Origin of the sequence: Polynucleobacter sp. MWH-Jannik1A5 (assembly GCF_018881795.1) — a bacterium.
GTDB lineage: Bacteria > Pseudomonadota > Gammaproteobacteria > Burkholderiales > Burkholderiaceae > Polynucleobacter.
On the sequence record NZ_JACVPQ010000001.1, the window covers coordinates 1519243 to 1576913 of the forward strand.

The 57671-nt window shown below is 46.5% G+C and carries 48 protein-coding genes and 1 tRNA gene (2 of these 49 only partly in view); 38 read left to right on the plus strand and 11 right to left on the minus strand.

Annotated features, from left to right (window positions below; translation table 11 throughout):
• A protein-coding gene (locus ICN23_RS07780; RefSeq protein WP_216231605.1) for a Bax inhibitor-1 family protein crosses the window boundary here: on the minus strand, window positions 1-651 show its 5' portion. It extends 51 nt beyond the left edge of the window; 651 of the gene's 702 nt are visible here — the first part of the coding sequence; the start codon lies at window positions 649-651; the stop codon falls past the left edge of the window.
• Window positions 652-913: 262 nt separating this feature from the next.
• Between ICN23_RS07780 and ndk the strand changes: the two genes are divergently transcribed.
• The 15 genes from ndk (at window position 914) to ICN23_RS07855 (ending at window position 17839) form a co-directional block, all read left to right on the plus strand.
• Complete coding sequence (gene ndk, locus ICN23_RS07785; RefSeq protein ID WP_068321117.1) at window positions 914-1339, plus strand: nucleoside-diphosphate kinase; 426 nt, start codon at window positions 914-916, stop codon at window positions 1337-1339.
• A 31-nt stretch (window positions 1340-1370) separates the two neighbouring features.
• The gene (gene rlmN, locus ICN23_RS07790; protein ID WP_216231606.1) at window positions 1371-2567 is read left to right on the plus strand and encodes a 23S rRNA (adenine(2503)-C(2))-methyltransferase RlmN; all 1197 of its coding nucleotides are present in this window, start codon (window positions 1371-1373) and stop codon (window positions 2565-2567) included.
• Between the two features lie 27 nt (window positions 2568-2594).
• On the plus strand, window positions 2595-3860 hold the full coding sequence (ispG, locus tag ICN23_RS07795; RefSeq protein ID WP_216231607.1) for a flavodoxin-dependent (E)-4-hydroxy-3-methylbut-2-enyl-diphosphate synthase: 1266 nt from the start codon (window positions 2595-2597) through the stop codon (window positions 3858-3860).
• Window positions 3861-3898: 38 nt separating this feature from the next.
• A complete protein-coding gene (hisS, locus tag ICN23_RS07800; RefSeq protein WP_216231608.1) occupies window positions 3899-5227 on the plus strand; it encodes a histidine--tRNA ligase in 1329 nt (442 codons plus the stop codon).
• Window positions 5228-5274: 47 nt separating this feature from the next.
• A complete protein-coding gene (locus ICN23_RS07805) occupies window positions 5275-5934 on the plus strand; it encodes a tetratricopeptide repeat protein (RefSeq protein WP_216231609.1) in 660 nt (219 codons plus the stop codon).
• A complete protein-coding gene (gene bamB, locus ICN23_RS07810; protein ID WP_216231970.1) occupies window positions 5934-7091 on the plus strand; it encodes an outer membrane protein assembly factor BamB in 1158 nt (385 codons plus the stop codon). The genes ICN23_RS07805 and bamB overlap by 1 nt, the downstream gene beginning before the upstream one ends.
• On the plus strand, window positions 7088-8452 hold the full coding sequence (der, locus tag ICN23_RS07815; protein ID WP_216231610.1) for a ribosome biogenesis GTPase Der: 1365 nt from the start codon (window positions 7088-7090) through the stop codon (window positions 8450-8452). Before bamB ends, der begins: the two co-directional genes overlap by 4 nt.
• Before the next feature lie 161 nt (window positions 8453-8613).
• Window positions 8614-8856, plus strand: coding sequence for an RNA chaperone Hfq (gene hfq, locus ICN23_RS07820; RefSeq protein ID WP_011903125.1), 243 nt, complete (start codon window positions 8614-8616; stop codon window positions 8854-8856).
• Between the two features lie 28 nt (window positions 8857-8884).
• Window positions 8885-10090, plus strand: coding sequence for a GTPase HflX (gene hflX, locus ICN23_RS07825; RefSeq protein WP_216231971.1), 1206 nt, complete (start codon window positions 8885-8887; stop codon window positions 10088-10090).
• Complete coding sequence (gene hflK, locus ICN23_RS07830) at window positions 10080-11546, plus strand: FtsH protease activity modulator HflK (RefSeq protein WP_216231611.1); 1467 nt, start codon at window positions 10080-10082, stop codon at window positions 11544-11546. The genes hflX and hflK overlap by 11 nt, the downstream gene beginning before the upstream one ends.
• Complete coding sequence (hflC, locus tag ICN23_RS07835; RefSeq protein ID WP_216231612.1) at window positions 11546-12415, plus strand: protease modulator HflC; 870 nt, start codon at window positions 11546-11548, stop codon at window positions 12413-12415. Before hflK ends, hflC begins: the two co-directional genes overlap by 1 nt.
• A gap of 20 nt (window positions 12416-12435) precedes the next feature.
• Window positions 12436-13599: an ATP phosphoribosyltransferase regulatory subunit gene (locus tag ICN23_RS07840; RefSeq protein ID WP_216231613.1), complete on the plus strand. Its 1164-nt coding sequence runs from the start codon at window positions 12436-12438 to the stop codon at window positions 13597-13599.
• Window positions 13600-13665: 66 nt separating this feature from the next.
• Complete coding sequence (locus ICN23_RS07845; protein WP_216231614.1) at window positions 13666-15006, plus strand: adenylosuccinate synthase; 1341 nt, start codon at window positions 13666-13668, stop codon at window positions 15004-15006.
• Window positions 15007-15061: 55 nt separating this feature from the next.
• Entirely contained in the window at window positions 15062-17275 is a 2214-nt protein-coding gene (locus tag ICN23_RS07850) for a malate synthase G (RefSeq protein WP_216231615.1), read from the plus strand.
• Window positions 17276-17344: 69 nt separating this feature from the next.
• Window positions 17345-17839: a hypothetical protein gene (locus ICN23_RS07855; protein ID WP_216231616.1), complete on the plus strand. Its 495-nt coding sequence runs from the start codon at window positions 17345-17347 to the stop codon at window positions 17837-17839.
• Here the strand turns inward: ICN23_RS07855 and ICN23_RS07860 are convergent.
• Window positions 17826-18341 carry a hypothetical protein gene (locus tag ICN23_RS07860; RefSeq protein ID WP_216231617.1) on the minus strand — a complete coding sequence of 172 codons (516 nt, stop codon included), beginning with the start codon at window positions 18339-18341 and terminating at the stop codon, window positions 17826-17828. The two genes, ICN23_RS07855 and ICN23_RS07860, sit on opposite strands and share 14 nt — an antisense overlap.
• Window positions 18342-18432: 91 nt before the next feature.
• On the opposite strand from ICN23_RS07860, the gene ICN23_RS07865 reads away from it, so the two are divergent.
• The 4 genes from ICN23_RS07865 (at window position 18433) to ICN23_RS07880 (ending at window position 21694) form a co-directional block, all read left to right on the plus strand.
• A complete protein-coding gene (locus ICN23_RS07865; RefSeq protein WP_216231618.1) occupies window positions 18433-19665 on the plus strand; it encodes an MFS transporter in 1233 nt (410 codons plus the stop codon).
• A 9-nt stretch (window positions 19666-19674) separates the two neighbouring features.
• Complete coding sequence (locus ICN23_RS07870) at window positions 19675-20361, plus strand: dienelactone hydrolase family protein (RefSeq protein ID WP_216231619.1); 687 nt, start codon at window positions 19675-19677, stop codon at window positions 20359-20361.
• Between the two features lie 101 nt (window positions 20362-20462).
• The gene (locus ICN23_RS07875) at window positions 20463-21176 is read left to right on the plus strand and encodes a DUF4239 domain-containing protein (protein WP_216231620.1); all 714 of its coding nucleotides are present in this window, start codon (window positions 20463-20465) and stop codon (window positions 21174-21176) included.
• On the plus strand, window positions 21176-21694 hold the full coding sequence (locus ICN23_RS07880) for a hypothetical protein (RefSeq protein ID WP_255532782.1): 519 nt from the start codon (window positions 21176-21178) through the stop codon (window positions 21692-21694). The genes ICN23_RS07875 and ICN23_RS07880 overlap by 1 nt, the downstream gene beginning before the upstream one ends.
• On the opposite strand, the gene ICN23_RS07885 is transcribed toward ICN23_RS07880, so the two are convergent.
• Window positions 21680-22990 carry an APC family permease gene (locus tag ICN23_RS07885; protein WP_216231621.1) on the minus strand — a complete coding sequence of 437 codons (1311 nt, stop codon included), beginning with the start codon at window positions 22988-22990 and terminating at the stop codon, window positions 21680-21682. The genes ICN23_RS07880 and ICN23_RS07885 overlap by 15 nt on opposite strands.
• Before the next feature lie 92 nt (window positions 22991-23082).
• Window positions 23083-23169 (minus strand) — tRNA-Leu (locus ICN23_RS07890).
• A 155-nt stretch (window positions 23170-23324) separates the two neighbouring features.
• Between ICN23_RS07890 and rnr the strand changes: the two genes are divergently transcribed.
• The 4 genes from rnr (at window position 23325) to ICN23_RS07910 (ending at window position 27656) form a co-directional block, all read left to right on the plus strand.
• A complete protein-coding gene (rnr, locus tag ICN23_RS07895; protein WP_216231622.1) occupies window positions 23325-25706 on the plus strand; it encodes a ribonuclease R in 2382 nt (793 codons plus the stop codon).
• A 33-nt stretch (window positions 25707-25739) separates the two neighbouring features.
• Window positions 25740-26507, plus strand: coding sequence for a 23S rRNA (guanosine(2251)-2'-O)-methyltransferase RlmB (gene rlmB, locus ICN23_RS07900; protein WP_216231623.1), 768 nt, complete (start codon window positions 25740-25742; stop codon window positions 26505-26507).
• A gap of 15 nt (window positions 26508-26522) precedes the next feature.
• Entirely contained in the window at window positions 26523-26708 is a 186-nt protein-coding gene (locus tag ICN23_RS07905; protein WP_216231624.1) for a DUF2892 domain-containing protein, read from the plus strand.
• Window positions 26709-26792: 84 nt separating this feature from the next.
• Window positions 26793-27656 (plus strand): carotenoid biosynthesis protein, encoded by an 864-nt coding sequence (locus ICN23_RS07910; protein ID WP_216231625.1) that lies wholly within the window; start codon window positions 26793-26795, stop codon window positions 27654-27656.
• A gap of 19 nt (window positions 27657-27675) precedes the next feature.
• Here the strand turns inward: ICN23_RS07910 and tal are convergent, their stop codons facing one another.
• Entirely contained in the window at window positions 27676-28653 is a 978-nt protein-coding gene (gene tal, locus ICN23_RS07915; RefSeq protein WP_216231626.1) for a transaldolase, read from the minus strand.
• Between the two features lie 93 nt (window positions 28654-28746).
• Between tal and rpiA the strand changes: the two genes are divergently transcribed.
• The gene (rpiA, locus tag ICN23_RS07920) at window positions 28747-29457 is read left to right on the plus strand and encodes a ribose-5-phosphate isomerase RpiA (protein ID WP_216231627.1); all 711 of its coding nucleotides are present in this window, start codon (window positions 28747-28749) and stop codon (window positions 29455-29457) included.
• A 235-nt stretch (window positions 29458-29692) separates the two neighbouring features.
• Here the strand turns inward: rpiA and ICN23_RS07925 are convergent, their stop codons facing one another.
• Window positions 29693-29965, minus strand: a complete 273-nt coding sequence (locus tag ICN23_RS07925; protein ID WP_216231628.1) for an oxidative damage protection protein — start codon at window positions 29963-29965, stop codon at window positions 29693-29695.
• Window positions 29966-29988: 23 nt separating this feature from the next.
• Complete coding sequence (gene argA, locus ICN23_RS07930; RefSeq protein WP_216231629.1) at window positions 29989-31353, minus strand: amino-acid N-acetyltransferase; 1365 nt, start codon at window positions 31351-31353, stop codon at window positions 29989-29991.
• Between the two features lie 17 nt (window positions 31354-31370).
• Here argA and hrpA point away from each other — a divergent pair, with 17 nt between their 5' ends.
• The 11 genes from hrpA (at window position 31371) to ICN23_RS07985 (ending at window position 46511) form a co-directional block, all read left to right on the plus strand.
• Entirely contained in the window at window positions 31371-35465 is a 4095-nt protein-coding gene (gene hrpA, locus ICN23_RS07935) for an ATP-dependent RNA helicase HrpA (RefSeq protein ID WP_370624767.1), read from the plus strand.
• A 59-nt stretch (window positions 35466-35524) separates the two neighbouring features.
• On the plus strand, window positions 35525-36559 hold the full coding sequence (locus ICN23_RS07940; protein WP_255532736.1) for a beta-propeller fold lactonase family protein: 1035 nt from the start codon (window positions 35525-35527) through the stop codon (window positions 36557-36559).
• Window positions 36560-36567: 8 nt separating this feature from the next.
• Window positions 36568-37356: a polysaccharide deacetylase family protein gene (locus ICN23_RS07945; RefSeq protein WP_216860550.1), complete on the plus strand. Its 789-nt coding sequence runs from the start codon at window positions 36568-36570 to the stop codon at window positions 37354-37356.
• A 3-nt stretch (window positions 37357-37359) separates the two neighbouring features.
• On the plus strand, window positions 37360-38331 hold the full coding sequence (locus tag ICN23_RS07950) for a sterol desaturase family protein (protein ID WP_216231630.1): 972 nt from the start codon (window positions 37360-37362) through the stop codon (window positions 38329-38331).
• A gap of 29 nt (window positions 38332-38360) precedes the next feature.
• Window positions 38361-39230: an EI24 domain-containing protein gene (locus ICN23_RS07955; RefSeq protein WP_216231631.1), complete on the plus strand. Its 870-nt coding sequence runs from the start codon at window positions 38361-38363 to the stop codon at window positions 39228-39230.
• Between the two features lie 4 nt (window positions 39231-39234).
• Window positions 39235-40086, plus strand: coding sequence for a molybdopterin-binding protein (locus ICN23_RS07960; RefSeq protein ID WP_216231976.1), 852 nt, complete (start codon window positions 39235-39237; stop codon window positions 40084-40086).
• A 205-nt stretch (window positions 40087-40291) separates the two neighbouring features.
• The gene (glnA, locus tag ICN23_RS07965) at window positions 40292-41707 is read left to right on the plus strand and encodes a type I glutamate--ammonia ligase (protein WP_216231632.1); all 1416 of its coding nucleotides are present in this window, start codon (window positions 40292-40294) and stop codon (window positions 41705-41707) included.
• A gap of 26 nt (window positions 41708-41733) precedes the next feature.
• On the plus strand, window positions 41734-42855 hold the full coding sequence (gene glnL, locus ICN23_RS07970) for a nitrogen regulation protein NR(II) (protein ID WP_370624780.1): 1122 nt from the start codon (window positions 41734-41736) through the stop codon (window positions 42853-42855).
• Window positions 42852-44300 (plus strand): nitrogen regulation protein NR(I), encoded by a 1449-nt coding sequence (gene ntrC / locus ICN23_RS07975; RefSeq protein ID WP_216231634.1) that lies wholly within the window; start codon window positions 42852-42854, stop codon window positions 44298-44300. The genes glnL and ntrC overlap by 4 nt, the downstream gene beginning before the upstream one ends.
• Window positions 44293-45141, plus strand: coding sequence for an exodeoxyribonuclease III (gene xth, locus ICN23_RS07980; RefSeq protein WP_216231635.1), 849 nt, complete (start codon window positions 44293-44295; stop codon window positions 45139-45141). The genes ntrC and xth overlap by 8 nt, the downstream gene beginning before the upstream one ends.
• A gap of 65 nt (window positions 45142-45206) precedes the next feature.
• On the plus strand, window positions 45207-46511 hold the full coding sequence (locus ICN23_RS07985) for a lipase family protein (RefSeq protein ID WP_216231636.1): 1305 nt from the start codon (window positions 45207-45209) through the stop codon (window positions 46509-46511).
• Window positions 46512-46622: 111 nt separating this feature from the next.
• Here ICN23_RS07985 and ICN23_RS07990 read toward each other — a convergent pair whose 3' ends face one another.
• The 4 genes from ICN23_RS07990 to ICN23_RS08005 are packed head-to-tail and all read right to left on the minus strand — an operon-like array spanning window position 46623 to window position 52882.
• On the minus strand, window positions 46623-48749 hold the full coding sequence (locus ICN23_RS07990; RefSeq protein ID WP_216231637.1) for a M3 family metallopeptidase: 2127 nt from the start codon (window positions 48747-48749) through the stop codon (window positions 46623-46625).
• Window positions 48750-48802: 53 nt separating this feature from the next.
• The gene (folD, locus tag ICN23_RS07995; protein WP_216231638.1) at window positions 48803-49657 is read right to left on the minus strand and encodes a bifunctional methylenetetrahydrofolate dehydrogenase/methenyltetrahydrofolate cyclohydrolase FolD; all 855 of its coding nucleotides are present in this window, start codon (window positions 49655-49657) and stop codon (window positions 48803-48805) included.
• Between the two features lie 16 nt (window positions 49658-49673).
• Entirely contained in the window at window positions 49674-50321 is a 648-nt protein-coding gene (locus tag ICN23_RS08000; RefSeq protein ID WP_216231639.1) for a response regulator transcription factor, read from the minus strand.
• A 35-nt stretch (window positions 50322-50356) separates the two neighbouring features.
• On the minus strand, window positions 50357-52882 hold the full coding sequence (locus ICN23_RS08005) for a PAS domain S-box protein (RefSeq protein ID WP_216231640.1): 2526 nt from the start codon (window positions 52880-52882) through the stop codon (window positions 50357-50359).
• 205 nt (window positions 52883-53087) lie between these two features.
• On the opposite strand from ICN23_RS08005, the gene aceE reads away from it, so the two are divergent.
• The 3 genes in view from aceE to lpdA are tightly spaced (at most 15 nt apart) and all read left to right on the plus strand, a layout consistent with a single transcriptional unit that may run on beyond the window.
• Entirely contained in the window at window positions 53088-55784 is a 2697-nt protein-coding gene (gene aceE, locus ICN23_RS08010) for a pyruvate dehydrogenase (acetyl-transferring), homodimeric type (RefSeq protein WP_216231641.1), read from the plus strand.
• Window positions 55785-55799: 15 nt separating this feature from the next.
• Window positions 55800-57410, plus strand: coding sequence for a dihydrolipoyllysine-residue acetyltransferase (gene aceF, locus ICN23_RS08015; RefSeq protein ID WP_216231642.1), 1611 nt, complete (start codon window positions 55800-55802; stop codon window positions 57408-57410).
• A 9-nt stretch (window positions 57411-57419) separates the two neighbouring features.
• Window positions 57420-57671: the 5' portion of a dihydrolipoyl dehydrogenase gene (lpdA, locus tag ICN23_RS08020; RefSeq protein ID WP_216231643.1), read on the plus strand. 1536 nt of this gene lie beyond the right edge of the window; only the first 252 of its 1788 coding nucleotides appear in the window; its start codon is at window positions 57420-57422; its stop codon lies off the right edge, out of view.

Below are 57671 nucleotides of genomic sequence, written 5' to 3' on the forward strand. Positions count from 1 at the left end.
GACGTTATACACATCCAAGTAAATAGCTAATGTAGCCATGATGTAGTTGGTCTCGCCGCCGTTGATTACGCGCTGTACATCAACCAAGATAAAGGCTGAGAAGATTGCGATAGCTAGAACCATCACAGTCAGCATCAAAGCAGGTAACTGCAGCCAGATGTTTGCCAATGAAGCAACGATCAAGAGCAGCACGCCAACCATGAGCCACTTGCCCATACCAGCAAAGTCGCTCTTGCTGACAGTTGCAATGGTTGCCATGGTGGCGAAGATTGCAGCAGTGCCGCCGAATGACAACATGATGAGAGTCGCGCCATTGCTATAGCTGTTCAGTGTGTAGCCAACTAAGCGGGACATCATGATGCCCATGAAGAAGGTAAAGCCCAGGAGTAGAAGAACGCCTACACCAGTGTCTTTATTCTTTTCAATTGCCCAGAAGAAACCAAAGGCAACTGCCATGAACACGATAAAGCCGATAAATGGACTGCCTGAGAAGAAATCCAATCCCATGGCAACACCGAGCCAGGCGCCAATGACAGTAGGCACCATGGATAGCGCTAAAAGCGCATAAGTATTGCGAAGTACGCGGTTGCGTACCTGGACGGTACTAATTGAGCCGGTTTGGCCAAAGCCGTAAGAGTTCAGATCACTCATATTGACTCCTTCTTTTTTCATAGTTATTACAAGAGCCCATATAGGGCTGTTGACAGTAAGTATAGACAAAACACCTAAATTTCAAGCCCCCTTATGAAAGACCTACAAATTAAAGGCTTATGCCCTGTAAATTCAAGGGCTTAGCCCTACAGACATAGGGGTAAATACGGTCAGGCAATGTATAATTCGGGGGTCGCTGGAGTGGGGTGGCTTATGAGCCCCAAGCTGGCAAATACCTTTGAAATCACTATTGGAGTCTTGAATGGCAATTGAACGCACCCTTTCTATTATCAAACCTGATGCTGTCGCTAAAAACGTCATCGGCAAAATCTATGACCGTTTCGAATCTGCTGGTTTGAAGATTGTTGCTTCCAGAATGGCGCATTTGTCACAAAACGAAGCTGAGCAGTTCTATGGCGTTCACAAAGATCGTCCTTTCTTCAAAGACTTGGTGAGCTTCATGATCTCTGGTCCTGTCATGATTCAAGTTTTGCAAGGTGAAGGCGCTATTGCTAAGAATCGCGACTTGATGGGCGCGACTGATCCTAAGAAAGCAGAAAAAGGCACAATCCGTGCTGATTTTGCTGACAGCATTGATGCAAATGCTGTTCACGGTTCTGACGCTCCTGAAACAGCTGCTGTGGAAGTTGCATTCTTCTTCCCCGGCATGAATGTTTTCAATCGTTAATCAGTAACCTATTTAACTATAAGTAGGCGCATTGACCTCCCCGCGCGTAAATCTCTTAGATTTTGACGCTGACCAAATGGCAGCGTATGTCGCGGGGTTGAATGAAAAGCCCTTCAGGGCAAAGCAACTCATGCAGTGGATACATCAACGTGGTGTATCAGACATTAATGACATGAGTGATTTAGCAAAAAGCTTCAGAGCAACCTTGCTAGATAAAGCAGAAGTACTTTCTCTCCCCGTAATTAAAGATGAGCATGCGCTAGACGGCACCCGCAAATGGTTACTGGACGTGGGCGCTGGCAATGCGGTGGAGTCCGTTTTTATTCCTGAGGATGATCGAGGCACTTTGTGCATCTCTTCTCAGGCGGGATGCGCAGTCAATTGCCGTTTTTGCTCAACAGGGCATCAAGGTTTCTCGCGCAACCTCACATCCGGTGAAATCATCGGTCAACTTTGGTTTGCTGAACATCTGCTCCGTAATGATCCCGAAGCTGTTCGCCGCATCGAAAAATTTCCTACTCCAGGTTGGGAACATACTGGTCGTGTGATTTCTAATGTGGTGATGATGGGAATGGGCGAGCCCTTACTCAATTACGACAATGTCGTTTCTGCATTGCGCCTTATGCTTGATGATAGGGCGTATGGTTTATCGCGCCGTCGTGTGACCGTTTCAACATCGGGCGTAGTGCCGATGATTGATCGCCTCGCGCAAGATTGCCCAGTAGCATTAGCGGTTTCATTGCATGCGCCGAATGATGCATTGCGCGATCAGTTAGTGCCGCTCAATCAAAAATATCCATTACGTGAATTATTGGATGCTTGTGAGCGTTACCTACCATTTGCTCCAAGAGATTTTTTAACTTTTGAATATTGCATGCTTGATGGTGTGAATGACTCCGACATCCAAGCAAAAGAATTGGTGCGCTTGCTCAGAAACATTAAGTGCAAAATTAATCTGATTCCATTTAATCCGTTTCCAGAGTCTGGCTTGAAGCGTTCTCCAGCCCAGCGGGTCAATGCCTTTGCTGGCATTCTATTGGATGCCGGAATGGTGGCGACAGTACGCAAGACTCGCGGCGATGACATTGCAGCGGCTTGTGGGCAGTTGGCAGGGGACGTGGTAGATCGCACTCGAGTTCGTGAGCGTGATGTTCACAGCGCTGAGATTGAAATTGCTGAAGTTGAATCAAATGAGCATCCCATTGAATGGCTCAAAAAATTAAATTAAAGATTAGATCCCGACCAATAGAATCCAATGAGCTCTAATTCATTACCTGCATTGCCTCTAGGACCCAGTCCTAAGCGCGCTACCCGTCAGGCAACCGTTGCTTGGAAGACCAACATCATTACTGTAGGTGGTGATGCTCCAGTGCGCGTGCAATCCATGACAAATACCGACACTGCTGATGCGGTAGGTACTGCCATTCAAGTAAAAGAATTGGCGCGTGCTGGATCGGAGATGGTGCGTATTACTGTCAATACGCCAGAAGCTGCTGCTGCAGTTCCTTATATTCGTGAGCAGTTAGATAAGATGGATGTTTTAGTGCCGCTCATTGGCGACTTCCACTACAACGGCCACACTTTATTAAATGATTTCCCAGAGTGCGCAAAGGCGCTCTCTAAGTACCGCATTAATCCAGGCAATGTAGGCAAGGGCGCGAAGCGTGATCCACAATTTGCTCAGATGATAGAAGCTGCATGTAAATACGACAAGCCGATTCGTATTGGCGTGAACTGGGGTAGCTTAGATCAAGATCTCTTGGCTTCCATCATGGATAGCAATGCGGCTTTAGCAGTTCCAAAGACTGCGCAAGAAGTGATGATTGAGGCTTTGATTCAGTCTGCATTACAGTCCGCAGAAAAAGCAGTGGAGTTGGGTATGAATCCCGATCAGATTTTGCTTTCTTGCAAGGTAAGTAATGTGCAGGACTTGGTTGCGGTCTATCGCGATCTCTCACGACGCTCTGACTATCCATTGCATTTGGGTTTAACTGAAGCCGGTATGGGTAGTAAAGGAATTGTGTCTTCTACGGCAGCAATGGGCATCTTGTTGCAAGAAGGCATTGGCGATACGATTCGCGTTTCGTTAACGCCTGATCCAGGTGCGCCACGTGAAAATGAAGTGATTGTTGCGCAAGAGATTTTGCAAACCATGGGCTTGCGTAACTTCACACCGATGGTGATTGCTTGTCCTGGTTGTGGCAGAACAACTAGCACTACTTTCCAGGAATTGGCGGCCAATATTCAATCGTATCTGCGTCAACAAATGCCGATTTGGAAGAAAACCCATCCTGGCGTTGAGAATATGAACGTGGCTGTCATGGGCTGTATTGTGAATGGCCCAGGCGAGAGCAAGCATGCGAATATTGGCATTTCACTGCCTGGAACAGGTGAAACACCGGCGGCACCTGTATTCGTAGATGGAGTTAAAGTGAAAACCTTGCGCGGTGAGAGAATTGCTGAAGAGTTTCAGGTAATTGTGGATGAATACGTAAAACAGAATTACGCCGCCAAGGTTTAAATAGATTTAAGTAAAGCAATAACAAAACAATAATAAAAATGACTGATCAAAACGCAAAAGATAAAGTTCAAAAGACGCAAAAGATTAACGGCGTGCGCGGCATGAATGATTTGCTGCCGGCTGATGCTGCGCAGTGGGCTCATCTTGAACATGTTTTGCGCGATCTCACTCGTGCTTATGGTTATGAGTTTTTGAGAACGCCTATTGTGGAAGCAACAGCGGTATTTCAGCGTGGCATTGGCGAAGTCACAGACATTGTTGAAAAGGAAATGTATTCCTTTGAAGACCGCCTCAATGGTGAGCAGCTTACTTTGCGTCCTGAAGGTACTGCCGCTTTAGTGCGCTCCGTTATTGAAAACAATTTGCTGTACGAAGGACCGAAGCGTCTTTGGTACACCGGTCCGATGTTCCGTCATGAGCGTCCTCAGCGTGGTCGCTATCGCCAGTTCCACCAGTTCGGTATTGAGGCCTTAGGTTTTGCTGGGCCAGATATTGATGCTGAAATCATTCTCATGGGTCAACGCCTCTGGGATGAGCTGGGCTTGAAGGGCGTCCGCCTAGAAATTAACTCTTTAGGTCAAGCTCCTGAGCGCGCAGAACATCGTGCAGCCTTGGTTACTTACTTTGAAAAGAATAAAGAGCAGCTCGATGAAGACTCACAGCGGCGTCTGATTTCAAATCCATTGCGCATCTTGGATTCTAAAAATCCTGAGATGCAAGTTTTGATTGAGGGCGCGCCGAAGTTGTTGGATTTCTTGGGTGAAGAGTCGCTCAAGCACTTCAATGCAGTACAGGCTTTGCTAAAGGCCAACAACATCCCTTGCAAAATTAATCCTCGTTTAGTGCGCGGCTTAGATTATTACAACCTCACCGTATTTGAATGGGTGACAGATGAGTTAGGTGCCCAAGGTACGATCGCTGGTGGTGGACGTTACGATCCATTGATCGAGCGTATGGGCGGTAAAGCTGCTCCTGCTTGTGGTTGGGCTATGGGAATGGAGCGCGTTCTAGAGTTAATGAAAGTTTCTGGTTCTTTGCCAGAGACGCAAGCTCAGTGCGACATCTTTGTTTTGCACCAAGGCGGTGAGACTTTGACGGCCGCCATGATTATTGCCGAGCGCTTACGCAGTGCCGGAATCGATACGATCCTGTTTTGCCCTCCAGATGGTCAATCCGCTAGCTTTAAGTCCCAAATGAAGAAGGCGGATAGCAGTGGGGCTGCCTTTGCGGTCATTATTGGACCTGATGAATTGGCGAAGAATGAGGCGCAACTCAAGGACTTACGTGGCACAGGTGAGCAAAAGTCTGTTCCTCTGGATGATGTCTTGGGAGCAGCAATTGACGCCTTGGTAGGCGCCTCCGAATAGAATTACCCTAATACTTATAAATTACCGATTAATTAGTTTGGATTGACATGCCTTTAGATCTAGAAGAACAAGAACAATTAGACCAATTCAAAGCGTTTTGGCAGAAGTACCGCAATCTCATTACGGGCGTAATTACGGCTGCTTTGTTTGCATATGCTGCTTACAGCGGATATCAGTGGTGGCGCAATAGTCAATCACTGGAGGCTTCCAAGTTGTATGAAACGATGGTGGGCGCAATCGCTAAAGGCGATAAGGACCAAACTTTGCGTGCTGCAGATGATTTACAAAAAGATTTTGGACGTACGCCGTATGCGGCAATGTCTAGCCTAATTGCTGCGCGTATTGCATCAGATGCAGGTGATAGCTCTAAGGCGACAGATTATTTACGTTGGGCTGCCAAGAACGCATCAAATGACGGCTATTTGGCATTGGCAAAATTACGCTTAGTGACACAGTTAATTGAGCAGGGTGGTGAGAAAGATTTTGCTGAGGCAGATCAAATCTTGAATCAAAAACCTATTGCTGGTTTTGAGTCTTTATGGCTTGAGCGTCGCGGTGATTGGTATTTGGCTCAGAAGAAAAATGATCAAGCAAAGCAAAGCTACCAAGAGGCTTGGAAGAAGCTAGACCAATCAAAAGAATTTCCTGAGGAGGCGCGTGGTCTCTTGAAGGTTAAATTGGATGCCGTTGGAGGGGTTGCTCAGTGATGACTACAGAGATGAAGCGTTTACCAAGGCGCATAGGCGCTGCCCTAGTGTTGAGTTCAGTGGTAATTGCTTTGGTTGCCTGCTCTGGCAACTCTCGAGTCAGAAAGCCTGCCGAGTTGGCGACGGTAACCAATCAATTTGATTTGCAGCCGGTGTGGTCAACCAGCGTCGGCTCATCAGAAACTTTTAACTTTCATCCCATTGTTGCTGGGGATGCTGTTTACGCTGCCTCCCATCGAGGCAATTTAGCTAAGATTGATTTGGCATCGGGTAACAAGGTATGGGAAGCATCTGTTCCCGAACGTTTATCCGTGGGACCTGGTTCCGATGGTCGTACCACGGTTGCTGTAACTACAAAAGGTACGGTTTACGCCTACGACGATACTGGTAAGCCAATCTGGAACGTGAGTGTTGGAAGCGAAGTATTAAGTGAGCCTGTAGTTGCTGCCGGTGTGGTGATTGTGCGTGCGCTCGACAACCGTTTCATTGGATTAGATGCTCAAACTGGAGCGCGCAAGTGGACCTATCAACGTCAGCAGTCCGCTTTGTCCTTGCGAGTTGGCTATGGAATGCTCGCTATTGGTAATGAGGTTATTGTTACAGGTTTTACTGGCGGACGTTTTGGCATGATTGCGATTGCCAATGGTGGTTTAGTTTGGGAGACCCCAGTCTCTTTTCCTAAAGGATTCTCAGAAATTGAGCGCTTGAATGATGTCACTGCCAAGCCTAGTATGGATGGCGAGATTATTTGCGCAGTTTCTTATCAAGGTCGTGTTGGTTGCGGTCAAGCGCGTACTGGAAATCTTTTGTGGTTTAAAGATTATTCAAGCTATACCGGCACATCACAAAGTGCGGATATGGTTTTCTCGGCTAACGACAAATCGCACGTGACTGCATTTGCTACCAAAGATGGCGCACAAGTTTGGGAGAACACTCAGTTAACGTTCCGCGATGTGGGCGAGTCGCTTGCAGTCGGTAGGGTTTTACTCATGGGTGATGCACAAGGTTACATCCATGCATTTTCACAGGCGAATGGTGAGTTGGTTGCACGTATTCGTCACGACAGTAGTCCAATCTCGGCTGCCCCCATTGCGGTAGGTGGTCTCATCTTGGTTCAATCTCAAGGTGGAAAAATAGCGGCGTACAGTCCAAAATGAATCCAGTTATCACTATCGTCGGCCGTCCCAACGTAGGGAAGTCGACCCTCTTTAATCGCCTAACGCGTTCACGTGATGCATTGGTAGCTGATTTTTCTGGCTTAACCAGAGATCGGCACTATGGCAAAGGCCGCATTGGTGAGCGCGCATTCATCTGCGTAGATACCGGTGGTTTCGAGCCTGTTGCTAAGACCGGCATTGTTGCTGAAATGGCCAAACAAACCAAGCAGGCTGTCGCAGAATCGGACATTGTCATTTTCTTGGTGGATGGTCGTTTGGGTATGGCTCCACAAGATCGCGTAATTGCAGACTTCTTGCGTAAAACGGGTCGCCCAGTCATTCTGGCCGTCAATAAAACTGAAGGCATGCAAGCTGGCGTTGTTACGGCAGATTTTCATGAACTCGGTTTAGGTGAGCCTTTCCCAATCTCATCTGCGCATGGTGATGGTGTGCGCGGTCTGATTGATGATGCATTAGATTCTTTGGGCATCGCTGAGCCGGATGATGAAGAGTTGGCTAACGACCCTAATCGTCCAATGAAGATTGCAGTAGTAGGTCGTCCAAACGTAGGTAAGTCCACATTAATCAATAAGTTGATTGGTGAAGAGCGCGTGATTGCATTTGACATGCCAGGCACTACACGTGATGCGATTGAAGTTCCTTTTGAGCGCAATGGCAAACCCTACATTTTGGTGGATACCGCTGGTCTGCGCCGTCGTGGCAAAGTATTTGAAGCGATTGAGAAGTTCTCTGTTGTAAAGACCTTGCAAGCAATTGCAGACTGTAATGTAGTGATCTTGATGTTAGATGCTCAACAAGATATTTCTGAGCAAGATGCTCACATCGCAGGATTTATTGTTGAAGCTGGTCGTGCCCTAGTGGTCGCGGTAAATAAGTGGGATGGTATCGACGCGTACGTAAAAGAGCGTGCTCGTTTAGAAATTGCACAAAAACTGCGTTTCTTGGATTTTGCAAACGTGCATCCGATTTCCGCTAAAAAAGGCACTGGTCTTAAAGAGCTCTTTAAAGATGTGGATGCAGCCTATGCTGCAGCAATGGCGAAGTTGCCAACCCCACGTTTAACTCGCATTTTGCAAGAAGCAATTGAGCATCAGCAGCCAAAACGGGTTGGTATGGGCCGTCCTAAATTGCGTTATGCCCACCAAGGGGGCATGAACCCTCCAATTGTGGTCATTCATGGCACATCCTTGAGTGGGGTGACTGATAGCTACAAGCGATACTTGGAAGGTCGGTTTAGGGATGTCTTTAAGTTACGCGGCACGCCTTTACGGATTCAGATGAATACGGCTAAAAACCCCTATGTAGATGCTGATAAGGGTAAAAAAGGCAAAAAGCGCTAATTTGGGCTAAGCTTTCATTTCTGAGCCTTCTTGGGCTTGATTTTTTCGAAAATCAGCCCAATATAGAGGACTCAGTCAGCAGTTTGCAGCACAGATTGATATTTAATTAAAAAAGCAAGACTCCGAAAAAAGTAGTTCAGAAAAGATAAATAAGGGGCAGTATGAATAACAACAAAATTCAATTACTTCAGGATCCATTCCTCAATGCATTACGCAAAGAGCATGTTCCTGTTTCGATCTATCTCGTAAATGGCATTAAGTTGCAAGGCAATATTGAATCTTTTGATCAGTATGTTGTTCTCTTGCGGAATACCGTTACGCAGATGGTTTACAAACATGCAATCTCGACAATAGTTCCTGCTCGTGCGATTGATTTCCGTTTAGAAGAAGCTAGCCCTGTATAAAACTGGAGTAGATGCGGCACGCGCCGTTCTGGTTGGAGTAGATACAGGACGCGAAGATTTTGCTGACAGCATGGCCGAACTCAGTCTTTTGGCTGATAGCGCCGGCTCTATACCCGCAGCCAGTGTGATCGCCCGTAAAGGCAGGACTGATCCAGCTTTATTTATCGGCTCAGGTAAAGCTAATGAACTCAAAAGGGTAATGGAAGAGCAGGGTGCAGAACTCGCGATCTTCAACCATCCCTTATCCCCAACACAGCAGCGAAATTTAGAACGTCACATTGGATTTCATGTGATGGATCGCACTGGTTTGATTTTGGATATCTTTAGTCAAAGAGCACAAAGTCATATCGGTAAAACGCAAGTAGAGCTTGCACAAGTTCGCTATCGCATGTCTCGCTTAGTCAGAGCTTGGAGTCACTTAGAGCGTCAACGCGGTGGTATTGGTGTTCGCGGCGGTCCTGGTGAAACGCAAATGGAGTTGGATCGCCGGATGTTGGCAACCAAAGCAAAGCGCCTTGAGAATGAATTAGAAAAACTGCAGCGTCAGCAAAGAACGCAAAGGCGGGCGCGAAATCGTAAAGACGTGTTCTCGGTTTCTTTGGTGGGATACACCAATGCGGGCAAATCAACCCTCTTTAATGCCCTTACCAAAGCAGGGACATATGCGGCCGATCAATTGTTTGCCACTTTGGATACCACCTCTAGAAAGGTCCATTTGGACGGGGTTGGGTCAATTGTGGTCTCCGATACAGTGGGTTTTATCCGAGATTTGCCCCATCAGCTGGTTGAGGCTTTTAGGGCCACTTTGGATGAAACCATCCATGCCGACCTGATTTTGCATGTTATTGATGCCTGTAGCCCAGTAGCTAGGGAGCAAAAGGCTGAAGTTGAAGCAGTTTTAGAGGAAATTGGGGCTGATGACATCCCCCGTATCGAGGTGATGAACAAAATCGACCAGATGCCTCAAACCTTTACCCGTGGGGCTGTTTTAGAACGGGATGGACAAGGCTTCCCAAGCCAGATTTTCCTCTCGGCCCAGACGGGCTTAGGCCTTGATTTACTTCGCTCAGCGCTCGCCGAATGCTCTCAAATGACTGATAGAATAAGGGTCGAGCACAACCGTGCCAAGAAGCAATTGGCCCCGGATGAGTTTTTAGAGCCTTTACCTGAACGACCAGCAACTTCTGAATTTAATCCGATATCCAACCCGAGCTATTTTTCTAATGATGCGTAAATTTCTAGATCTGTTTTCGGTCAATGATCCAGGTTGGGGCAATAGCCACAATTCCGGCGGATCTAAAGATGCCAAAGATGGGCAGGGAAGCGATCAAGCTCCTAAAGTTGACCCCGATACAAATAAACCAGTAGAGACTCAGCCAAATAATCGACCCGCTAAACCAGACGGTCCTCCGGATTTGGATGAGTTGTGGCGTGACTTCAATGACAGAATTGCTGGCATCTTTGGCGGCAAGAAATCTCCTGGCGCAACAAATAGACCTGCAAATAAACCAAGTAGCACTGATATTCCTCCGCCTTCTCAAAGAGGTGGCGGTGGAGGTGGCAATGGCGGGATGAGTGCACCCAACTTCAACTTCAGCAATCCGTTTGGATCTAAAGCAAGCATCTTGATTGCAGGCGCAGTTGTTTTCTTTATGTGGGTGTGTAGTGGCTTCTTCATTATTCAAGAGGGGCAGGCTGGCGTTATTCTGACTTTCGGTAAATACGACTACACCGCCAGGCCTGGTATTAACTGGCGCATGCCTTGGCCAATTCAGTCTGAAGAAACAGTCAACTTGTCAGGTGTTCGCTCTGTGGAAGTGGGGCGCCCTGTTTTAATCAAGGCAACCAATCAAAAAGATTCCTCCATGCTCACCGAGGATGAAAATATTATTGACGTACGCTTTGCTGTGCAATATCGCCTTAAAGATCCTACAGACTATTTATTTAACAATCGCGATCCTGATGCTGCAGTAGTGCAAGCTGCTGAAACTGCCGTCCGTGAGATCGTGGCTCGCAGCAAGATGGATACCGTCTTGTACGAAGGTCGTGAAAAGATCGGCATTGATTTGGCAAACTCTATTCAGAAGATTTTGGATAGCTATAAGACGGGTATTTATGTCACTAGCGTCACCGTCCAAAATGTTCAGCCTCCAGAGCAAGTTCAGGCTGCCTTTGATGATGCAGTGAAGGCCGGTCAGGACCAAGAGCGCTTGAAGAGCGAAGGTCAGGCATACGCAAATGACATTATTCCAAGAGCCAAAGGTACTGCTGCTCGCCTGATTCAGGAGGCTGAAGGCTATAAAGCTCGCGTAGTCGCTACCGCAGAGGGAGATGCCACACGCTTTAAGCAGGTATTAGTTGAATACTCCAAGGCACCTCAGGTGACTCGTGACCGCATGTACATCGATAGCATGCGTGAGATGTATAACAACGTTACTAAGATTTTGGTTGATACCACTAAGAGCAATAGCCTTTTATATCTTCCGCTCGATAAGATCGTTGCACAGGTAAGCGCTGAAAGTGCTCAAGCTGCAACTTCGCAAGTAAATCAGTCTGGATCCAATACCCCAACGGGAAGCGTCACAGTAGGCGGTGCCACTGGCGCCAATACTGTTGCTCCAGTATCTCCAAGTAGTGGTTCTGCAGATAAACGTGATGGTCTCCGTAGTCGCGATAGGGAGGCAAGATAATGAATGCAAATCGTTTAATCGCTGCTGGTATTGGTTTTGTTGCGCTGATCTATGTGTTGTCCTCTAGCATCTTTGTAGTGGATCAACGCAAGTTCGCGGTGGTATTTTCTTTCGGACAAATTGTTCGTGTGATTGAAAACCCTGGCATTCAAGTAAAGCTACCAGCTCCATTTGAGAGTGTCCGCTTCTTTGATCGTCGTATTTTGACAATCGATAATCCTGAAGCAGAACGTTTCATTACCGCTGAGAAGAAAAACCTATTGGTCGATTCTTATGTGAAATGGCGCATTGTCGATCCGCGTAAGTTCTTTATTAGCTTTAAAGGTGACGAGCGTTTAGCGCAGGATCGATTGACTCAATTGGTTCGTTCAGCACTCAATGAAGAGTTCACCAAGCGTACTGTTCGTGAGTTAATTTCTGATCAGCGTGAAGAAGTAATGCAGGGCATCCGTAAGAAAGTCGCTGATGATGCATCGGATATCGGCGTAGAGATTGTTGACGTTCGCTTAAAGCGCGTTGATTTGTTGGCTGAAATTAGTGATTCTGTTTATCGTCGTATGGAAGCAGAGCGTAAGCGTGTTGCTAACGAGTTGCGATCTACTGGTGCTGCAGAGTCTGACAAAATTCGTGCAAATGCCGAACGTCAACGCGATACGATTTTGGCTGAAGCCTATCGTGATGCACAAAAAATTAAGGGAGCAGGTGACGCTAAAGCTACTGCACTTTATGCAGAGGCATTTGGGCGCGATCCTCAGTTTGCTCAGTTCTATCAAAGCCTTGAGGCCTATAGAAGCTCCTTTAAGGATAAGAAGGACGTGATGGTGGTTGAGCCAAGTGGTGAGTTCTTCAAGTTCCTGCACAAAAAATAAGAAAGCAAATAGTTCACATCATGAATCGCTGGTTACTTCCTGAAGATATTGCAGATGTATTGCCCGCCGAGGCTCGCAAGGTTGAGTCTTTGCGTCGTGCTGTCTTGGATTTATATCAGTCCTATGGTTACGAGCTAGTTGCCCCTCCAATCCTGGAGTTCTTAGATTCTTTATTGACTGGTACTGGCTCAGATCTCAATCTTCAGACCTTTAAATTGGTAGATCAATTGTCAGGGCGTACCTTGGGTTTGCGCGCTGACATGACGCCACAAGTTGCTCGTATTGATGCGCACCTTTTAAATCGTGCTGGGGTCACTCGCCTTTGTTACGCAGGCTCTGTTGCTCATGCACGTACGCCAGTAGGTAGCTCTGCTCGCGAAGAATTACAACTGGGTGCTGAGATTTATGGCTGTGCCACTTGGGAAGCTGATCTAGAAGCGATTACCTTGTTGCTAAAAACACTTGATATTGCTGGCGTCAAGAAGGTTTATCTTGATCTGTCTCATGCCGGTATTTTGGCTGGCATCTTGGATGGCCAGAACTTAGATAAATCAACGGTAGAAGCTTTGTATGGCTTATTGCAAAGCAAAGATCGTCCGCGTTTAAGTCAATGGGCGACTTGCTTGCCAGCAAATGTGGCAAAAGCGCTTGTAGCATTGACAGAATTGAATGGCCCTTGTGCTGAGGTATTGGCTAAAGCTAAAAAAGATTTGCCTAAGCATGTTGCTATTGATCAGGCATTGGCAGATCTTGAGCGCTTGGTTGCTGCTGCAGCAAAACTGTCGAGCAACTTAGAGCTCAGTATTGATTTGGCTGATTTGCGTGGTTATCAATACCACAGCGGTGTGATGTTTGCCGCCTATGTTGATCAATTGCCGCAACCCATTGCAAGAGGTGGTCGCTATGACCATGTTGGTCAGGCATTTGGTCGACCACGTCCTGCCACTGGTTTTTCTTTGGATCTGCTAACGCTGGCAAGTTTGTCGCCATTTAGTGCGCGCAAGATGGCCATTATTGCCCCTTGGATTGACGATGCTGAATTAACTAAGGCAGTCGCTGATCTCAGAGGCAAAGGTGAGGTGGTGATTCAAGTGCCTGCGGGTACCAGCCTAGAGGCTGCCGAATACGAATGTGACCGAGAGCTTGTCAAGCAAGCTAGCTCTTGGGAAGTAAAAAAGAAGTAAAGCGACATATCAATTAAAGCAGTGAACAGTTAACTTATTTTGTAATTATCTTTTTGGATTTTCATTATGTCTTCAAAGCAGCAAGCTAAAGGTCGTAACGTAGTTGTCATTGGCACCCAGTGGGGTGATGAAGGCAAAGGTAAGGTGGTAGATTGGTTAACTGATCATGCTCAAGCAGTTGTTCGCTTTCAGGGTGGACACAATGCCGGTCACACACTCATTGTTGGTGACAAGAAAACCATTCTGCGTTTGATTCCATCCGGCATCATGCATAAGACTGTTATTTGCTATATCGGCAATGGCGTTGTCCTTTCTCCGGAAGCGCTCTTTAAAGAGATCGGTGAACTAGAGGCTGCAGGCTTAGACGTCCAGTCTCGCTTGAAGATTTCTGAAGCGACTACATTGATTCTTCCATACCACGTGGCAATCGACCATGCCCGCGAGAAGAAGCGTGGCGAAGCCAAGATTGGCACTACTGGACGCGGTATTGGTCCAGCTTACGAAGATAAAGTGGCGCGTCGTGCACTGCGCGTGCAAGATCTGTTCTACCCAGAAAAATTTGCCGAGCAGTTACGTGAAAACTTGGAATATCACAATTTCATGCTGACTAATTACTACGGCGCAGAGCCGGTCAATTATGAAAAGACATTAGCAGAAGCGATGTCTTACGCTGAACGTATCAAGCCTATGGTGGTAGATGTCTCCAGCGCTTTGTATGCTGCTGAACAAGCTGGCCAAAATCTGTTGTTTGAGGGTGCACAGGGTACTTTGCTCGACATCGATCACGGTACTTATCCTTACGTCACTTCAAGTAACTGTGTAGCAGGTAATGCTGCTGCGGGTTCAGGTGTAGGACCAGATTCATTGCAATATATCTTGGGTATTACCAAAGCCTATTGCACACGCGTTGGTGCGGGCCCATTCCCAAGCGAACTCTATGACCATGACAATCCTGCGAAGCAAGATCCAATCGGCATTCGTTTGGCTGAGGTAGGTAAAGAATTTGGTTCTGTCACTGGTCGTCCACGCCGTACTGGTTGGTTAGACGCTGCTGCATTGAAGCGTTCCATTCAGATCAACGGCTTATCTGGACTTTGCATCACTAAGTTAGATGTTCTGGATGGCTTAGAAACTATTCGTTTATGTGTGGGCTACACCTTAGACGGCAAAAAATTGGATGTATTGCCTCGTGGCGCCGAAGCTGTCGCCCGCTGTGAGCCAATTTATGAAGACTTCCCAGGCTGGAAGGGCACAACCTTTGGAATTCGTGAGTGGAGCAAGCTACCGGTTGAGGCGCAAAACTTCCTGCGTCGTATTGAGGAAGTTGCTGGCAAGCCGATCGCTATGGTTTCTACTGGACCAGAGCGTGATGAAACCATTCTCCTCCAGCATCCTTTTCAGGATTAATTGAAAATAATTGATTCACCTTAATTTATTAACTTTTGCATAAGAAGATAACAACATGACTGCGCGCACTACCTGCAATAGCCTTCAAGTGGCAACCCCTTTATATCGTTTTATCGAAGACAAAGTACTTCCTGGTACCGGTATTAAGAGTGCTGACTTTTGGAAGGGTTTTGATGAAATCGTTAAAGATCTCACACCAAAAAATGAAGCCTTGCTAGCAAAACGTGATCGCATTCAGGCGGATCTGGATAAATGGCATCAAGCCAATCCAGGTCCAATCACCGATATGCCGGCATACCGCAAGTTCCTGAAAGAGATTGATTACTTAGTTGATGTGCCAGGAAAAATTACTGCAACTACTAAGAACGTGGATGATGAGTTGGCTCTTCAGGCTGGTCCTCAGCTGGTAGTTCCAGTTCTCAATGCGCGTTATGCGTTAAATGCTGCTAATGCACGTTGGGGCTCCCTGTATGACGCTCTTTATGGCACCGACGTTCTCTCTGAAGAAGACGGCGCTACTAAGACTGGTGCTTACAATCCAATTCGTGGCGCTAAAGTAGTTGCGTATGCGCGTAACTTCTTAGATCAAGCTGCGCCATTGGCCAAAGGCTCGCACCGCGACTCTGTTGCCTACACAGTTGATGGCAATAAGTTGGCTGTCAAATTAAAGGATGGCACAACAACTGGTTTAGCTGACGAGAAGCAATTTGTTGGTTATCAAGGCGAGGCTTCAGCACCAAGCTCAATCCTCTTGCGTAACAACGGCATTCATATTGATATCGAAATCAATAAGAGCAAAACAATTGGCGCAAGTGACCCTGCAGGCATCAACGATGTTGTACTGGAAGCAGCGCTATCCACTATTTTGGATTTGGAAGACTCTATTGCTGCAGTAGATGGCGATGACAAAGTGGTTGCCTATGAAAACTGGTTAGGTATTCTGAAGGGTACTTTGGTTGAAGAGGTGAAGAAGGGTGATAAGACGATTACTCGTACACTCAACCCGGACCGTAATTACAAAGCTGGCATTGGTGCTGTTGATGCCAAAGATGGCATCGTTACATTGCATGGCCGTTCACTCTTATTCCTCCGTAACGTTGGGCACTTAATGACTAACCCAGCCATTATTACTGGCGAAGGCAAAGAGATTTACGAGGGTATCTTGGATGCTGTAGTGACTGTATTGATTGCTTTGTATGACATCAATCGTCCAGCGAGCCAAGCAATTGGTAATACACGGAAAGGTTCTGTTTATATCGTTAAGCCAAAAATGCATAGCCCAGAAGAAGTGGCTTTTGCAGGCGAATTGTTTGGCCGCGTTGAAAAATTACTCGGCTTGCCAGCTGACACTGTGAAGTTGGGCATCATGGACGAAGAGCGTCGCATGAGCGCAAATATTAAAGCTGCGATTGCTGCTGCTGGTGCACGTGTTGCCTTTATTAACACTGGCTTCTTGGATCGCACTGGCGATGAGATGCACACTGCAATGTATGCGGGTCCAATGATGCGCAAGGGCGATATGAAAACCAGCAAGTGGTTGTCAGCCTATGAGCGTCGTAACGTTTTTGCTGGCTTAGATTGTGGTTTACGTGGTCGCGCTCAAATCGGTAAAGGCATGTGGGCAATGCCAGATATGATGAAGGCCATGGTTGAGCAGAAGATTGTTCATCCAAAAGCAGGTGCTAACACTGCTTGGGTTCCATCACCAACAGCTGCTACCTTGCATGCACTTCACTACCATCAAGTAAACGTAGCTGAACTCCAAAAAGAAATGGAAAAGCTCGATACTCAAGCTGAAGCAGAAGCCTTAATCAACGATTTGTTGACCATTCCAGTAGTTGAAAAAGCAAACTGGTCTAAAGAAGAAATTCAGCAAGAATTGGACAATAACTGCCAAGGAATCTTAGGTTATGTGGTTCGTTGGATTGATCAAGGCGTAGGTTGCTCGAAGGTGCCTGATATTCATAACGTCGGTTTGATGGAAGATCGCGCTACTTTACGTATCTCTAGCCAGCACATTGCCAACTGGTTGCTGAACGGTATTGTGACTGCTGATCAAGTGAACGAAACTTTGCAGCGTATGGCTAAAGTGGTGGATGGTCAAAATGCTGGCGATCCTTTGTACAAGCCAATGATGCCAAACTACAAAGATTCTTATGCTTATAAGGCAGCTAGTGATTTGATTTTCAAAGGTCTTGAGCAGCCTAATGGCTACACTGAGCCTTTATTGCATGCATGGCGTTTGGAAGTCAAAAAAGCGAACGCTTAATACTACTTAGACCTCAGATAAGAATGGATTTGCCCACAAAGCAAATCCATTTTTTATTAGCCCATAACTATGTTTGGATTTCTAAACCCCTTTTCTAAGCCTCATTCTAGGTTCCCATTCCAACCAAATGATGGCGGTCGGGAGGCTGCTGGGTTTAAAGGTGGAGCAGGTGATTGCGTGGTGAGATCGATTGCTATTGCTGCTGACCTGCCTTACCTCCAAGTCTATGAAGATCTAAGACTTGCTAACGAGAGATACGCACAACTCAAAAATGATCGTCTTGCGAAAAGATTGACCATCAAGGGAGCGTCCCCTAGAAACGGCAATCATCGCAACGTCTTTCATGATTACATCCTAGCTCAGGGATTTGACTGGGTTCCAACGATGAAGGTGGGGGCAGGCTGTCAGGTTCACCTTTGCCCTGATGAGTTGCCTGCTGGCGTGGTGATAGCCAAGGTTTCTAAGCACTTGACCGCCATTATTGATGGCGTCATTCATGATACGCACGATCCTTCCCGAGGCGGGAAGCGTTGCGTCTATGGGTACTATATTAAGAGACGCTAGGATCTATTTGGTGATGTTTGAGATTCCAAGCTGCTTTGTATGAATTAGTCATCCCAATCATGGTGGAAGTAGTCCAGGCTACCGCAAATAATCCCGAGAAAGAAATGAAGAAGGCAAGACTTTTCCAGCCGGCCGGCAAAATATCCTCAATAAAGCCAACGGTGGTGTAGCAACTACCCACGAAAAGTAGGGTCTGAACACCATCATTCATGATGCCAAGTGCCATCACATAAAGAGACCAAATAACAATTTCGCTAATGTGAATCAAAGCAATAAAGAAAAAGGACGCGTAAAAATGAAAAAACACGCGGTTATATTGCTTCAGTTTTAGATTTCCAATGGTCAATCTTTCAAATCGCAGCATGATGTAGTTGATCGAGCTGCCATGAAAGAGAAGGATAAGGAGTAGACCAAAAACCCCATAAAAAATATCTCTGATTAGCAGTAGAAGCGGGATGCCGCCTATTGTTGCTTGGGTAATGACTTCAGTGGAAATGGACATAAGTTAGGCGAATTTCATTTGGTTTAAGGGTGGGCAAGATTCCTTATCAGGGTTGATAATGTCATATTGATTAAGCCATGTAAAGCAACCTTTGAATATCGCCGTCCATACCACTGAAGTCAAGAAGCGAGAACGCTTCTTTTTGTTTTCATTGGCAGGCATTCAGTTCACCCATATCCTGGACTTCATGATCATGATGCCATTGGGCCCTGAGTTTATTCGGGAGCTCAATATCAATACGCATCAATTTGGCTTATTGCTTTCTTCCTATACTTTTGCTGCAGCAGCAGCGGGTATCTTTGCTACCTACTATGTAGATCGATTTGAGCGTAGACAGCTCTTATTGAGCCTGTATGCCCTTTTTATTGTTGCTACTTTTGCTTGTGGTCTAGCGCCCAACTACGAAGCACTTTTTATTGCTAGAGCATTTGCTGGTGCTTTCGGGGGCATCCTAGGATCCTTGGTCCAGACTATCGTGGCTGACTCCATACCGTTCGAGCGCAGAGGGAAGGCATTGGGAACAGTGATGGCGGCATTTTCGGTATCAACCGTAGCCGGAGTTCCGCTGGGATTATTTCTTGCAAACCACATACCAAGTTTAGGTTGGCGTGCGCCGTTTTTCTTTATTGCATTGATCTCCGCTCTCATTCTTTATCTGGGATATCGAAACATTCCGAAGATTGCAGGGCACTTAGATCACATCCATGAGGGTAGTCGACTAAGTCAAATCATGAAGATTTTGACTGCACCTCAAAATATCAAAGCTTTCGTATTTATGGCGCTCATTATGATTACCGGCTTCTCAGTGATTCCATATATTGCGCTGTATTTAACATCTAATGTGGGCATTAGTAACTCTTATATTTCATTGATCTACTTGTGTGGCGGCATCGCTACTCTGATGAGCTCTCGTTTTATTGGGCACATGGCCGATAAGTATGGAAAGGTAGCTGTTTTTCGAGTACTGGCCATTATTAGTTTGATACCGCTTCTTGTGACAACGAACTTGCCGGTTACGCCTTTATGGATCGTACTGATTAATTCAACTGCATTCTTCATCTTGGTATCTGGCCGCATGATCCCTGCAATGGCCATGGTTAGCCAGGTAGTTGAAAGCAAGATTCGTGGCACCTTTATGAGTTTGGTCGGTTCAGTGCAAATGCTGTCTTCAGGTATAGCCTCGGTTCTGGCTGGCTGGATAGTCACTATTGGCCCGGATGGCATGATGCAGCACTACAACTTGGTGGGCTATGGCGCGGCAATTTGTGGGTTGCTTACATTTTGGCTGGTAGGATATATTCATTCTGATACGAAAAAAGCATAAGGAGACCTCATGATTGAATTTAAAAGACCTGATGGACAAACTGTAAAAGGCTACCTTGCTGAGCCAGTCGATAAATCCAATGCTCCTGGAGTTGTTGTCATTCAGGAGTGGTGGGGTCTTGATGATGAGGTCAAGGCGGTAGCTGATCGCCTTGCAAATGCTGGATATAGAGCATTAGTGCCCGATCTCTATCGCGGTAAATTAGCAATTGAAGCAAATGAGGCAGAGCATCTGATGGGTGATCTTAATTTTGGTGATGCTGCTGGACAAGATATTCGCGGTGCTGTTCAATACTTAAAAGCTTCTGGCAGCGGGAAAGTTGCAGTAACGGGTTTTTGTATGGGCGGCGCATTAACTATCTTGGCTGCCTGTAATGTACCGGAGCTGGATGGCTCGATAGTTTGGTACGGCAACCCTCCTTTAGAGTACGTTGATGCAAAAGCGATTACAAAGCCGATGTTAGGGCACTGGGCTATGCATGATGAGTTTTTCCCAATCGCTGGAGTCGATCAACTTGAAGAGAAGTTAAAGCACGCAGGCGTGAACTATGAGTTTCATCGCTATGACACTAAGCATGCCTTTGCCAATCCTAAATCGGATGCACGTGGTCTAGCGCCTCTGAAGTACAGCGAGGAAGCTGCCCAATTGGCCTGGGATCGTACATTCACTTTCTTAAAAAAATATATTAATAATTAGGTAATATGAAACAGCGAGTTCGCGAAGATAAGTTTTTCAATTGGATTTATACAAAAAGTAATATCCAAATATTATTAATACTGGTCCTCTTTTTTGTGACCATGTTAGATATATTGCCGCGCCTATTGCAATGCATACCTATTTTTGCTCCAACTCAAGATAGCACCCGATTGGGCTTGGGTTTATTTGGATCGATCATTACCTTAAGTGGTTTGTTAATTGGTTTTTTGCTCAATCAAGCGCAAACCAATTTTCGTGAGGTCCAAACTTTAGTTTCACAGGAGGCGGGGCGTATTAATAACTTAGATCGTTTACTGACCCGTTTTGGCGATCCAGCCATTGCGCCTATTCGTGCTGAGCTATTTGCGTATATGAATTCGATTGTTCATGATGAATGGCCTTTGCTACAAAAGGGCGAAGGCAGCCCTAAGACACACATGCTTTGGCGCAGCATTTCTCGTAATCTGATGGCGATTGAGCCGCACACCAATCGGCAAACGGCCATGTATACCGACATTATTAAGAAATCAGAAGAGGTGGCCGAGAGCAGAGAAGCCCGTATTGAGCGTTCAAGTATTCGCTTGCCTGGTTTGTTTTGGGTGGTTATTCTGATTTGTATGTTCGCCCTCATGGGGACTAACACTTTATTTCTGCCATCAGACTCTTTTTTCTTTGGTCTCAAGATTTTGCCGGTAACTTTAGGGGCCTTAATCTCGCTCTTGGTGATAACAGATCAGCCATTTAAAGGGCAAAACTCAGTTCAACCTGATGCCTTCTATAAAATTATTGAATCCATTAAAACTCGTAAAGAGTGATGTCTCATTTAACTGCTATGCACTTATTTTCTGAAAATCTTGCTGTAGAAATTTCTACCTATTACCGTAACTTGGCCTTGGGGCATGGAGTAGTGCCCAAGGTATTTACTTTGGTAAACAGCGAGGGTGATCAATACCTTTTCTTTATTGATGATCTTCCCTTTGAAAAAGAGGAAGAAAAGAATCAGTTTCTTGCCTACATTGTGCAAGAGCATGATGCTGTTAGTTATGCTCGCGGAACCTTAGTGATTGTTGAAAAAAATCAGCAGTACATTGAGTTTGCTGTGGTTGACAAAGATGATGCTGATGCCATTGTCTGCTCGGCAGAGTTAACAAGGGATATGGACGATAAGCCAATTGGCTTGGGTGAGTTTGAGAAGACCCTGGTAAAGAAGGGCTCAATCATTTTTGGCCATCTTTTTGAGCCGATCCAGTTTTCCGAAGAAAAGACCGAAGATTTTCAGAGTCTTTGGATCGAAATGAAAGCAAAAATCCTGCACCGCTCAATGGGGCTTTAATAGCCCTCTGAGATATTTGCGGGAAATGGCTTCAGCGGAAAAGGATCCGAATAAAGCAATCACTAGTGCAATCGCGCTACCTGGAGCGCTTTCAACAACATTGATAAATAAAGTTGTAAATAAACTTAGATTGATAATGATTGCGGCCCAGAGTGGCCATAGCTTCGCACCGGTCTGATGGCGAACTCGAATGTGCCCAAAGGTAATCGCCGCATAGACTAATAAAAAAGCAAGACTTGCCATTTTTCCAACCACTTCTAGTGGGAATGCCAATACCAAGGCTATGACTAAGATGGTAGATACGGTTAAAGAGCGTGAGTCTGTTGTTAAGACGGACTCGCCTAGTACTTTTGAGATTGAGCTCTTGTTGGCCATGTCTGCAGCAATGTTGGATGCAGCAAAGATGGTGGCATTCAGGGCGGCAGCGCAAGCCAAGAGCGCTGATGCGCCTATGACAACAAAGCCTGTCTTGCCGGCCACGATTTTGGCAGCATCCGCTAAAACATGTCCGCTATAGGCTGCCATTTGAGCGGGGGAGAGTAGCAATATGGCTGCGGTACTCACCAAGAAATAAGCAATGGTTACTAGAATGAGGGCTGAAAACATAGCCAGTGGCAGCTCTTTTCTAGGCTCTTGCATGGCATTGGAGGAATTGGTCACCACACCAAAGCCTTGGTAGTTTATGTACAAGATACCAGTGGCAATAGCAATACCGTTGATCGACCAGCTCGACATCTTAAATGCGTCAATATCAGCAACATGAATGCCGTCTACGGAAAAGAGTAGAAGGGCAATCGTCACAAAGCCTATCGCTAATGCCTCTGCCTTGCCAACAAAATTTGTACCAAGTAATTTAATGCCGGCACAAAAAATCACTATGCCAGCACCAACAAGCTGTATCTCTACGGGAGATAAATTACCACCAAGCAAGGTATTGGCGTATTCAGAGAAGCCGGCAGCGTATAGAGCAGCAGCAATGAGATAGGCTATGAATTGAAATATATTGAGGCCGCCAGAAATAACACCTGGACCAAAACTCATCACAGTGAATGTGGCAGCCCCTCCGCTACTTGGAAAAGTGGCACCCAATTTGGCGTACGAGTAGACAGAAAATGAGGCGGCAATTGCGCCCAGCAAAAATGCCAGGGGAATATGGGATCCAGCATGTGCGCTTGCAGTGCCCAATAAGGAAAAAAGTCCGGCACCCATCATTCCGCCGATACCCAGGGCGGTAGCTGAAAAAAGACTAATCCCTTTATTCTTATTGCTCGCGGTTTTGAGTAGGGCAGGATTCAATGGGTGATCAGTAATGAGTAGTTAGTGGTGGGGCTCGTTGATTGAGTAATAGAGCCCTATATTAAGGCTCTTATGGGTGACTTTAAGCTGTTTGGTGCCCAGGAAGGGACTCGAACCCCCACAACCTTACGATCGCCAGCACCTGAAGCTGGTGCGTCTACCAATTTCGCCACCTGGGCATACCTTTATTATAGAGGGATGGGCATTTCTGGGTCATTTCTGGCCCCATCCGGCTTTTTCCCATCAGACTTGGTGGTTTGATACAGTAGCCTTATTCATAACAAAAATAGATATCACTAGATATATACAGGGCATGTATTGCCGAAGGAATTAAATGCGTAAAGCAAAAGACTTGGTGCCACGCGAGGCTGATCGTTTAGGAACAGTTCAAGGGCATCGAGATGGATTTGGATTTGTTATTCCCGATGATGGTGGCGAAGACATCTTTCTTTCAGAAAGAGAAATGTCGCGCGTCATGCACGGGGATAGAGTGAATGTCAGAGTTTTAGGTACAGACCGCCGCGGTCGTCCAGAAGGTCAAATTGTAGAAGTTGTTCTGCATGCCAATAAAGTAGTTATCGGTCGACTCTTAAATGAGAACGGAGTTTTAATTGTTGCGCCGGAAGATAAGCGTATTGGTCATGACATATTGATTCCGCCAAAAGGGCAGGGTAATGCCAAATTGGGGCAAGTTGTTAGTGTCGAGATTATTGATTACCCAGATAGCTATCGCCAAGCGGTAGGTCGCGTAGTAGAGGTCTTGGGTGAAATTGATGATCCGGGTATGGAAATCGAAATCGCTGTTCGCAAGTATGGTGTTCCCCATGAGTTTTCTGCTGCCGCCATGAAAGAGGCCGCAGCCTTGCCAGATACGGTGCAGCAATCTGATCTGGAAGGTCGTGTAGATCTGCGTGATGTGCCTTTGGTGACTATTGACGGCGCTGATGCACGAGATTTTGATGATGCTGTTTACTGTGAGCCCGTCATGTATGGCCAGACTAAGGCCTGGCGTTTGATTGTGGCGATTGCTGACGTATCTCATTACGTCAAACCAGGTCAGCCATTGGATGATGAAGGCTTGTTACGCGCTACTTCGGTTTACTTCCCAAGGCGCGTTATTCCGATGCTGCCAGAGAAGATTTCCAATGGACTTTGCTCGCTCAATCCTGGTGTAGACCGTTTGTGTATGGTGTGCGATTCTGTTGTGGATAACAACGGTATTGTGTTGGCATACCAGTTCTATCCAGCGGTATTGCACTCTGCACAAAGATTCACTTACGACACTGTTTGGGAGATTCTTTCTAATAGCAAGGGTCCTGAAGCAACTCGCTTTGCACAGTTCCGTCCCTTACTAACAAATCTCTACTCGCTGTATAAGATTTTGCTTTCTGCTCGTGAGAAGCGGGGCGCTATTGAGTTCGAAACAACTGAGACTCAAATCATTAGCAATGAGCTAGGCAAGATTCTGCGTATTGAGCCACGTCTACGCAATGATGCACACCGCTTAATTGAAGAGTGCATGTTGACGGCTAACGTTTGTGCCGCAGACTTCATTGATAAAAATAAGCACCTTAGCTTGTACCGTGTTCACGGTGAGCCATCAGAAGAGAAGTTGGTTACTTTGCGCCAAGTTCTCAGAACCTCTGGTCTATCATTGGGCGGCGGCGAGAAACCTAAGCCACGCGATTACGCTAAATTGATGCGGGAGATTAAAGAGCGACCTGATGCCAATATGTTGCAATCGGTTGTTCTGCGCTCCATGCAGCAGGCGATGTACCAGCCTGACAATGAAGGTCACTTTGGTTTAGCTTACCCAGCATATTCTCATTTCACGAGCCCGATTCGTCGTTACCCTGACTTGCTAACTCATCGGGTAATTAAATCGATTCTTCAGAAAAAGCCCTACGTACCGGTATTGCCGCCGAAGGTTCCGCTTAATCTCACATTGCCACGTAAAGGTAAGGGTCGTGAGAATGCAGTGAATGCCAAGAAATCCCAAAGCGATGCAAAAGCGGGAGTCAAGGGTGCAAAAACACCTAAAGGCGCAAATGCGGCCCTACCAATTTGGGGGCAGCTAGGTGTTCACTGTTCATCTAATGAGCGCCGTGCGGATGAAGCTTCGCGTGATGTCGAAGCATGGCTTAAGTGTTACTACATGCGCGACCATTTGGGTCAAGAGTACGCAGGTACGGTAACTGGTGTTGCCAACTTTGGTTTATTCATCCAGTTAGAGAACTTATTTGTTGAAGGTATGGTGCACGTCACTGAGCTTGGTGGCGATTACTTCCAGTATGACGAAGCACGCCAAGAATTGCGTGGAGAGCGTACCGGTATTCGTTATCGCTTAGGTGATCGCATGCATGTATTGGTAAGTCGTGTTGATTTAGATGCTCGCAAGATTGAATTTAGCTTGGTTAAATCGGTCGGGGCAGAGCCTGGCGGATCATCTAACCGCCGTCAGCTCTTGTTAGCAACTGATACCGGAAGACCAAACAAAAAAGCGGCTTCGAAAAGAAGTCGGCCTGACAACAAAGTTCCGCAAAAACCCAGTGGCATCAATGTGAACGCGGCTAAATCTGCGGGCACATTAGGCGCTAACCAGTCTAAGAGCAAAGCAGCGCGTAAGACCGGCAAGACCGGCAAGCCTGGAAGATCTATTGGCAAGCCTGCTGGTAGTAAACCTCCAGTTCGTAGCACTAAAGCGCGCCGCAAATAAAGACACTCTGTGTAGAAATTAAGTTAGAAAAAAATGAAACAAATATTAGTAGGGTTCCATGCAGTGCAAGCGCGATTACGAGTAGACCCAGATAGCTTGAAGTCGGTGTACTTTGATTCTGGTCGTCGCGACAGACGCATGGGCGATTTCCTAAAGCAAGCTGAAGAGATTTTGGGCGAGCGTTTGCATGCAGCGGATGCTGAACGTCTTCATAAGTTAACAGGTCATGACCGTCACCAAGGTGTAGTTGCTTTGGCTGAAAAAATGACTGTTGCAAGAACCATTACTGAAGTAGTTGAAGATGCGGAGAGTGCGCAGAAGAAGCCACTATTTTTAGTTTTAGATGGTGTGACCGATCCTCATAACTTTGGAGCATGTCTGCGCGTAGCGGACGGTGCTGGCGTAGATGCTGTTGTGATCCCTAAAGATCGTTCAGCATCCATTAATGCCACTGTAAGTAAGGTATCCAGCGGTGCGTCAGAAGTCATGCCGGTGATCACAGTTACCAACCTCGTACGCAGCATGAAAGAAATGCAAGAAGCTGGGGTTTGGCTCATTGGCACGGATGATGAAGCAACTAAGTCAATCTATGACATCGACCTTACCGGACCTATTGCAATAGTGATGGGTGCGGAAGGTGAGGGCATGCGTCGCCTCACAAAAGAAACCTGTGATGAGCTTGTACGCATCCCAATGCTGGGTGTGGTCTCAAGTTTGAATGTCTCGGTTGCAAGTGGCGTATGCTTGTATGAGGCATTAAGACAGCGCCTAGCCAAAGTATCTGACAAAGCTGCCAAGTAAAATAAGGAGCTTCATATGAAATGCAATATGGGACACACAGATCGCGTTCTGCGTATGACTGTTGGCGTTACGCTAATGGGTTTAGCTGGATTTGGTATTACTGGCCCTTGGGCCTGGATAGGTGTCATCCCGTTATTAACAGGAATGATTGGTAATTGCCCGGCCTATTCAATACTAGGTATTAATACTGGCAAGAGGTAGGCTGTCACGCCTCTTACAAGACTAATCATTGGGCCTATATCCCTAGATAAATGCACAAGATAACTAAATTGTTCTAAGGTCTTTATGTTTAGAAAAAATAACGAATTCATTCTCTGGCTGCTAGTTGCTCTCACTGCCAGTATGTCTATTATTGGTTCAATGCCATTTGCAGTCGGTATCGCTGGCAAATTGAGCATGATTGCAACTTCTGCGCGATTACTTTTTGCATTAATACACGGCTCCCAGCGTTTGGGTTGGCGCAGGCTGGGAATTATGTTTGTTATCGCATGTATTGTTAGTTGGTGTTATGAATCCTTAAGCATTGCAACTGGTTTCCCTTTTGGCCATTACGTTTACACGTCTGAATTGGGGCCAAAGATTGGTACTGTCCCTCTAATGATCATGCCATCCTATTTTGGTGTGTGCTATCTCGCTTGGGCATTAGCTCACGTTCTTTTGGATAGATTCGATCTTAAAATTCAGAAGAGTTTGATGTTTGCAATTCCCATCATTGCCAGTTTTATTATGGTGATGTGGGATATGAGCATCGATCCAGCATCATCTACAGTCAAGCATGAGTGGATTTGGCGTGACGGGGGAGGCTACTTCGGAGTTCCTTTTTCTAACTTCATGGGATGGTTCCTCTGCGTATACACCATCTTCCAGCTTTGGGCGATCTATTTGATGCGCTCAAAAGAAATACAAAATTGTGCTGAAGATAACAATAAGTCGAGCTGGTATCTTGTGATTGTTATCTATGGAAGTATCTTTCTCGGGCCTATTGCAGCTGCATTTACGACCAGCGATGGCAGTATTGCTGATGCCAGCTCTCAGGTTTGGCCTTTGAAAGCGCTTTATGAAACTTTAGGGCTGGTATCTATTTTTACGATGCTTTTTGTAATCTGCTTAGCTTTTTTTAAAGTACAGAAGAACGACAATCTGCAGTAAGTGGTCAGATGAATCGCAATTATTTTGCGAGTAGGGCCTCTAGTTTTTCAGTGTCCACGCAGAAGTTTCGAATACCTTCGGCTAGCTTCTCAGTTGCCATAGCGTCATTATTGAGCTGCAGGCGGAAACTGGATTCATCCAACTTTAGAGGTGTAACGCCTTCTGCCTGCAATGCTGCTTGAGCATTAGAGGTATTGAGTTTGATCTCTACAGATGCATTGCTGCTTTGAAGCTCAGCCAATAATTCTGGGCTAATGGTCAAAAGGTCACAGCCAGCCAGCTCTAGGATCTGACTGGTGTTTCTAAAGCTTGCACCCATGATCTCAGTGGGGATGCCAAAGTGCTTGTAGTAATGAAAGATTCTCTTGACTGAAGTCACGCCAGGATCATTTGCTCCACCATTGGCTGTATCACTCCAGTTGGCACCGAGCTTAGCCTTATTCCAATCAGTAATGCGACCTACGAATGGAGAAATCAGTTTGGCATTCGCAGCACCACATGCAGCTGCTTGAACTAAAGAGAAGAGTAGGGTCATATTGCAGTGAATGCCTTGGGCTTCTAATTCTTTTGCAGCAGCGATACCTTCCCAAGTGCCAGCTAGCTTAATCAAAATACGCTTACGATCAATCCCATGAGATTCGTATAGGGTAATTAAATGCTTTGCTTTGGCTACGGTACCTTTGGTATCAAATGACAGCCTAGCATCTACTTCGGTAGATACGCGTCCTGGAACAATCTTCAGAATCTCTAAACCAAAGGCAACCAAGATGTAATCCACCAGGTCGGTTGGACTCATGCCTGGATGGGCCGCTTTTACAGCCTGCACCAAATTCTGGTAATTACTTTGCTGGGCAGCTTTCAGAATCAGCGAGGGGTTGGTAGTCGCATCCTGCGGTTGGAAGGCCTGCATACGCTCAAAATCGCCTGTATCGGCTACAACCGTAGTCAGTTTCTTTAGCTGGTCTAACTGGCTTAATGCTGAGGCGGTGCTATTCATGGGCTTACTCAATGCTCTAAAGTGGTTATCTTGTGAATATCATATGATAGATGGATTAATTACTCAGTTCCAGTAAAGGCGTTTGATAGCTATATGAATCAAGATCAACTAAAGCAAATGGTAGGCGAGGCGGCTAGAGACGAAGTCCTCAGGTTGCCAGCCGGACAAATTTTGGGTGTGGGCACTGGTTCCACCGCCAATTGTTTTATTGATGCGCTAGCTCCGCATAGGGATCATTTTGCAGGCACAGTATCTAGCTCTAACGCAACAACTGATCGCTTGCTCAAGCATGGCTTTAAGGTTCTTAATCCAAATGACGTACAAAGTCTTCCTGCTTACGTAGATGGCGCAGATGAAATTGATCCAGCTGGACATATGATTAAAGGTGGCGGTGGGGCACTCACGAGAGAAAAAATCATTGCCTCCATGGCAAAGCAATTCATTTGCATTTGCGACTCATCAAAGCAGGTGCCAGTGCTAGGCAACTTTGCGCTGCCAGTGGAAATTATTCCTCTTGCTCAAGGTGTCGTGAGTCGCGAATTGGAAAAGTTTGGCGGTAAGGTGACTCTCCGCTTAGCAAAAAATACTCGCGCTGATCTCAATCAAACACCAGCTGAGCCATTTGTCACGGATAACGGTGGATGGATCTTGGATGTTGCGGGTTTGAAGATCGCCAACCCAATTCAGATGGAAGCGCAAATCAATCAAATTGCTGGCGTAATCACCGTAGGCCTATTTGCCAAGGAAAAAGCCAATATTTTGTTGGTGAGTAACGCTGCTGGGGTAGAGCGTCTCGCTCTGTAAGAAATAAAAAACCCGACGGGGTATCCCCATCGGGTTGTTTTGCCATGGTTTGCATGGCGCAGGCGCTCGGAAGGTATTTAGTTCCTTAGCCTATAAGCACATAGATGTACTTATTAAGATTGGCTTTCGCCAATGTGGCGGGGCACTATAACTGCCTCACCACGACTTCATCCTACGCTTATCTTTGGCGGTGTCAACACCCCAAATCAATAATTAATTAAAAGGTAATGAATATTTATTCTGCTGGAGGCACGTAACCTTGTGCCATGTCGGCTCCACCCTCAAAGAAATGCTTCTCTACTTGTTTTAAGAGGTATTGGCGTGCGCGCGGGTCCGCCATATTGAGGCGATTTTCATTAATCAACATGGTTTGCTGCTTTAACCAACCAGCCCAAGCTTCTTTTGAGACTTGATTCCAAATCTTTTTACCCAGCTCTCCAGGAAGCGGGGCGAAATCCATACCTTCAGCTTCTTTATTGAGTTTGATACATTGAACCATGCGTGCCATCTGTAATGCCTTTCTAGTGTTTCTTATAGATCTTTAGTTAAAACCATGGACTTGCGGTCCCAGTTATAAATTTGTTTTCTTTCTTCAGGCAGGTCATCCACTGACGCCCGTTTAAAGCCACGCTTTAAGAACCAGTGCTCGGTTCTTGTTGTAAGAACAAATAATTTTTTGATGCCTTCTTGTTTGGCGCGCATCTCAACACGCTTTAGCAGGCGCTCACCGTCACCTGATCCTTGAACATCGGGATCAACAGCGAGACAGGCCAGTTCGCCAACGCCATTCGGGAAGGGGAAGAGTGCTGCGCAACCGAAGAGAACACGATCATGCTCAATGACGGAGAAGCGCTGAATATCACGCTCAATGACATCTTGGCCACGAGCAGCCAGAATGCCTTCGTCTTCTAAGGGCATAGTCAATTGCAGGATGCCACCAACGTCATCTTGATTGGCTTCACGTAAGTTCTCAATATCGGATGAAGCTAGCATCATGCCAATACCATCATGGGTAAAGAGCTCTTCCAGTAGGGCGCCATCTTGATTGCAAGGCAGGAAATGAACACGGCTAACACCAGCCCGAATTGCTCTACCAGCGGTATTCAATAGACCCTTCATACCAAGATCAATATCTTTATTCTGGGAGATATATTCTTGTAGCTGCGGCATTGAGAGTTCGGTAATGAAATCACCCTCAGCATCTTTTAAGCCAGCATATGGACTCAAGAAAATCAGCTTATCCGCTTTGAGCGCTGCAGCAGTAGACGCTGCTACATCTTCATATGCCAAGTTGAATGCTTGACCAGTTGGTGAAAAACCTAAAGGTGAAAGCAAGACAATTTTGTTGCTATCCAGAGATTGTCTAATCGAACCAGAGTCCACTTTGCGAACTAGTCCTGTATGAATATAGTCAGTACCCTCGACAACACCTACTGGCATTGCAGTGATGAAGTTGCCAGAGATCACTGAAATGCGTGAGCCGGCCATTGGGGTATTTGGTAAACCACGACTAAAGGCTGCTTCGATATCCAAGCGTAATTCACCGGCAGCTTCTTTGACGCACTCTAGTGCGGCAGCATCGGTAATCCGGTAGCTGTGCATAGCACTCTTGCCGAACTTGCTCTTAATGTTGCGGAGCATGAGCTGCTCTTCAATTTGTGGGCGAATACCATGAACCAACACAATACGCATACCCATGGCATGCAACATGGCGATATCTTCAATCAGGTTCTCAAGACCGATTTCTTGTACGAGTTCACCTGCAAAAGCAATAACAAAGGTCTTTTCGCGGAAGCTATGAATATAGGGCGCAACATCACGCAGCCACCCTACAAAAGGGAAGTTGGAGGTCGTTTCTTCGGCCAATGAGGCCTGGTTTGGTGCATTTGTCGGCATAGTGAGAAAATTATAGGGTGCAAGAGCCTATAAACCAACAAAAACCCAAAGCAATCCCAAAGCCTGTGCCTGCTTCCAACACCTTGCGGAAGCTAGATATTCGCTTTCCGGAGGAATTGCCGGTCTCTGGTCAGCGCCAGCTGATCAAGGATGCCCTGCAGAGCCACCAGGTCGTGATTGTTTGTGGTGAGACGGGCTCAGGCAAGACTACACAGTTACCGAAGATCTGCCTAGACCTAGGTCGGGGTACGATTAATGGCGGCAAGCTCATTGGTCACACTCAACCCCGCAGAATTGCGGCTACCGCCACAGCCAAGCGTATTGCTCAGGAGTTAGGCTCTCCCATTGGTCAAGATGTCGGCTACCAAGTACGCTTTGCCGATAAGACCAGCAATGCAGCCTCTATCAAACTGATGACAGATGGCATCTTGCTAGCCGAGACTCAGCGTGACCCACAGCTACGCGCTTACGACACGCTCATCATCGATGAGGCGCATGAGCGCAGTCTAAATATTGATTTCTTATTGGGATATTTGCGCCAACTGCTTCCTAAACGCCCCGATCTTAAGCTCATCATCACTTCAGCAACCATTGATGCACAACGATTTGCAGAGCACTTTGCAATCAATGGCCAAGTGGCGCCAGTGATTGAGGTGAGCGGTCGACTGTTTCCGGTAGAGCAGCGCTATGCGCCACTAGAGCCAGATGCAAAGCCTGATGGCAAGAAAGAATCAAAGACTGCCAAAGAAATTCCGGATGCCGTTACCGAAGAGATTGCGAGTTTATGGCGTGAAGGTGCCGCTGGTGCTGGAGATGTGTTGGTCTTTTTGCCGGGTGAGCGGGAGATACGTGACTGCGCAGAAGCTTTACGCAAAGATCATGTGCTGCAGCAGCGCTTTCATCCAGAGATTCTGAGTTTATTTGCACGTCAATCGGTAGCCGAGCAAGAAAGGGTATTTAGCCCAGGCAATGGTCGCAGAATTATTCTGACTACCAACGTTGCTGAAACCTCGTTAACCGTTCCGAATATTCGGTATGTCATTGACAGTGGTTTAGCGAGGGTCAAGCGTTACTCCTATCGCAACAAGGTCGAGCAGCTTCAAATAGAGCCGATCTCTCAAGCAGCTGCCAATCAAAGGGCGGGGCGTTGCGGTCGTGTATCGGATGGCATCTGCGTGCGCTTGTATAGCGAGCAAGATTATCAAGGTCGCTCCAAATTTACCGATCCAGAAATTCTCAGAAGTTCTTTAGCGGCAGTGCTATTGCGCATGAGCTCCTTACGCTTGCCGAAGATTCAGCACTTTCCATTTATTGATAAGCCACTAGGTAGGGCAATTGCAGATGGCGTTCAGCTCTTGGATGAATTAGGTGCAATAGAGTTCGATGAATCCGAGACGGCTGATATTAAGGATGCCGGCAAAGATATCAACAACAGCTTCAAGCTTACTGCCATTGGCAAGCAATTAGCAGACTTGCCATTGGATCCCCGTATTGGACGAATGTTATTGGCCGCTAAAGAGCAGAATGCTTTAAAAGAAGTGACCATTATTGCTTCGGCATTAGCTACACAAGACCCGCGTGATCGACCCATGGACCAGGCTGCGGCTGCGGATCAAGCGCACTTGCAGTTTGCCGATGAGCGCTCTGAGTTTTTGAGTTTCGTGAAACTCTGGAATTGGTATCAAGATGCTTTGCAACATAAGCACAGCAATCGTCAGCTAGAGAATCTCTGTAAAAGTAAATTTCTGTCACCACGTCGCTTGCGTGAATGGCGCGATGTCCATGGTCAACTCCATACGATGCTGGGCGAGAAGGGTTGGAAAGAAAATGGCTTGGCTGCAACTTATGAACAAGTTCACCTATCTTTGTTGACTGGCTTACTAGGGTATGTAGCCAAAAAAGAAGAGGACGAAAAATCCCAGGATCGCAATAGCAAGACCGGTGGTTACGTTGGTGCTCGCGGTATTCGTCCATTCATCTGGCCTGGATCTACGATTGGCAAAAAAGCCGGTGCCTGGATTCTGGCTGGTGAACTGCAGGAAACCAATCGCATGTATGCCAGAACCATTGCGAAGATCGAGCCGCAATGGGTGGAACGTGTAGCCGCCCATCGACTCATTAAATCCTTGAGCGATCCCTTTTGGGATAACCGTCAGGGAGAGGTTATGGCATTTGAGCGAGGTACTTTATATGGCTTGCCGATTTACCATGGCCGTCGTGTTCGCTATGAACCGCATAACCCTAAGGAGGCAAGAGAGCTATTTATCCGCCAAGCCCTAGTTCAAGAAGAAATGTTTGGGCGTATGGATACGCCAGCACTGCAACGTGAGACTGAAACTGATGCCAAGAAAAAATATCCAAATCTGTTTGGATTCTTTTGGCATAACCGCCGACTGATTAAAGAAATTGAGGCACTAGAGCATCGTTCACGTCGACCAGATGTTTTGGTGGATGATGAGTTGCTATTTGCCTTCTATGAGTCTCGTATTCCAAATGGGGTATGTAGTCGAGAAAGTCTTAAAGCGTGGTTAGCTAAAAAAAGTGGAGAAGATAAAAATCAAGGAAGCGAGCTAGATGCTCAGCTTCGCCTAGAAAAGGCAGACTTGATGCGTCACGAGGCGGCAGGCATTACTGTAGATCGTTATCCCAAGACGATGCTGGTGGGGGGTGCGCAACTTAGCCTGACCTACCACTTTGAACCAGGAAGTCCGAAAGACGGTGTAACGCTTGTTGTTCCTCTGACTCAGTTAAATCAAGTGGATGGGCGTCGCTGTGAGTGGCTGGTGCCTGGTATGTGCGAAGAGAAGGCGTTGCTTTTATTGAAGTCTTTGCCTCAGAAACTTAGACGTCATTGTGTGCCGTTACCTGACTATGCCAAATCTTTTCTAGAGCGAAAATTAGAAGAGAAGCAATTTGGTGTCGGTGATTTCTTGGATAGTCTAATTAGCGACATTCGCAAGGAGCGTGGTCTGGAGATTAAAAGGACTGACTTTAGACCAGAGGCATTGCCACTCCATTCTTCGATGAACTTCCGCTTGATTGATGAGCATGGGCGACAGTTAGAAGTGGAGCGCAACTTAGCGCGCTTACGCTCTGAGTATGGACAGACTGCCCGAAATGCTTTCCAAGCAATTGCCCAGGAAACTGCGCAGGTTGAGTTAGGCGTAGAGCCGCCAGTAGGAGAAAAAACGAAAGCCAATTCAACTGGCGATAAAAGTACTACAGATACGACTCGTAAGGTGGAGCAGGGCGGTTGCCGTACCTGGGAGTTTGGTGAGCTACCTGAAACATTAGAAATACAAAAAGGCAATAAAACCTTATTTGGGTATCCTGCTTTGGTAGACCGCGGCGACTTCTGCGATCTTGAAGTATTTGATGATTTAGAAGAGGCGCGCAAGCAGCATAGCTTAGGATTACGACGCTTATTTGCTTTAAGTAATAAAGATACGCTCAAGGCTTTGCAAAAACAGCTGCCAGGAATTCGTGAGTTGGGACTGCTCTTCATTAATGTGGGCTCAGTCGAGGGATTGATTGATCAGATTCTCAATCTAGCGTTAGACCGCGCATATATGACGGAGCCCTTGCCGGTGAATGCTGAGCAATTTACCGAGCGCTTACAAGCAGGAAAACCAAGATTGGCGCTCATCGCCCAAGAGATTTCTCGTCATGCATTAAATGCATTACAAGCCCACGCGGATTTGCAGAAAAAGATTGCCAGTGCAAAAGCTGCATCACCGAGTGCTTATGCAGATATTCAGGCGCAGATGCAGGGCTTGATATTTCCCAAGTTTGTTGCAGAGATACCGTATGCCCAGCTAGTGCATGTGCCGCGCTACTTAAAAGCCATTGCGATGCGGATTGATAAATTACGTTCCAACCCAAGTCGCGATGCCCAGTGCCAAAAAGATTGGGAATCGGTTGCCCGTCCATGGCAAAAACTAATTCAGGGAAACAGGGGTACTGCTGCCTATGCCATGGCTGAAGACCAGGCTTTAGTGGATTTCCGCTGGCAACTAGAGGAGTTGAGGGTAGCTTTATATGCACAAGAGCTAAAAACACCAACCCCAATGTCCTTAAAGCGCCTTGAAAAGGTTTTGGCTAGCTTGCGCTAAGTCAAATCCATTGTGGTCTAGAGGTCATTTAGTGCCTCCTGATTGCTTACAATAGGAGCATGTATACATTTATCAGAATTAGAGGTTTTCGCATAATTGCGACCTCAGCTTTATTCTCACTTTTTTTAGCCAGTCAAAACGGATTTGCGCAGACAGGTAATGCTGCGGCAGCAGTTGTAGCGAATCAGCCTAAGTTGGCGGTGATTCTTAATTCGGGCGAAGCTTCCATTAGTTTGATTGATATGCCTACTCGTCAAGTCATCAAAACAATCCCAGTTGGTAAAGAGCCTCATCATTTGATGTTGACTCCAGATCAAAAGACTTTACTGATCGCAAATGCAGCTGGTAATGATGTGGCCTTAATGAACCCAACCACTGGTGAGTTAACTGGCAGAATTCCCAACATCATTGATCCATACCAAATTGGATACTCCCCAAATCACAAATGGTTTGTAGCAAATGGTAATCGCTTAGATCGTGTTGATATTTATGCTGCTGATGGCGCTAATCTAAAGTTGGCAAAGACGGTGAAATTAGCAAAGACACCAAGCCATATTGCATTTACCGCTGATAGCAAAATTGCCTTTATAACCTTGCAAGACTCTAATGAGCTTGCTGCCATTGATCTTGAAACGCAAAATGTATTGTGGGTAATGCCAACAGGTAAAGTGCCCGCAGGCTTATGGATGACACCAGGTGATCAGTATTTATTGGTAGGTATTACCGGCGAAGACAATGTTCAGGTAATTGATTGGAAAAATCGCAAAGAAGTAAAGCGCATTCCAACAGGGAAGGGCGCACATAACTTCCGCCCCCTGGGTGATAAGAAGCATGTATTTGTAAGCAACCGTATTGCCTCAACAATCAGCCTGATTAATATGCAAACCTTAGAAAAGGTTGGTGACATCACTGGGCTTCCAGCGGGTCCAGATGATATGGAAATTACTCCAGATGGAAAAACACTCTGGGTTACTTTGCGTTTCTCAAAAAAGGTTGGGGTGATCGATATCCCAACCATGAAGTTGGTTACCGTGATCCCAGTAGGTAAGTCACCGCACGGCGTCTTCTTTACACCAAGGGCAGGATGGGAGTAACCATCACCATGAAGCGCATTGGTCATCACGCATTCCTTCGCATCACAGCCGCGCTTTTGCTCGGCTGTTTTTCATTAGGCGTCTTTGCTCAGGCTGCGCAGTGCAGTAAAAACGTTTACCTGACTTTTGACACTGGCAATATGTCAGTCGCAGAAAAAGTGGCGGAGATTCTCAAGCGACAAAACGTGAAGGCTACTTTCTTTTTGGCTAATGAGAAAACTTTCCGCGGTGATTTTTCCTTGGATGATTCTTGGAAGGCTTATTGGCAAGAGCGCGTTAAAGAGGAGCACCATTTTGGTAGCCATACTTATGACCATACCTATTTTGTTAAAGATGGACCGAAAGGCGAGGTGTTTGAAAAACCGCAATTTGGACCTAAAGCTGGTATGACCGTTCTTTATAACGAAGCAGCAATGTGTAAAGAAATCCGTAAGGTAGATCAGCGCTTTCAAGAGCTGACAGAGCATCCGATGCAAAAGATTTGGCGTGCGCCCGGCGGCAAAACTTCACCCACCTTAATTCGGATGGGGGATATGTGTGGATATGAGCATATTGGCTGGTCTCCTGCTGGATTCTTGGGTGACGAGCTTAATTCTGACAGGCATCCCAATAGCGCACTCCTGGATAAAGCCAGTCGCAGCATAAAAGACGGCGATATTGCTATGGCTCACTTAGGCATTTGGTCTAGAAAAGACCCCTGGGCGCCTGCCGTTCTCGAGCAACTCATTGTTAATCTGAAGGCTCGTGGTTTCTGCTTTGGGCTGCTGCCCAAGAATTCTGTAAATCAGTCAAAATAAAGCATGGATCTCAATGCCATCACTTCTGTCATTTCTTCTGCGTACGCTAGCGTTCAGGAGTTTCTGTTTGTAAATATAGCGGGACCAGTTTTATATCAATTCGATTTAATGGCTTGGGCTGAAGATGTATTTGATGGACTTGATTGGTTTTTATTTGGCTGTATCCAAATTTTCTTAATTATTGTTGTTCTAAGAACTTGGGAACGTCTAGCACCAGCAGAGAAGCAAGAGCGTTTTGCAAAAGCAAGCAGGGCGGATGTCTTGTACACCTTGTTTCATCGCTTGGGAATTTTTCATGGCCTAGTATTTATCGCTTTGTCTGGATTCTTCTTTGGGGTCGACTCCATCCTGCACGATTTCCGTTTCGATCGCTTGAATGTCGAGTCATGGTGGCCCGGTGTAACTTCTATTCCGGCTATTAGTTTCTTGATTTACTTGGTATTGCTAGATTTTGTTGACTATCTCTACCATCGTGCATCTCATGTGTTTAACTGGTGGTGGCAGTTGCATGCTTTACACCACAGTCAAACAGTCATGACTGCTTGGTCTGATAATCGCAATCACATCCTGGATGACATCATGCGGGCAGTGGTGATGTCTTTTGTTGCCTTGATGTTTGGAGTATCACCGGGCCAATTTATTTTGCTGATTGCTTTGAGTGAATTTCTGCAAAGTTGGCAGCACGCCAATATTAAATCTCATCTAGGTCCCGCTAAGTATCTATTGGTGTCTCCCATGTTTCATCGTATGCACCATGCAGTGGGATATGGTCATGAAGCTAAAGGTAAGCCTGGCGTATTAGGAGGCTGTAATTTTGGTGTTTTGTTTCCGTGGTGGGATATGTTGTTTAGAACGGCTATCTTCCCTAAAGAGGTCTATCCTACAGGGGTAAGAAACCTAACGGTTTCACAAAATATTCTTACCCAACAATGGCAAGGCTTTATTCATGCCCTTAAAGAAATCATGCCCAAGTAGACTTCAAGTCTCAAGGCAATAGGAGTTGTATGGTCGGCTTGCAGCAGGTATTTAAATCATTTGGCATGGCCTTGGTTGGAACTATGCATCCACGTATGTTGTGGCTTAGCCTAAGACCGTTTCTGATCGTCTCCGTTTTATGGGGCTGCCTGATTTGGCTTACATGGTCCCCAGCACTCGAAGCATTAAGTATCTTTCTAACAACTTCGATATTTACCAGCTGGATTCAAGAAGGCCTTGTTTGGGCAGGATTTGATAACGCACGAGCATGGATAGCGCCATTATTTTTTGTCATGCTGATCATTCCGTTAATCACAATCAGCTTATTGGTGTTTATTGCTTTTTCAACCGTCCCGGCAATCGTCAAAATTGCTTCTCGTCAATCGCAATTTCATGGTCTTGAATGCAAACAGGGCGGCGGGTTTTTTGGCAGTTTGGTTTACACCTTATGGTCTGCTCTTATTTGCCTCGCTCTAGTGATGTTGACTTTGCCCGTTTGGTGGGTGCCACCACTGGTAGCTGTTTTACCGCCTTTACTTTGGGGGTGGTTAACGATGCGATTAATGTCTTATGACGTGCTGGCTAAACATGCTAGCGCTGAAGAGCGCGATTTGCTGATTCAAAAGTATCGCTGGCCCTTGCTTTGTATGGGCATTGCTTCAGGTGCGTTGGGCGCTGTGCCTACTTTCTTTTGGGCTACCTCTGCATTGGCTTTAGTGTTATTTCCGATAGTGAGCTTTATTGCGCTTTGGATTTATTCTCTGATCTTTGTCTTTGCTGCTTTGTGGTTTAGTTATTTCCTATTAGATGCGCTTAAACAGCTAAGAGAAGAAGAGCTCGATAAAGCACTTACAGTGGAATCGCGTATTGTTGATTTGGAGCTCCCTCACCATGGTTGATGTAATGAAGAAAGTTGAAGTAGATGTGACTAATGGAGCAACCGTGGCACAGCGCCGCTTTGGTTTAATTGTCATTGGCGATGAGATTCTCTCTGGGCGCCGCCAAGATAAGCATATGAGTAAGCTCATCGAGCTTCTCAATGAGCGTGGTCTGAGTCTTGCGTGGGCTAAATATGTTGCTGATGATCCAGAGCAAATCACCGCCACACTCAAGGCTAGCTTTGCAAGTGGAGATGTGGTGTTTAGTACGGGCGGTATCGGTGCGACCCCAGATGACCACACTCGTCAATGCGCAGCTTTGGCATTAGGTACAAAAATTGAATTGCATCCAACTGCGCGAGAACTTATTGCCGGCAGAATTCAGTCGATGGCTGAGGGTGATCCGATTAAGTCAGACCTCAGCACCCCAGAAAATCAACATCGCTTCAAGATGGGAGAGTTCCCAATTGGCAGTGAAATTATTCCAAATCCCTATAACCAAATTCCGGGCTTCCGAATTCAGGAGCATCACTTTGTTCCCGGCTTTCCTGTGATGGCTGCGCCGATGATGGCCTGGAGTTTGGATACGCACTATAAGGATCTCTTTCATCAAGAGAACTGGGCTGAGCAGAGCTTTATCGTTCCCAAGGGCATCGAATCGACTTTGACCCCATTAATGGAGCGCATAGAAGCGAATTTTCCTGGGGTTAAGGTCTTTAGCCTGCCATCGGTAGGCGATGCCACAAGGGGTGGCGTGTACGCCCAGCGCCATATAGAGCTGGGTATCAAAGGCAATGCCAACCTTTTGGAAAGTGCTTGGATTGCATTAAGAGCTGGCACCCAAGAGCTGGGCTACGAAATCCACGATATCAGCTAACCTTATTTGCACTAAAAAGGTGCAAAGAGGTGTATTTGAGGCGATATGAGGGGTGTTTCAGCACTTAAACAGTGCAATAATGAGTGTTCCCATTTGTTTGCTTCAGTAAATTACATACATCCATAAGGCATGTTTGGTGCCTGGAATAAACAAGGGTGTATGCCTTAAGTTTTAATTCCGAATTTAGTTAATAGAGGAGATTTGCATGACGAAGACCGTCGCTGATGTGATGAAGTTAGTTAAAGAGAAAGAATGTACTTTCGTTGATTTCCGCTTTGTAGACACAAAGGGTAAAGAACAGCACACGACAGTTCCTATCTCTGCTTTTGACGAAGATAAATTTGAGAGTGGTCATGCATTTGACGGTTCCTCTATCGCTGGCTGGAAGGGTATCGAAGCATCTGATATGTTGCTCAAACCAGATCCAACAGCTGCTTATATCGATCCATTCTATGAAGAGCCAACTTTGGTGTTGACTTGTGACGTGATCGAGCCAGCTGATGGCAAAGGTTACGACCGTGACCCACGTTCTATTGCTAAGCGCGCTGAAGCGTATTTGAAGAGCACTGGCTTGGGCGACACAGCTTACTTTGGTCCAGAGCCAGAATTCTTTATTTTTGACGGCGTTCGTTGGGGTGCCGACATGCAGGGTTGCTTCGTGAAGATTGATTCAGAAGAAGCTCCATGGTCTTCATCAAAAGAAATCGAAGGCGGCAACACTGGCCACCGTCCAGGTAAAAAAGGCGGCTACTTCCCAGTTGCTCCAGTAGATACATTCCAAGACATGCGTTCTGAAATGTGTTTGATTCTTGAATCATTGGGCATTCCAGTTGAAGTTCATCACCATGAAGTTGCTGGTCAAGGCCAAAACGAATTGGGTACAAAGTTCAGCACATTGGTGCAACGCGCTGACTGGACTATCTGGCAGAAGTACGTTGTTCAAAACGTAGCTCATGCTTACGGTAAGACAGCAACCTTTATGCCTAAGCCAGTAGTTGGCGATAACGGTTCTGGTATGCACGTTCACCAATCCATTTGGAAGAACGGCGAGAACTTGTTTGCTGGTAACGGCTACGCAGGTTTGTCAGAATTCGCATTGTTCTACATTGGCGGCATCATCAAGCACGCTAAAGCATTGAATGCGATTACTAACCCAGGTACAAACTCTTACAAGCGTTTGGTACCAGGCTTTGAAGCCCCGGTGAAGTTGGCTTATTCAGCACGTAACCGTTCTGCTTCAATCCGTATTCCACACGTTCCAAATCCTAAGGGTCGTCGTATCGAGACTCGCTTCCCAGATCCATTGGCTAACCCATACCTCTGCTTCTCTGCATTGATGATGGCTGGTTTGGATGGTGTTCAAAACAAGATTCATCCAGGCGAAGCTGCTGACAAGAACCTGTATGACTTGCCACCAGAAGAAGACGCAAAGATCCCAACCGTTTGCGCAAGCTTGGAAGAGGCATTGGATGCATTGAAGAAAGATCACGAGTTCTTGACTCGCGGTGGTGTATTCACTGAGTCCATGATTGATGCATATATCAATTTGAAGATGGAAGATGTCACACGTTTCCGTATGACTACCCATCCTATCGAATTTGATATGTACTACTCCCTGTAAGCGAAGGAGAGAACTTGAGCGCAGGTTTGTTGCGCAATTCGTTCAAGGGAGCAGCTTCGGCTGCTCCTTTTTTTCCGACATTGCTCGATCAGATGCCCAATGCCATCGTGGTATTTGAGGCTGAGACCCAACAATTGGTGTACGTGAACCCAGCTGCCGAGTCAGCTTTGGACCTTTCGCGTAAATCGCTCGAGGGTCAATCTGTGCACAATTTATTTGGCGATAACGAAGCATTAAGGGTCATGATTGGCGAAGTGAAGCAAGGACATGTTTTGGCGCAGCGCCAAGAAATGATCTTGCATTCCTTGCCTGGCAGTATTCATCATGAGTCAATACCGGCACACGTAGTTGTGGCGGTCCTCGAGGATCCTACCCTGATCATGATGGAGTGGTTTCCGATTGATCAGCAGTTGCGTAGTGAGCGCGATGAACGCGTGACGCAGCAAGTTGAGGCAAACAAACAGTTAATGCGTAACTTGGCGCATGAAATTAAAAACCCATTGGGTGGTATTCGTGGAGCGGCTCAGCTGCTGGAGTTTGAATTACCAGATAAAAGTTTGCGAGAGTACACCCAAGTCATCATTAAAGAATCTGATCGTTTGCAGACCTTAGTTGATCGACTCTTAGCGCCTCATCGTAAGGCGCATGTGATGGAGTCCTTCAATGTGCACGAAGCGTTAGAGCGCGTTCGCAGCTTGGTTTTGGCTGAGTTTCCAAAGGGACTCAAAATTATTCGTAATTACGATACGAGTCTGCCAGATGTATTGGGAGATCGTGAGCAGTTGATTCAGGCAACTCTTAATATTGTTCATAACGCAGCACAAGCACTTTCTGAAGAGATTCAAAATGGTGTTGCGCAAATTGAACTTAAGACCCGTGTGGCACGTTCTGTCACGATCGCTAAGCATCGCTACAAGTTGGCCATGGATTTACATGTCATTGATAACGGCCCGGGCATTCCAGAAGAAATTATTGAACGCATCTTCTTCCCCTTAGTTTCAGGTAGGGAAGGTGGTAGCGGCCTTGGTCTTACCTTGGCGCAAACCTTTGTTCAGCAGCACCAGGGCTTTATTGCTTGTAATAGCCGTCCTGGGCGTACCGATTTTCATATTCAAATTCCATACCGTAGGCAGGAGAAAGCATCATGAAACCAATTTGGATCGTCGACGATGATCAATCCATTCGTTGGGTCTTAGAAAAAGCGTTATCGCGTGAGAATATTCCGCATAAGAGCTTCTCTAATCCAAATGATGTTCTAAATGCTTTGGAAAAAGAATCTCCGCAAGTATTGATTTCGGATATCCGGATGCCCCGCGGTAATGGGTTAGATCTCTTGCAGCATGTAAAGGCTAGTCATCCGAATTTACCTGTCATCATCATGACGGCTTACTCGGATTTGGATTCAGCCGTCTCTTCATTTCAAGGTGGTGCATTTGAATATCTCACTAAACCATTTGATGTCGAAAAGGCAGTAGAACTGATCCATCGTGCTGTAGAGCAGGGCATACGCAATGACTCAGGCGCTAAGGAATTAACTGCATGGCGCCAAGATGCCACTGAGATCATCGGTCAAGCACCAGCCATGCAAGAGATTTTCCGTGCGATTGGCCGCTTGGCTCAATCTAATGCGACAGTCCTTATTACCGGCGAGTCTGGTACCGGTAAAGAGTTGGTAGCTCATGCATTGCATAAGCATAGCCCTTGCGCCAAGGGGCCATTTATCTCTCTGAGTACATCAGCAGTTCCAAAAGATTTATTGGAGTCTGAGTTATTTGGCCATGAGCGCGGCGCTTTCCCGGGTGCGCAAACACTGCGTCGCGGTCGCTTTGAGCAGGCTGATGGCGGCACTCTGTTTTTAGGTGAAGTAGGCGATCTTCCATTTGACTTGCAGACCCGTTTACTACGAGTTTTGTCTGATGGGCATTTTTATCGTATTGGTGGCCAAGATCCGATTAAGGCTAATGTACGCATCATTGCTTCTACCCATCAGAACCTAGATGCTCGTGTAGCCGCCGGGCTGTTCCGTGAAGATTTATTACATCGCCTAAATGTCATTCGTCTGCGCATGCCTTCATTGCGTGAGCGTAGCGAGGATATCCCGATGTTGGCTCGTCATTTCATGCTCACTTGTGCAAAGTCATTAGGTGTTGAACCTAAAAAGCTTTCTGATGAAGTTTTAAAAGAAATCAGCGCCATGCCATTTCCAGGAAATGTTCGCCAGCTTGAGAATTTGTGCCACTGGTTAACGGTGATGACACCTGCGAATGTGATCGGCGTAAGTGACCTACCTGCGGATATCGTTGCAGAAGCTAGCGAGCAACCCGTCATTCTTCATGGCGAATCTTCACCAAGTAATCCTGCTGCTAAAGTTGCCTCAGGCGACTGGGAGAGTGGCTTAGGACGTCTTGCTGTCAAGATGCTGCAAGATGGCGATAAGGAAGTCTTTGATGCCCTAACTGCGCGTTTTGAAAAAGCAGTATTGCAGGCGGCACTAGAGGTAACGCGCGGTAGAAGGGTAGAGGCCGCTCAACGTCTAGGTATTGGACGCAATACGATTACCCGTAAGTTGCAAGAGCTGGGAATCGATGACTGATTCAGTTCGCATAGCCGCATGGAATGTTAACTCATTAAAGGTTCGCCTTCCACACGTCCTGCGTTGGTTGCAGGATCAGGAAAAAAAGCAGCAGCCTATTGATGCATTGTGTTTGCAGGAGCTCAAGCTCACGGATGATAAGTACCCTCATAAAGAGCTTGAGGATGCCGGCTACTTAAGCCTAGCAGCAGGCCAAAAGACCTATAACGGTGTTGCCATCATTGTGCGCAAGGCGGCGCTAGCACCGATTGCCTCTGACACAGCAACCAGCTTTCTAAAACCCATCAGAAACATTCCAAACTACACGGATGAGCAGCAGAGAATCTTAGCTGCCACGATTCCCTTTGCGGGAACCCAGCCAATGAGGTTAGTCTCTGCATATTTTCCAAATGGGCAATCACCTGATAGTGATAAATTCATTTACAAGCTGAGTTGGCTTAAAGCATTGCAAACTTGGTTAGGTGAAGAGCTCCAGCAGAACTCACGTTTAGCTTTGCTAGGCGACTTCAATATTGCACCTACCGATGCTGATGTGCACGATCCTTCAAAATGGATCGGCCAGAACTTAGTTTCTCCGGAGGAGCGTCAAGCCTTTCAAGAATTGATTCAATTGGGCTTAACTGACTCTTTCAGAATGTTTGAGCAGCCACCAAAAACCTTCAGTTGGTGGGACTATCGCATGATGGGCTTCAGAAGAAATGCCGGTATGCGGATCGATCACATCCTTCTTAGTGAAGCGCTTAAAGATAAATGCACCGCGAGCGTGGTCGATAAAGAACCCAGAACCTGGGAGCAGCCTTCTGACCATGCCCCTGTAATCGCAACGATTAAAAAAGTATAGCCAGCCTTAATTTCTGCTTGGCTTGGTGTTTAATAGAGGTTTTAGAACCTCATTTCATCATATCCATGAAAAAAATCACTCGTCTTTCAGTTTTAGCGCTCGGTACCGCCTTCGGAGTTTTATCTACTGCTGTATTTGCTGATCCTCCAGTGCAGCCTTTTTATACGGCAGTGATGAAGATGGCCCCTGAAGGTAAATTGGGGCAAGTGATTAAACAGGAAAAAATTGAAACATCCGTCAAAGGCGCTCAAGCCTGGAGGATTGCTTATATTTCATCCGATATCTCTGGTCGCAAAACCATTTCAACTGGTTTAGTGGTTGCGCCAATGGGTCAGGCTCCTGCAGGCGGTCGTCCAGTGATGACGTGGGCACATGGCACAACAGGTGCAGCGCAAAATTGTGGTCCATCCCAAGTTATTGATCCTGCATCTCCTTTGAATGAGTATTTCTTGGTTGGCGGAAATTCTTGGACAGATTATGGAATTCCAGCGGTAGAAGAATTTATTAAAGAGGGTTATGTATTGGTTGCAACCGACTACCAAGGTTTGGGTGGTGGCGGTAGACATCAATATAGTGTTGCAGCGACCAATGGCATGGATACGCTTAATGCTGCTCGTGCTGCTGGCTCTATGAAGGAGACGGGCGCCAATAAGAAGACCATTGTTTATGGTTGGTCACAAGGCGGCGGGGCAGTCATTGCATTGGCTGGAATGCCTGACTACATTAAGCAAGCTGGCACTGCATTTGATGGCGTGGATATCGTTGGATTTGTGGCTCTAGCGCCGCAAGATATTTCCATATTGGCTCCAGCAGGCAAGCTCGATCAAGCAACAGCAGATAAATATTTGCAAGGTTCCCAAAAGATGTTTTTGGATAACGTCTTTAACTTTACTCATGCAACGATGTACTACTGGGGAACTCAAGCCGCCTTTTCTAATCTGAAATTATCAGACCTCTTTACTGATGAGGGCGTGAAAGTGGCTAACGATATTTATAGTAATAAATGTATGCACGCAGCTAGTGATACCTTTAACTTTAACTACGGCGCAAACTACGCTAGCTTATTAAAGTCAACGCCTACTAATACTCTTGCTTGGGCACAGGCAATGCTGAAGGGTGGTGTACCTGTAGTAAAGCCTATTGCGCCAGTACAAATTTACTTTGGCTCAAAAGATACCGCCGTTCCTCCAATGATGCATAAGCTCTACCAAGATCAAGTTTGCAAACTTGGAGGTAATGTTGGAAGAATGCAATTGCCTGGTGAACAATCTCACTTTACGACTCCTGGATCATCTAAGCCGTTCTATTTGGCTTGGGTTAAGGATCGCGTAGCAGGCAAGCCACTAGAAAATGCTTGCCCCAAAAACTAATTCAGAAACTAAGGCAGCAATTAAATCAGACATGAAATCTTGAAATTCATAGCTCAAGAAACTAAAAAACCACCCGAGGGTGGTTTTTCTATTTGCGTAATCTAGCAACAATTATGCCAAGCCACCATGCCTGAGAAGGGCATCAATGCTCGGCTCTCTGCCTCTAAAGGCCTTGAATGATTCGGCTGCCGGACGGCTACCACCCACTTCTAAGATCTCTTCGCGATAACGAGTACCCGTTTTTTCATCTAGGACGCTACCAGTAAGCTTGGCTGCTTCTTCAAAGGCGGAGTAGACATCTGCAGATAGAACTTCTGCCCATTTATAGCTGTAATAGCCTGCTGCATAGCCACCTGCGAAGATATGGCTGAAGGTATTAATCCAGCGAGAGATAGCGGGCTGTGGGATGACATTAAATTGATCAGCAATCGTTCTCGATAAGTCGAGTACCGCTTGATCTTTCGCATCTTTGGTATCCAAACTGGAGTGTAGGCGCCAGTCGGTTAATGACATCACAATTTGGCGCAGGGTCATATAGCCATTTTGGAAATTCTTGGCTGCCATGATTTTTTCAAAGAGCTCACGCGGCAACGGTTTGCCAGTTTCAGCATGTGCAGTCATCTTTTCTAGGACTTCCCATTCCCAGCAGAAGTTTTCCATAAACTGACTTGGCAGCTCAACTGCGTCCCATTCAACTCCATTGATTCCAGAAACACCCAAAGCGCTCACTTGGGTTAGGAGGTGGTGCAGCCCGTGCCCACTCTCATGGAAGAGGGTGATCACATCATCATGGGTAATCGTTGGCTGACGCAAGACGCCATCAACCTTCACTGGAGGTGCAAAGTTACAGACTAAATACGCTACAGGTACTTGGATCTCTCCATTGGGCAATACTCTACGTCCGCGCGCATCATCCATCCAGGCGCCACCACGCTTGCCAGGACGAGCATAGGGATCGAGATAGAAATAGGCCACGATATTTCCCGCGCCATTCTTTACTGAGAAGGATTGCACGTCAGCATGCCATGTAGGCAGGTTAGCTGCTTCAATCTTCACACCAAATAAAGTTTGGATAACCTGGAAGAGTCCATCTAATACTTTGGGTAATGGGAAATACTGCTTCAATTCATTTTCTGAGAATGAGTAACGTTCTTGCTTCAATCGCTCAGAAGCAAATGCAATATCCCAAGGCTCCAAGCCATCTGTAATTGAAAGTTCAGTTTTGGCAAACTTGGAAAGTTCCTGCCAATCTTTGAGTGCAAATGGTTTTGCCTTCTGGGCGAAATTGGTTAAGAAAGTATCGACCTCCTCAACACTATTGGCCATCTTCGGCGCCAAGCTCAGTGCAGCATAGTTCTTGAATCCCAGCATCCGAGCTTCTTCATCGCGCAGCCTGAGTTGCTCAAGCATATTTTTCGTATTATCCCAATCCAGCTTGCCTTTGCCGTACTGTGGCGCCAGCTCTGAGGCGCGCGTTACATAGGCCTCGTACATCAAGCAACGCAACGCACGATTTTCAGAGTACTGCATGACTGGGTAATAAGAAGGGAAGTGCAGTGTGAATGCCCAGCCCTGCAGGTTCTTTTGCTGGGCAGTATCTGCAGCTGCAGCAACAGCATCCTCAGGCAGCCCCACTAGTTCTGCTTTATCCGTTACAAGGTGCACAAAGCCATCGGTTGCATCTAAGACATGATCGGAAAAGGCTTTGCCTAAGGTCGCTTGCTCATCTTGAATTTGGGCAAAACGCGGCTTGTCTGCGTCACTCAGCTCTGCGCCGCCAAGGCGAAAATCTCTTAATGAGTTTTCAATGACTTTTTTCTGGGCAGAACTCAATTTTGCAAAGTCAGGAGACTTACTGAGCTCTTTAAATTTCTTGTAGAGATCTAAGTTCTGTCCAAGACTTGAAAAGAAAGCAGTCACCTTAGGTAGCATTGCTCCATATGCAGCGCGTAACTCTGGGGTATCCGCAACGCTATTCAAATGAGAGATCACACCCCAAGATCTACCTAAAGACTCGGTAGCATCTTCAAGAGGCTCAGCAAGGGCATCCCAGTTTGGGGCGGTACTGGGATTGACTGCGACGTCGACTGCGTCCTGTGCATGCTTCAAAAGGTATTCAATTGCTGGAGCAATGTGCTCAGGCTTTACTTCAGAGTAGGCGGCAATGCCACGTCCAAAAGTAACCAGAGGATTGTTTTGTAATTCAGCGGGGAGGGTATTAGCGAGGGATGTAGTCATCCCTCTAGCTTAATGGACTGGGAGTAATTTTGCCAAAACTCCCAGCCAAATCCTTAGTGCTTTGATGCCTTTTCAGCGGCTTCTAAGGTATTCATGAGCAACATGGTGATAGTCATCGGGCCAACGCCGCCAGGAACGGGAGTGATCCAGCCGGCGACATACTTAGTGGTATCAAAATCCACGTCACCACAAAGCTTGCCATCTGGCAGGCGATTAATACCGACGTCAATTACTACCGCACCATTTTTGACCATATCACCAGAGATCATTTTTGGTTTGCCGGTAGCAACCACCAAGATATCGGCATCCTTTGTATGATGTGCCAGATCACGTGTCTTGCTATTGCAGATGGTGACGGTTGCGCCAGCCTGTAGCAGCAACATCGCCATTGGTTTGCCCACAATATTGGATGCACCAACAATCACAGCGCGGGCACCGCGAATGGGATATTCAATGCTCTCCAGAATTTTCATGCAACCATAAGGTGTGCAGGGTTTGAACTCTGGTTGACCAACCATCAATGCGCCAGCATTCGCAACGTGAAAGCCGTCTACATCTTTCTCTGGAGCAATTGCTTCGAGTACGCGTTCTGAGGCAATGTGCTCTGGCAACGGAAGTTGCACCAAGATCCCATGAATTGCGGGGTCGGCATTCAGGGTTGCAATACGAGCGAGCAATTCTTCTTCGCCAAGCTCAACAGAGTAGCGCTCTAAAACAGAATGAAAGCCAACATCTTCGCAGGCTTTGACTTTATTGCGGACGTATACAGCGCTGGCAGGGTTGTCGCCAACGACGATCACAGCTAAGCCAGGTCTAGTGCCTTTGGCAGTAACGATTGCGCCACGGGCAGCAATCTCTGTACGTAACTTTTTAGATAGGGCATTACCGTCTAATAATTGCGCTGGCATCTTAAGACTCTAGTAATTAATTGGGTTGGGGATCAGATAAAGCCAAGCGGAGTAGGTCTGCCACGGTATTGACGTTGAGCTTTTCCATAATATTGGCACGGTGCGCTTCAACTGTTTTAATAGAAATGCCGAGATCATCGGCGATTTGTTTATTTAAGCGGCCAGCAACAATGCGCTCTAGCACTTGACGTTCGCGACCAGTGAGTTTGCTGAGCAAGCTCTGGGTAATTTTGCGTTGGCTTGCTTGTGAGTAATCAACGCGCGCTTTGGCAAGCATACGATCTACCAAACCACATAGATCATTTTCTTTAAAAGGCTTTTCAATGAAATCTACTGCACCACGCTTCATTGTGGAAACTGCCATAGAAACATCACCATGACCGGTAATGAAGGCAACTGGCATTGGCAAATTTTCAGCGGTTAAGCGTTCTTGTAATTCAAGACCAGACATGCCAGGCATACGCACATCCAAAATGGCACAAGAGATAGTGGACTTATCGGTGCTTTGCAAAGACTGTAAGAAACGCTCAGCGCTTGCGTGACAACGCACAACATAACCGTTGCTTTCTAAAAGCCAAGTGAGGGAGTCTCTAACTGCTTCATCATCATCTACTACGTAGACAACTTCAGCTTGGTTTGGTTTTGCAGTGGCACTTAAGTTCATATCAGTTCTCGCGAGGTAAACCTATAAATTCAATGTTAAGTATTGGCCTTGGATTCAGGGGATTCCAAGGGTAGAAGTATTGTAAAGGTGCAGCCGACCAGCTTGGTCTGTTCGGAGTCCTGGGCATTGGTGGCCCATAGCCTGCCATGATGGGATTCAATAATAGAGCGGCAGATATTGAGCCCCATGCCCATACCATCGGATTTAGTGCTAAAAAATGGCTCAAACATGTGTTCCAGCACATTTTCAGGGATTCCGCCCCCAGCATCGGTGACCTGGATTCTGAGCATGGCCGGGAATATGCTGGTATCCAAATCAGCAGTAATTTTCACAGCAGGAGCTGACCAGCGTGAGGAGAGGGGGTAGGCCTCACGAACGCTATCAAGCGCATTCTTTAGTAGATTGACGACCACCTGCAAGATTAAAACGGGATCCAAATTGACCACTGGGAGGTTTTCAGCAATTTCAGAGGTAATACTCAAGCGGTGACGATGCGCTTCAATCTCCACTAAACCAACTGCATCATTAATGATTTCAGAAACACACGCTGCTTTGCGCTGAGGTTCGCTACGTTTTACAAATCCTCGAATGCGTTGAATGATGGTTCCGGCACGGTGAGCTTGTTCGGAGGCTTTGGCCAGTGCTGGCAAGATCTCCTTGGTAATAGCAGGATCAACATTGCCATCCAAACGTTTTGCGACGCCCATGCAGTAATTTGAAATCGCGGAGAGGGGTTGATTTAACTCGTGAGCCAGTGAGGAAGCCATTTCACCCATTGTGGTGAGGCGGCTGGTGAACTGCATACGCTCTTGTTGCTGGAGTGCCAAATCATCTGCCTCTTTACGAGCGGTAATATCAGTAGCAACCAATAGCTGTGCAAGATGACCGTCTACCCAAGGGATAAAGCGTCGCCTTACTTCAAACCACTTATTGCTACCGTCAGTTAACTGCACTTCTTCTGATTCTGATTCCTGATAGAGGAATGAGGTTGGTATGCCGTCGCGGATGTAGTCCTGTAAATCTTGCGCAATATTATGCAAAGTCGCAATCTTGTTTTCCTGGTGCGCTAACTGAAAGTGTCCCTTGGAATCATTGCCAAAATTCTCCCGGTAGAAGCGGTTTGCAAATAGTAGTTCATCAGTTTCAAGGGAGACAACAGACACTGCCGCATCTAGACTTTCTAGAACGGTGGTAAATCGTTCTTGAGACGCAGCCAATTCTTCGCGAATCTTTTTTGGCTCCGAAATATCGATTAATGAGGTTACCCAGCCAGTCTGCTTACCTTTTTCATTAATCAAGGGCGCAATAAATGTACGGGTTTGGATCATAGTTCCGTCACGCTTCAGAATGGCGCCCTCGATACCAATCTTCATGCTGCCGCTGATCTCAGATTTCAGGGCGCGATTCATTTTTTCTACCAGCTCATCTTTTCGGCTATCTGGCCAAAATGGAAAGGGTGGGGTTAGGCCCATTAATTCTTCAGAGGTCCAGCCTGTCATTTCGCAAAAGGCTCGATTGACGTACGTGATTCTTCTCTCCATGTCGTGAGCGCGAATACCTACAGGAGTGGAGTTTTCCATCGCATTACGAAAGCTGGTTTCTGTGCGTAGACTAGCTTCGGCTTCCTGGCGAACTTGCATTTGCTTGAGGACGGACCACAGGCTCCAAATCACGAAGATACTTAATCCCAATACAACACCAATGAGCATCCTGAAGGTGAGATTAGTGGGTGGAGGGTAGGTGTCAATCCGCAAGGTAATGTTGGGACTCAAGACGCCGATGTCTAAGCTAGTTTGATTGCTAAAAGCACGTTTAGGAGTGCCTTTGTCCGAAGAAATGGCGAGCACCTTTTCATTGTCAGTCATCAGGGTGAAGCGGTAATAGGATTTGAGCTCTCCAGGTATGACGTCCAGGATTCCCTGGGTCGTATAGAGTGCCGCCAAATACCCCACAGCTTCTCCGCCGACGATATTTGGAACTACTTGCCAAAACACAATTTTTCTCTCGGCGTTAATGGGTTCATCACCTGGCAGATTGAGAGATATAAACTGACTGAACGCTGCTCGACTAGTTACTCGACTGAGTTCAATGGTGGACGTAAGATTGGCATTCACCACCTGATCATTTTTTGTTTTAGTAATCCAATCTGGTTTACTGGTTTCAGATGGAGCAACCCATTGCCTTTGTTGTTGATTGTTCAGCCAGACGATCTTGATGATTTCATGATTGTTGACAACCAGATCATCCGCTTGCTCCCTGGCGATTAGTTTTAACTTGGCTTGATCTTCGCTAGCAGCCACTTCACGGTTAATAGTGGTGAATGCATCAAGATTATTGGCAAAGCGAGATTGAATTCGTTGCTTTGCAAAAGATAACTCTCTAAATAGAGCAGCTTCCTGCTGTGTCTTTTCTTGTAAGTGGAGCGTGCCCAGAATAATGCCCATGACTGCTGTGAAAAGAACAATCGCGAGCAGGGGGGTGTAAACAAGCCTAAATCCGCGTATTTTGCGGAGCCATTTCAATGGCCTTAGAAATAGATTGGTGGAGGCTGATACTTTCATGAATACAGAGCATTTTGCCCTATTGCGATACCAAAAACGGGATTTCTCAGCCAAGAACGCCTTCTTATTTGCGGTGCAATAAAATACCACATTATGAGAAATACTATCATTATGTGGAAAATTGCTTGTTTACACCCATATACCTTCCTAGAATATTGCCTATAGAGTTAATGACAAATAAAGCACTATTTAACGGAGACAAAAGATGGCAGCTGTTCCAGACCAAGTATTAGGCACGCAGAATCCTCAGGACGCTGATCCGGGCGAGACTCAAGAATGGTTGCAGGCGCTTGATGGCGTGATTCGCAATGAAGGGCCAGAAAGAGCTGCCTATCTCATTGATCAACAAATTTCTCATGCACGTGTAAACGGGGTAGTTCAGCCATTTCATGCTGAGACTCCTTACATCAATACGATTCCTGTTGAAAACCAAGCGCGCTTACCTGGTGATCAGAACGTAGAGCACCGTATTCGTTCATATACTCGCTGGAATGCCATGGCGATGGTATTGCGCGCTAATAAAGACACCAACGTTGGTGGTCACATTTCCTCTTTCCAGTCAGCCGCAACTCTGTACGACGTTGGCTTTAATCATTTCTGGCATGCACCTTCTCCAGAGCATGGTGGCGACTTGATCTTTGTGCAAGGTCACTCAGCTCCAGGTGTTTATGCACGTGCTTATATGTTGGGTCGTCTCGAAGAAGGACAACTTAATAACTTCCGTCAAGAAGTGGGTGGCAAAGGAATTTCTAGCTATCCACATCCTTGGTTGATGCCAGACTTCTGGCAGTTCCCTACAGTATCAATGGGCTTGGGCCCGATCATGGCGATTTACCAAGCGCGCTTTATGAAGTATTTAACTGATCGCGGCTTTATCCAGGAGCAGAGTCGTAAAGTTTGGGCTTTCTTGGGTGATGGCGAAACTGACGAGCCAGAATCTTTGGGCGCGATTGGTATGGCCGGTCGTGAAAAACTCGACAACCTCATATTTGTTATCAACTGTAACTTGCAACGCTTGGATGGCCCAGTGCGTGGTAACGGAAAAATTATTCAAGAGCTTGAGAGTGAGTTCCGTGGTTCAGGCTGGAATGTCATCAAGGTAGTGTGGGGCGGCCAATGGGACGCCTTATTTGCCCGTGATAAAAAAGGCATCTTGATGCAGCGTTTGGGCGAGATCGTTGATGGTCAGTACCAGACAATGAAGTCCAAGAATGGTGCCTACGTTCGCGAGATCGTGTTCAATACCCCAGAATTAAAAGCCTTAGTAAGCGACTGGAGTGATGATGAGATCTGGCAGCTGAATCGTGGTGGCCATGACCCACATAAAGTATTTGCGGCGTTCCATGCTGCAGTAAATCACAAAGAGCAGCCAACGGTGATCTTGGCTCATACTATCAAGGGTTACGGTATGGGTGGCTCTGGTGAGGCGATGAATATTGCTCACCAAGCGAAGAAGATGAATGCGGATGACGTACGTCGTTTCCGTGATCGCTTTGAGATCCCTGTCAAAGATGAGCAGTTAGACGAAATGCCTTTAGTGAAGTTTGCTGAAGGCAGTCCAGAGTTGGAATACATGAAAGCGCGTCGCCAAGAACTGGGTGGTTACTTGCCGCAGCGCCGCACGAAAGCAGAGAGCTTGCCTGTTCCAGCATTAGATGTGTTTGCACCTTTACTGGAAGCTACTGCTGAAGGTCGTGAGATCTCCACAACAATGGCATTTGTGCGTATGCTGAACACTGTGGTGCGCGATAAGGTTCTCGGTAAGCGTGTCGTTCCGATTGTTCCAGATGAGTCCCGTACTTTTGGTATGGAAGGCATGTTCCGTCAATTGGGTATTTGGAATCAATTGGGTCAGCTTTATACGCCAGAAGACCATGATCAATTGATGTTCTATAAAGAGGACAAGACTGGTCAGATTCTGCAAGAGGGCATTAATGAAGCGGGCGGTATGTGCGATTGGATCGCAGCTGCTACTTCATACTCTACGCACGGTGTACCGATGTTGCCTTTCTATATCTTCTATTCCATGTTTGGTTTCCAACGCATTGGTGACTTGGCTTGGGCTGCAGGTGATATGCGTAGCCGTGGTTTCTTATTGGGCGGCACTGCTGGTAGAACCACTTTGAACGGTGAAGGCTTGCAACACGAAGACGGCCATAGCCATTTATGGAGCGGTGCAGTTCCAAACTGCATTAGCTACGACCCTACATTTGCATTTGAATTGGCGGTAGTGATTCAGGATGGTATGCGTCGCATGTTAGAAGTTCAGGAAGATGTCTATTACTACATCACTTTAATGAATGAAAACTACGCTCATCCAGCAATGCCTAAGGGTGCAGAAAAAGACATCATTAAAGGTATGTACAAGCTGAAGTCAGTTGGTGACGATAAGGCAAAGCTGCGTGTACAACTCTTGGGTTCTGGCACGATCTTCCGTGAAGTTATTGAGGCAGCCGAGATTTTGCATAAAGACTGGGGTATTGCTTCAGACTTGTGGGGTTGTCCAAGCTTTACTGAGTTGGGCCGTGATTGGACTGCAGCACATCGTAGCAATCTCTTAAACCCAGCTGCTGCGCCAACCTTATCTCATGTTGAGAAGTGTCTCAAAGACACGACTGGTCCAGTCATTGCTGCTACTGACTATGTTCGTTTGTTTGCAGAACAGATTCGTCCAGCAATTCAGCACATGGGTCGTCGCTATGAAGTGCTTGGCACTGATGGCTTTGGTCGTTCCGATACTCGTGAAAAACTCCGTGATTTCTTTGAGGTAGATCGTCGTTGGGTAGTTCTGACTGCTTTGAGATCTTTGGTTGACTCTGGTCAGCTCGATCGCTCTAAGTTGGCAGAAGCGATTAAGAAATACGACATCGACACTACTAAACCAAACCCAATGACGGTTTGATAAGAGACAAATACTATGAGTCAAATAATTGAAATCAAAGTCCCGGATATCGGCGACTACAAAGATGTGCCAGTGATTGAGGTTTTGGTGAAGGTAGGCGATAAGGTTGAGAAAGAGCAATCCATCGTTGTACTTGAATCTGATAAAGCTACGATGGACGTTCCGTCATCACACTCTGGTGTTGTGAAAGAAGTCAAAGTAAAGATTGGCGACAATCTTTCTGAAGGCTCTGTTGTGATTACTTTAGAAGAGGGTGCTGCAGCAGCGGCACCAGTAGCTAGCGCCCCCGCATCTGCGCCGTCAGCCCCAGCGGCGACATCTGTAAATGCTGGTGGATCTCCTATTGAAATCAAAGTCCCGGATATCGGCGACTACAAAGATGTGCCAGTGATTGAGGTTTTGGTGAAGGTAGGCGATAAGGTTGAGAAAGAGCAATCTATCGTTGTACTTGAATCTGATAAAGCTACGATGGACGTTCCGTCATCACACTCTGGTGTTGTGAAAGAGGTCAAAGTAAAGATTGGCGACAATCTTTCTGAAGGATCGGTGGTTGTGATCTTAGAGGGTGGGTCTTCAGGTTCTGTTGCTACTCCAGTAGCTGCCAGCGCAGCTCCTGCAGCACCTGCGGTGAAAGCTGTTGAGCCTCCGATTCCAAGAGCACCAGCACCACCTCCGCTGAGCAATACTCCTCCGCCAGTAGAGACACCGGTCAGTCATGCGAGCCCATCTGTCCGCAAGTTTGCACGCGAGCTTGGCGTCACGATTGATCAGGTTAAAGGATCGGGCCCAAAAGGTCGCATTACTCAAGAAGATGTACAGGCATTTGTTAAGGCGGCAATGAGTGGCGGGGCAGGTAATTCTGCTGCAGCTTCCAGTGGCGGTAGCTTAGGCGGCCTAAATCTCATTCCTTGGCCGAAAGTGGATTTCACGAAGTTTGGTGAGATCGAGCGTCAACCATTAAATCGCATCAAGAAGCTCACTGCAGCGAACTTAGGTCGTAACTGGGTAATGATTCCAGCGGTGACGTATCACGAGGATGCTGATATCACTGACTTAGAAGCATTCCGCGTTCTTACTAACAAAGAGAATGAGAAAAAAGGCGTCAAGATCACGATGCTTGCTTTCTTGATGAAGGCTGCAGTAGCTGCATTGAAAAAATATCCAGAATTTAATAGCTCACTGGATGGTGATGACCTGATTCTGAAGAAATACTTCAATATTGGTTTTGCTGCAGATACGCCTACTGGTTTAGTTGTGCCAGTAATTAAAGATGCGGATAAGAAAGGTATCTTTGAGCTAGCTAAAGAAACTTCAGACCTCGCAGCACTTGCGCGCGATGGCAAATTAAAGCCGGATCAAATGCAGGGTGCTAGCTTTACGATTTCATCACTAGGCGGCATTGGTGGTACGTATTTCTCGCCAATCGTCAACGCACCTGAAGTAGCTATTTTGGGTGTTAGCAAGGCTGCGATGAAACCGGTATGGGATGGTAAGCAGTTTGTGCCACGCCTCATTTGCCCATTGTCTTTATCAGCAGATCATCGCGTGATAGATGGCGCCTTAGCTACTCGCTTCAATGTCTATATTGCTCAGCTCTTAGCCGACTTCCGTCGCGCTAGTCTGTAAGGGGAATTCATGGCTAAGCAAATAATTCTCGTTCCAGATATTGGCGACTATTCCGATGTGCCTGTTATTGAAGTGCTGGTTAAGGTTGGTGATGTAATCGAAAAAGAGCAGCCTTTATTAGTCCTAGAATCAGATAAGGCAACTATGGAAGTGCCAGCAGATGCTGCGGGCACTGTCACCAGTATTGCAGTCAAGCTCGGGGATAAGGTCAGCAAGGGTTCTGTGATCATGGAGATTGAAGCTAGCGGTGCAGTACCTGCA

What these genes read in the sequence shown, in the direction of transcription:
- ICN23_RS07870 (WP_216231619.1), top strand. Translation starts at nt 19,675, where the DNA reads ATGATTGAATTTAAAAGACCTGATGGACAAACTGTAAAAGGCTACCTT.
- folD (WP_216231638.1), bottom strand. Translation starts at nt 49,657, where the DNA reads ATGCCAGCGCAATTATTAGACGGTAATGCCCTATCTAAAAAGTTACGT.
- ICN23_RS07960 (WP_216231976.1), top strand. Translation starts at nt 39,235, where the DNA reads ATGAAGAAAGTTGAAGTAGATGTGACTAATGGAGCAACCGTGGCACAG.
- glnA (WP_216231632.1), top strand. Translation starts at nt 40,292, where the DNA reads ATGACGAAGACCGTCGCTGATGTGATGAAGTTAGTTAAAGAGAAAGAA.
- ICN23_RS07990 (WP_216231637.1), bottom strand. Translation starts at nt 48,749, where the DNA reads ATGACTACATCCCTCGCTAATACCCTCCCCGCTGAATTACAAAACAAT.
- tal (WP_216231626.1), bottom strand. Translation starts at nt 28,653, where the DNA reads ATGAATAGCACCGCCTCAGCATTAAGCCAGTTAGACCAGCTAAAGAAA.
- rnr (WP_216231622.1), top strand. Translation starts at nt 23,325, where the DNA reads ATGCGTAAAGCAAAAGACTTGGTGCCACGCGAGGCTGATCGTTTAGGA.
- ICN23_RS08000 (WP_216231639.1), bottom strand. Translation starts at nt 50,321, where the DNA reads ATGAACTTAAGTGCCACTGCAAAACCAAACCAAGCTGAAGTTGTCTAC.
- ICN23_RS07860 (WP_216231617.1), bottom strand. Translation starts at nt 18,341, where the DNA reads ATGTCCATTTCCACTGAAGTCATTACCCAAGCAACAATAGGCGGCATC.
- ispG (WP_216231607.1), top strand. Translation starts at nt 2,595, where the DNA reads ATGAGCTCTAATTCATTACCTGCATTGCCTCTAGGACCCAGTCCTAAG.
- ICN23_RS07910 (WP_216231625.1), top strand. Translation starts at nt 26,793, where the DNA reads ATGTTTAGAAAAAATAACGAATTCATTCTCTGGCTGCTAGTTGCTCTC.
- ICN23_RS07945 (WP_216860550.1), top strand. Translation starts at nt 36,568, where the DNA reads ATGAAGCGCATTGGTCATCACGCATTCCTTCGCATCACAGCCGCGCTT.
- aceF (WP_216231642.1), top strand. Translation starts at nt 55,800, where the DNA reads ATGAGTCAAATAATTGAAATCAAAGTCCCGGATATCGGCGACTACAAA.
- ICN23_RS07845 (WP_216231614.1), top strand. Translation starts at nt 13,666, where the DNA reads ATGTCTTCAAAGCAGCAAGCTAAAGGTCGTAACGTAGTTGTCATTGGC.
- ICN23_RS07850 (WP_216231615.1), top strand. Translation starts at nt 15,062, where the DNA reads ATGACTGCGCGCACTACCTGCAATAGCCTTCAAGTGGCAACCCCTTTA.
- ICN23_RS07950 (WP_216231630.1), top strand. Translation starts at nt 37,360, where the DNA reads ATGGATCTCAATGCCATCACTTCTGTCATTTCTTCTGCGTACGCTAGC.
- ICN23_RS07875 (WP_216231620.1), top strand. Translation starts at nt 20,463, where the DNA reads ATGTTAGATATATTGCCGCGCCTATTGCAATGCATACCTATTTTTGCT.
- hflC (WP_216231612.1), top strand. Translation starts at nt 11,546, where the DNA reads ATGAATGCAAATCGTTTAATCGCTGCTGGTATTGGTTTTGTTGCGCTG.
- der (WP_216231610.1), top strand. Translation starts at nt 7,088, where the DNA reads ATGAATCCAGTTATCACTATCGTCGGCCGTCCCAACGTAGGGAAGTCG.
- rlmB (WP_216231623.1), top strand. Translation starts at nt 25,740, where the DNA reads ATGAAACAAATATTAGTAGGGTTCCATGCAGTGCAAGCGCGATTACGA.
- ICN23_RS07985 (WP_216231636.1), top strand. Translation starts at nt 45,207, where the DNA reads ATGAAAAAAATCACTCGTCTTTCAGTTTTAGCGCTCGGTACCGCCTTC.
- hisS (WP_216231608.1), top strand. Translation starts at nt 3,899, where the DNA reads ATGACTGATCAAAACGCAAAAGATAAAGTTCAAAAGACGCAAAAGATT.
- bamB (WP_216231970.1), top strand. Translation starts at nt 5,934, where the DNA reads ATGACTACAGAGATGAAGCGTTTACCAAGGCGCATAGGCGCTGCCCTA.
- ICN23_RS07805 (WP_216231609.1), top strand. Translation starts at nt 5,275, where the DNA reads ATGCCTTTAGATCTAGAAGAACAAGAACAATTAGACCAATTCAAAGCG.
- ICN23_RS08005 (WP_216231640.1), bottom strand. Translation starts at nt 52,882, where the DNA reads ATGAAAGTATCAGCCTCCACCAATCTATTTCTAAGGCCATTGAAATGG.
- hflK (WP_216231611.1), top strand. Translation starts at nt 10,080, where the DNA reads ATGATGCGTAAATTTCTAGATCTGTTTTCGGTCAATGATCCAGGTTGG.
- ndk (WP_068321117.1), top strand. Translation starts at nt 914, where the DNA reads ATGGCAATTGAACGCACCCTTTCTATTATCAAACCTGATGCTGTCGCT.
- ntrC (WP_216231634.1), top strand. Translation starts at nt 42,852, where the DNA reads ATGAAACCAATTTGGATCGTCGACGATGATCAATCCATTCGTTGGGTC.
- ICN23_RS07905 (WP_216231624.1), top strand. Translation starts at nt 26,523, where the DNA reads ATGAAATGCAATATGGGACACACAGATCGCGTTCTGCGTATGACTGTT.
- ICN23_RS07880 (WP_255532782.1), top strand. Translation starts at nt 21,176, where the DNA reads ATGTCTCATTTAACTGCTATGCACTTATTTTCTGAAAATCTTGCTGTA.
- ICN23_RS07940 (WP_255532736.1), top strand. Translation starts at nt 35,525, where the DNA reads ATGTATACATTTATCAGAATTAGAGGTTTTCGCATAATTGCGACCTCA.
- aceE (WP_216231641.1), top strand. Translation starts at nt 53,088, where the DNA reads ATGGCAGCTGTTCCAGACCAAGTATTAGGCACGCAGAATCCTCAGGAC.
- hfq (WP_011903125.1), top strand. Translation starts at nt 8,614, where the DNA reads ATGAATAACAACAAAATTCAATTACTTCAGGATCCATTCCTCAATGCA.
- ICN23_RS07840 (WP_216231613.1), top strand. Translation starts at nt 12,436, where the DNA reads ATGAATCGCTGGTTACTTCCTGAAGATATTGCAGATGTATTGCCCGCC.
- argA (WP_216231629.1), bottom strand. Translation starts at nt 31,353, where the DNA reads ATGCCGACAAATGCACCAAACCAGGCCTCATTGGCCGAAGAAACGACC.
- ICN23_RS07955 (WP_216231631.1), top strand. Translation starts at nt 38,361, where the DNA reads ATGGTCGGCTTGCAGCAGGTATTTAAATCATTTGGCATGGCCTTGGTT.
- ICN23_RS07925 (WP_216231628.1), bottom strand. Translation starts at nt 29,965, where the DNA reads ATGGCACGCATGGTTCAATGTATCAAACTCAATAAAGAAGCTGAAGGT.
- xth (WP_216231635.1), top strand. Translation starts at nt 44,293, where the DNA reads ATGACTGATTCAGTTCGCATAGCCGCATGGAATGTTAACTCATTAAAG.
- ICN23_RS07855 (WP_216231616.1), top strand. Translation starts at nt 17,345, where the DNA reads ATGTTTGGATTTCTAAACCCCTTTTCTAAGCCTCATTCTAGGTTCCCA.
- rpiA (WP_216231627.1), top strand. Translation starts at nt 28,747, where the DNA reads ATGAATCAAGATCAACTAAAGCAAATGGTAGGCGAGGCGGCTAGAGAC.